The sequence below is a fragment of the Nocardioides aequoreus genome (genome assembly GCF_000720335.1).
Classification (GTDB): Bacteria; Actinomycetota; Actinomycetes; order Propionibacteriales; family Nocardioidaceae; genus Marmoricola; species Marmoricola aequoreus.
In genome coordinates this window covers 505533-560753 of the sequence record NZ_JOJN01000002.1, presented here as the reverse complement: position 1 = coordinate 560753, position 55221 = coordinate 505533, and the positions used below count along the sequence as shown (strand labels likewise).

60 protein-coding genes and 1 tRNA gene (2 of these 61 running past the window's edge) are annotated in these 55221 nt (G+C 73.7%); 36 read left to right on the top strand and 25 right to left on the bottom strand.

What is annotated here, in order from left to right; translation table 11 throughout:
* Positions 1–214 carry the end of a CoA transferase subunit B gene (locus tag IG63_RS0105275; protein ID WP_030483333.1) on the top strand. The gene continues 419 nt to the left of window position 1, outside the view, so the window shows 214 of its 633 coding nt (coding positions 420–633); its start codon lies off the left edge, out of view; its stop codon occupies positions 212–214.
* A gap of 110 nt (positions 215–324) precedes the next feature.
* Complete coding sequence (locus IG63_RS0105270) at positions 325–1413, top strand: alkene reductase (RefSeq protein ID WP_030483332.1); 1089 nt, start codon at positions 325–327, stop codon at positions 1411–1413.
* Positions 1414–1573: 160 nt separating this feature from the next.
* Here the strand turns inward: IG63_RS0105270 and IG63_RS0105265 are convergent, their stop codons facing one another.
* The 3 genes from IG63_RS0105265 to IG63_RS0105255 are packed head-to-tail and all read right to left on the bottom strand — an operon-like array spanning position 1574 to position 4086.
* Positions 1574–2842 carry an MFS transporter gene (locus IG63_RS0105265; RefSeq protein ID WP_036194417.1) on the bottom strand — a complete coding sequence of 423 codons (1269 nt, stop codon included), beginning with the start codon at positions 2840–2842 and terminating at the stop codon, positions 1574–1576.
* Positions 2839–3318: a MarR family winged helix-turn-helix transcriptional regulator gene (locus IG63_RS0105260; protein WP_030483330.1), complete on the bottom strand. Its 480-nt coding sequence runs from the start codon at positions 3316–3318 to the stop codon at positions 2839–2841. The genes IG63_RS0105265 and IG63_RS0105260 overlap by 4 nt, the downstream gene beginning before the upstream one ends.
* A gap of 21 nt (positions 3319–3339) precedes the next feature.
* Entirely contained in the window at positions 3340–4086 is a 747-nt protein-coding gene (locus IG63_RS0105255) for an alpha/beta hydrolase family protein (RefSeq protein WP_030483329.1), read from the bottom strand.
* A 30-nt stretch (positions 4087–4116) separates the two neighbouring features.
* Here IG63_RS0105255 and sp36 point away from each other — a divergent pair, with 30 nt between their 5' ends.
* From sp36 to IG63_RS0105225, 6 genes are all read left to right on the top strand, one after another.
* Positions 4117–4272, top strand: coding sequence for a Sp36 family protein (gene sp36, locus IG63_RS22560; RefSeq protein WP_211249222.1), 156 nt, complete (start codon positions 4117–4119; stop codon positions 4270–4272).
* Positions 4269–4727, top strand: coding sequence for a RidA family protein (locus IG63_RS0105245; RefSeq protein ID WP_030483328.1), 459 nt, complete (start codon positions 4269–4271; stop codon positions 4725–4727). Before sp36 ends, IG63_RS0105245 begins: the two co-directional genes overlap by 4 nt.
* Before the next feature lie 4 nt (positions 4728–4731).
* Positions 4732–5589, top strand: a complete 858-nt coding sequence (locus IG63_RS0105240; protein WP_245604337.1) for an NUDIX hydrolase — start codon at positions 4732–4734, stop codon at positions 5587–5589.
* Positions 5586–6377: an MBL fold metallo-hydrolase gene (locus IG63_RS0105235; protein ID WP_030483326.1), complete on the top strand. Its 792-nt coding sequence runs from the start codon at positions 5586–5588 to the stop codon at positions 6375–6377. The genes IG63_RS0105240 and IG63_RS0105235 overlap by 4 nt, the downstream gene beginning before the upstream one ends.
* Before the next feature lie 70 nt (positions 6378–6447).
* The gene (locus tag IG63_RS0105230; RefSeq protein WP_030483325.1) at positions 6448–7191 is read left to right on the top strand and encodes a SurA N-terminal domain-containing protein; all 744 of its coding nucleotides are present in this window, start codon (positions 6448–6450) and stop codon (positions 7189–7191) included.
* An 82-nt stretch (positions 7192–7273) separates the two neighbouring features.
* The gene (locus IG63_RS0105225) at positions 7274–8359 is read left to right on the top strand and encodes an endonuclease/exonuclease/phosphatase family protein (protein WP_157210035.1); all 1086 of its coding nucleotides are present in this window, start codon (positions 7274–7276) and stop codon (positions 8357–8359) included.
* 27 nt (positions 8360–8386) lie between these two features.
* Here IG63_RS0105225 and IG63_RS0105220 read toward each other — a convergent pair whose 3' ends face one another.
* A complete protein-coding gene (locus IG63_RS0105220) occupies positions 8387–9064 on the bottom strand; it encodes a Crp/Fnr family transcriptional regulator (protein ID WP_030483323.1) in 678 nt (225 codons plus the stop codon).
* 192 nt (positions 9065–9256) lie between these two features.
* Here IG63_RS0105220 and nth point away from each other — a divergent pair, with 192 nt between their 5' ends.
* From nth to IG63_RS0105200, 4 genes are read left to right on the top strand one after another with little or no spacing between them, the layout of a single operon-like run.
* Positions 9257–9985: an endonuclease III gene (gene nth, locus IG63_RS0105215; RefSeq protein ID WP_030483322.1), complete on the top strand. Its 729-nt coding sequence runs from the start codon at positions 9257–9259 to the stop codon at positions 9983–9985.
* On the top strand, positions 9982–10536 hold the full coding sequence (locus tag IG63_RS0105210) for a TlpA family protein disulfide reductase (RefSeq protein ID WP_157210034.1): 555 nt from the start codon (positions 9982–9984) through the stop codon (positions 10534–10536). The genes nth and IG63_RS0105210 overlap by 4 nt, the downstream gene beginning before the upstream one ends.
* Positions 10533–11204, top strand: coding sequence for an NUDIX hydrolase (locus IG63_RS0105205; RefSeq protein WP_030483320.1), 672 nt, complete (start codon positions 10533–10535; stop codon positions 11202–11204). The genes IG63_RS0105210 and IG63_RS0105205 overlap by 4 nt, the downstream gene beginning before the upstream one ends.
* Positions 11201–12373, top strand: coding sequence for a MarP family serine protease (locus tag IG63_RS0105200; RefSeq protein WP_030483319.1), 1173 nt, complete (start codon positions 11201–11203; stop codon positions 12371–12373). The genes IG63_RS0105205 and IG63_RS0105200 overlap by 4 nt, the downstream gene beginning before the upstream one ends.
* A gap of 210 nt (positions 12374–12583) precedes the next feature.
* Here IG63_RS0105200 and IG63_RS0105195 read toward each other — a convergent pair whose 3' ends face one another.
* Positions 12584–12994: a phage holin family protein gene (locus IG63_RS0105195; protein ID WP_030483318.1), complete on the bottom strand. Its 411-nt coding sequence runs from the start codon at positions 12992–12994 to the stop codon at positions 12584–12586.
* Between the two features lie 235 nt (positions 12995–13229).
* Between IG63_RS0105195 and IG63_RS0105190 the strand changes: the two genes are divergently transcribed.
* Together IG63_RS0105190 and IG63_RS0105185 are read left to right on the top strand one after the other, a co-directional pair.
* Positions 13230–14330, top strand: a complete 1101-nt coding sequence (locus IG63_RS0105190; RefSeq protein ID WP_342665942.1) for a TerC family protein — start codon at positions 13230–13232, stop codon at positions 14328–14330.
* 289 nt (positions 14331–14619) lie between these two features.
* Complete coding sequence (locus IG63_RS0105185) at positions 14620–15177, top strand: NADPH-dependent FMN reductase (RefSeq protein WP_030483316.1); 558 nt, start codon at positions 14620–14622, stop codon at positions 15175–15177.
* A 122-nt stretch (positions 15178–15299) separates the two neighbouring features.
* On the opposite strand, the gene acs is transcribed toward IG63_RS0105185, so the two are convergent.
* The 3 genes from acs to IG63_RS0105170 all read right to left on the bottom strand — a co-directional run bounded on the left by acs (position 15300) and on the right by IG63_RS0105170 (position 19406).
* Positions 15300–17282, bottom strand: a complete 1983-nt coding sequence (gene acs, locus IG63_RS0105180) for an acetate--CoA ligase (protein WP_030483315.1) — start codon at positions 17280–17282, stop codon at positions 15300–15302.
* 157 nt (positions 17283–17439) lie between these two features.
* Positions 17440–19131, bottom strand: a complete 1692-nt coding sequence (locus tag IG63_RS0105175) for a sodium:solute symporter family protein (protein ID WP_030483314.1) — start codon at positions 19129–19131, stop codon at positions 17440–17442.
* Complete coding sequence (locus tag IG63_RS0105170; protein ID WP_030483313.1) at positions 19128–19406, bottom strand: DUF4212 domain-containing protein; 279 nt, start codon at positions 19404–19406, stop codon at positions 19128–19130. The genes IG63_RS0105175 and IG63_RS0105170 overlap by 4 nt, the downstream gene beginning before the upstream one ends.
* Before the next feature lie 289 nt (positions 19407–19695).
* On the opposite strand from IG63_RS0105170, the gene IG63_RS0105165 reads away from it, so the two are divergent.
* Positions 19696–20145, top strand: coding sequence for a hypothetical protein (locus IG63_RS0105165; protein ID WP_211249193.1), 450 nt, complete (start codon positions 19696–19698; stop codon positions 20143–20145).
* Between the two features lie 9 nt (positions 20146–20154).
* On the opposite strand, the gene IG63_RS0105160 is transcribed toward IG63_RS0105165, so the two are convergent.
* The 5 genes from IG63_RS0105160 to IG63_RS0105140 are packed head-to-tail and all read right to left on the bottom strand — an operon-like array spanning position 20155 to position 24845.
* Positions 20155–21666: a sodium/solute symporter gene (locus IG63_RS0105160; RefSeq protein WP_030483311.1), complete on the bottom strand. Its 1512-nt coding sequence runs from the start codon at positions 21664–21666 to the stop codon at positions 20155–20157.
* A gap of 26 nt (positions 21667–21692) precedes the next feature.
* A complete protein-coding gene (locus IG63_RS0105155) occupies positions 21693–22067 on the bottom strand; it encodes a hypothetical protein (RefSeq protein ID WP_030483310.1) in 375 nt (124 codons plus the stop codon).
* Positions 22064–22807, bottom strand: a complete 744-nt coding sequence (locus IG63_RS0105150) for a LytR/AlgR family response regulator transcription factor (protein ID WP_030483309.1) — start codon at positions 22805–22807, stop codon at positions 22064–22066. Before IG63_RS0105150 ends, IG63_RS0105155 begins: the two co-directional genes overlap by 4 nt.
* Positions 22804–23937 carry a sensor histidine kinase gene (locus IG63_RS0105145; RefSeq protein ID WP_051706166.1) on the bottom strand — a complete coding sequence of 378 codons (1134 nt, stop codon included), beginning with the start codon at positions 23935–23937 and terminating at the stop codon, positions 22804–22806. Before IG63_RS0105145 ends, IG63_RS0105150 begins: the two co-directional genes overlap by 4 nt.
* 5 nt (positions 23938–23942) lie before the next feature.
* A complete protein-coding gene (locus IG63_RS0105140) occupies positions 23943–24845 on the bottom strand; it encodes a class I SAM-dependent methyltransferase (RefSeq protein WP_051706165.1) in 903 nt (300 codons plus the stop codon).
* 26 nt (positions 24846–24871) lie between these two features.
* Here IG63_RS0105140 and IG63_RS0105135 point away from each other — a divergent pair, with 26 nt between their 5' ends.
* Entirely contained in the window at positions 24872–25588 is a 717-nt protein-coding gene (locus IG63_RS0105135; protein WP_245604336.1) for a Fic family protein, read from the top strand.
* Between the two features lie 291 nt (positions 25589–25879).
* On the opposite strand, the gene IG63_RS0105130 is transcribed toward IG63_RS0105135, so the two are convergent.
* Positions 25880–26686, bottom strand: a complete 807-nt coding sequence (locus IG63_RS0105130) for an HAD family hydrolase (protein ID WP_036194413.1) — start codon at positions 26684–26686, stop codon at positions 25880–25882.
* 134 nt (positions 26687–26820) lie between these two features.
* On the opposite strand from IG63_RS0105130, the gene ssd reads away from it, so the two are divergent.
* From ssd to IG63_RS0105095, 7 genes are all read left to right on the top strand, one after another.
* Entirely contained in the window at positions 26821–27888 is a 1068-nt protein-coding gene (gene ssd / locus IG63_RS0105125) for a septum site-determining protein Ssd (RefSeq protein WP_030483304.1), read from the top strand.
* Between the two features lie 3 nt (positions 27889–27891).
* Positions 27892–29094 carry a TadA family conjugal transfer-associated ATPase gene (locus IG63_RS0105120; protein WP_051706164.1) on the top strand — a complete coding sequence of 401 codons (1203 nt, stop codon included), beginning with the start codon at positions 27892–27894 and terminating at the stop codon, positions 29092–29094.
* Complete coding sequence (locus IG63_RS22555; RefSeq protein ID WP_051706163.1) at positions 29091–29900, top strand: type II secretion system F family protein; 810 nt, start codon at positions 29091–29093, stop codon at positions 29898–29900. The genes IG63_RS0105120 and IG63_RS22555 overlap by 4 nt, the downstream gene beginning before the upstream one ends.
* Entirely contained in the window at positions 29900–30631 is a 732-nt protein-coding gene (locus IG63_RS0105110; protein WP_051706162.1) for a type II secretion system F family protein, read from the top strand. The genes IG63_RS22555 and IG63_RS0105110 overlap by 1 nt, the downstream gene beginning before the upstream one ends.
* Before the next feature lie 167 nt (positions 30632–30798).
* Complete coding sequence (locus IG63_RS0105105; protein ID WP_030483300.1) at positions 30799–31020, top strand: DUF4244 domain-containing protein; 222 nt, start codon at positions 30799–30801, stop codon at positions 31018–31020.
* Between the two features lie 165 nt (positions 31021–31185).
* Complete coding sequence (locus IG63_RS0105100) at positions 31186–31500, top strand: TadE family type IV pilus minor pilin (protein WP_084596621.1); 315 nt, start codon at positions 31186–31188, stop codon at positions 31498–31500.
* A complete protein-coding gene (locus tag IG63_RS0105095; RefSeq protein ID WP_030483298.1) occupies positions 31497–31865 on the top strand; it encodes an Rv3654c family TadE-like protein in 369 nt (122 codons plus the stop codon). The genes IG63_RS0105100 and IG63_RS0105095 overlap by 4 nt, the downstream gene beginning before the upstream one ends.
* Here the strand turns inward: IG63_RS0105095 and IG63_RS0105090 are convergent.
* Complete coding sequence (locus IG63_RS0105090) at positions 31843–34203, bottom strand: DEAD/DEAH box helicase (protein WP_245604335.1); 2361 nt, start codon at positions 34201–34203, stop codon at positions 31843–31845. The genes IG63_RS0105095 and IG63_RS0105090 overlap by 23 nt on opposite strands.
* A gap of 126 nt (positions 34204–34329) precedes the next feature.
* Here IG63_RS0105090 and IG63_RS0105085 point away from each other — a divergent pair, with 126 nt between their 5' ends.
* Positions 34330–34665 carry an STAS domain-containing protein gene (locus IG63_RS0105085; protein ID WP_030483554.1) on the top strand — a complete coding sequence of 112 codons (336 nt, stop codon included), beginning with the start codon at positions 34330–34332 and terminating at the stop codon, positions 34663–34665.
* A gap of 139 nt (positions 34666–34804) precedes the next feature.
* On the top strand, positions 34805–37111 hold the full coding sequence (locus IG63_RS0105080) for a sodium-translocating pyrophosphatase (RefSeq protein WP_036194412.1): 2307 nt from the start codon (positions 34805–34807) through the stop codon (positions 37109–37111).
* An 88-nt stretch (positions 37112–37199) separates the two neighbouring features.
* On the opposite strand, the gene IG63_RS20450 is transcribed toward IG63_RS0105080, so the two are convergent.
* Positions 37200–38273: a family 8 glycosyl hydrolase gene (locus IG63_RS20450; RefSeq protein ID WP_084596620.1), complete on the bottom strand. Its 1074-nt coding sequence runs from the start codon at positions 38271–38273 to the stop codon at positions 37200–37202.
* 22 nt (positions 38274–38295) lie between these two features.
* Here IG63_RS20450 and IG63_RS0105070 point away from each other — a divergent pair, with 22 nt between their 5' ends.
* The 4 genes from IG63_RS0105070 (at position 38296) to IG63_RS20445 (ending at position 43973) form a co-directional block, all read left to right on the top strand.
* Complete coding sequence (locus IG63_RS0105070; RefSeq protein ID WP_030483294.1) at positions 38296–39780, top strand: DUF7059 domain-containing protein; 1485 nt, start codon at positions 38296–38298, stop codon at positions 39778–39780.
* A gap of 36 nt (positions 39781–39816) precedes the next feature.
* Complete coding sequence (locus IG63_RS0105065; RefSeq protein WP_030483293.1) at positions 39817–40410, top strand: dihydrofolate reductase family protein; 594 nt, start codon at positions 39817–39819, stop codon at positions 40408–40410.
* Between the two features lie 211 nt (positions 40411–40621).
* The gene (topA, locus tag IG63_RS0105060; protein WP_030483292.1) at positions 40622–43342 is read left to right on the top strand and encodes a type I DNA topoisomerase; all 2721 of its coding nucleotides are present in this window, start codon (positions 40622–40624) and stop codon (positions 43340–43342) included.
* A gap of 37 nt (positions 43343–43379) precedes the next feature.
* Positions 43380–43973: a hypothetical protein gene (locus IG63_RS20445; protein ID WP_157210033.1), complete on the top strand. Its 594-nt coding sequence runs from the start codon at positions 43380–43382 to the stop codon at positions 43971–43973.
* Positions 43974–43983: 10 nt separating this feature from the next.
* Here IG63_RS20445 and IG63_RS0105050 read toward each other — a convergent pair whose 3' ends face one another.
* The 4 genes from IG63_RS0105050 to IG63_RS0105035 are packed head-to-tail and all read right to left on the bottom strand — an operon-like array spanning position 43984 to position 46751.
* Positions 43984–44367 (bottom strand): DUF3592 domain-containing protein, encoded by a 384-nt coding sequence (locus IG63_RS0105050; RefSeq protein ID WP_030483291.1) that lies wholly within the window; start codon positions 44365–44367, stop codon positions 43984–43986.
* Positions 44364–44831 carry a hypothetical protein gene (locus IG63_RS0105045; RefSeq protein ID WP_030483290.1) on the bottom strand — a complete coding sequence of 156 codons (468 nt, stop codon included), beginning with the start codon at positions 44829–44831 and terminating at the stop codon, positions 44364–44366. The genes IG63_RS0105050 and IG63_RS0105045 overlap by 4 nt, the downstream gene beginning before the upstream one ends.
* Positions 44832–44833: 2 nt before the next feature.
* A complete protein-coding gene (locus IG63_RS0105040; protein WP_030483289.1) occupies positions 44834–46423 on the bottom strand; it encodes a hypothetical protein in 1590 nt (529 codons plus the stop codon).
* Between the two features lie 10 nt (positions 46424–46433).
* Entirely contained in the window at positions 46434–46751 is a 318-nt protein-coding gene (locus tag IG63_RS0105035) for a hypothetical protein (RefSeq protein WP_157210032.1), read from the bottom strand.
* A 112-nt stretch (positions 46752–46863) separates the two neighbouring features.
* Here IG63_RS0105035 and IG63_RS0105030 point away from each other — a divergent pair, with 112 nt between their 5' ends.
* From IG63_RS0105030 to IG63_RS0105010, 5 genes are all read left to right on the top strand, one after another.
* A complete protein-coding gene (locus IG63_RS0105030) occupies positions 46864–47595 on the top strand; it encodes a hypothetical protein (RefSeq protein WP_030483287.1) in 732 nt (243 codons plus the stop codon).
* Positions 47592–48467, top strand: coding sequence for an ATP-grasp domain-containing protein (locus IG63_RS0105025; RefSeq protein ID WP_030483286.1), 876 nt, complete (start codon positions 47592–47594; stop codon positions 48465–48467). The genes IG63_RS0105030 and IG63_RS0105025 overlap by 4 nt, the downstream gene beginning before the upstream one ends.
* 119 nt (positions 48468–48586) lie before the next feature.
* Positions 48587–49234: a dTMP kinase gene (gene tmk / locus IG63_RS0105020; RefSeq protein WP_030483285.1), complete on the top strand. Its 648-nt coding sequence runs from the start codon at positions 48587–48589 to the stop codon at positions 49232–49234.
* Positions 49231–50367, top strand: coding sequence for a DNA polymerase III subunit delta' (locus tag IG63_RS0105015; RefSeq protein ID WP_030483284.1), 1137 nt, complete (start codon positions 49231–49233; stop codon positions 50365–50367). The genes tmk and IG63_RS0105015 overlap by 4 nt, the downstream gene beginning before the upstream one ends.
* A gap of 73 nt (positions 50368–50440) precedes the next feature.
* Positions 50441–52051: an alpha/beta hydrolase gene (locus tag IG63_RS0105010; protein ID WP_051706257.1), complete on the top strand. Its 1611-nt coding sequence runs from the start codon at positions 50441–50443 to the stop codon at positions 52049–52051.
* A 6-nt stretch (positions 52052–52057) separates the two neighbouring features.
* Here IG63_RS0105010 and IG63_RS0105005 read toward each other — a convergent pair whose 3' ends face one another.
* Complete coding sequence (locus tag IG63_RS0105005; protein ID WP_157210031.1) at positions 52058–52348, bottom strand: ankyrin repeat domain-containing protein; 291 nt, start codon at positions 52346–52348, stop codon at positions 52058–52060.
* Between the two features lie 110 nt (positions 52349–52458).
* Between IG63_RS0105005 and IG63_RS0105000 the strand changes: the two genes are divergently transcribed.
* Positions 52459–52531 (top strand) — tRNA-Thr (locus IG63_RS0105000).
* A gap of 101 nt (positions 52532–52632) precedes the next feature.
* On the opposite strand, the gene IG63_RS0104995 is transcribed toward IG63_RS0105000, so the two are convergent.
* Entirely contained in the window at positions 52633–52896 is a 264-nt protein-coding gene (locus tag IG63_RS0104995) for a DUF3263 domain-containing protein (protein ID WP_036194410.1), read from the bottom strand.
* Positions 52897–52946: 50 nt separating this feature from the next.
* Between IG63_RS0104995 and IG63_RS22015 the strand changes: the two genes are divergently transcribed.
* Entirely contained in the window at positions 52947–53324 is a 378-nt protein-coding gene (locus IG63_RS22015) for a DUF2510 domain-containing protein (RefSeq protein ID WP_211249192.1), read from the top strand.
* 267 nt (positions 53325–53591) lie between these two features.
* Here the strand turns inward: IG63_RS22015 and IG63_RS0104985 are convergent, their stop codons facing one another.
* The 3 genes from IG63_RS0104985 to IG63_RS0104975 form a co-directional block, all read right to left on the bottom strand.
* Positions 53592–54218, bottom strand: a complete 627-nt coding sequence (locus tag IG63_RS0104985; RefSeq protein WP_157210030.1) for a hypothetical protein — start codon at positions 54216–54218, stop codon at positions 53592–53594.
* 231 nt (positions 54219–54449) lie between these two features.
* On the bottom strand, positions 54450–55007 hold the full coding sequence (locus tag IG63_RS0104980) for a hypothetical protein (protein WP_157210029.1): 558 nt from the start codon (positions 55005–55007) through the stop codon (positions 54450–54452).
* A 32-nt stretch (positions 55008–55039) separates the two neighbouring features.
* On the bottom strand, positions 55040–55221 hold the 3' portion of the coding sequence (locus IG63_RS0104975; RefSeq protein WP_030483277.1) for a hypothetical protein. It continues 769 nt past the right edge of the window; the window shows 182 of its 951 coding nt (coding positions 770–951); its start codon lies off the right edge, out of view — the gene reads right to left on this strand; the stop codon is at positions 55040–55042.

Sequence of the window (55221 nt, the reverse complement as noted above, 5' to 3'; positions counted from 1 at the left end):
CGTGCTGATGGAGCACACCGCCAAGGACGGCTCCCACAAGATCGTCGAGGAGTGCTCGCTGCCGTACACGGGCCGGGCGGTGGTGCAGCGGATCATCACCGACCTCTGCGTCCTCGACGTCACCGAGGAGGGGCTCCGCCTGGTCGAGCTCGCCCCCGGCGTCACCGAGGCCGAGGTGCGTGAGAAGACCGAGCCGGAGGTGCTCACCGGCTGAGGCCCGGCGGGTCGTGTGAACCTCGTCTCGCCCGGATCGGGAAGGCGCGGGGGTGAGGTGACGGTTGGGGAGGGGTGTCAGACCAACCGTCCACGAGAGGTGTCACGCCCGTGTCCCGTGCTTTCCAGCCCGTCCGGATCGGCCAGTGGGAGCTGCCGCAGTCCTTCGTGATGGCGCCGCTCACGCGCAACCGCGCCGGCGCCGGCCACGCCCCCACCGCGCTCAACGCCGAGTACTACGCCCAGCGCGCCGACGCCGGCCTCATCATCAGCGAGGGCGTCGCGCCGACCCAGGTCGGCCAGGGCTACCTCGACGTGCCCGGGCTCTACACCGCCGACCAGGTGGCCGGCTGGCGCCAGGTCGCCGACGAGGTCCACCGCCGCCGCGGCACCATCGTGGCGCAGCTGATGCACGCCGGCCGGATCGCGCACGCCGACAACAAGGACGGCGCCGAGACGGTGGCGCCGAGCGCGCTGCAGGCGCCCGGCGAGATGTTCACCGCCACCGGCCCGAAGCCCCACGACGTGCCCCGCGCCGTCGAGACCGACGAGGTCGCCCAGCTCGTCCGCGACTTCGCCGACGCCGCCGCGCGTGCGGTCGACGCCGGGCTCGACGGGGTCGAGGTGCACGCGGCCAACGGCTACCTGCTGCACCAGTTCCTCGACCCGACGGTCAACCGGCGCGACGACGAGTACGGCGGCTCGCCCGAGGCCCGTGCCCGCTTCGTGGTGGAGGTCGTGACCGCGGTCGCCGAGCAGATCGGCGCCCACCGGGTGGGCCTGCGGCTCTCGCCGGGTCACCAGTTCAACGGCATCGGCGAGGAGCCCGGCGACGACCTGACCGCGACCTACCGCGCGGTCGTCGACGGCGTCTCGGGTCTGGGCCTCGCCTACCTGAGCCTGCTCTCCGTGGTCGAGGAGCCGCTCGCCACGCTCGTCGCCGACCTGCGGGAGCGCTTCGACGGTCGCCTGCTGCTCAACACCGGCTTCGGCGAGGTCACCACGCTGCAGTCGGTCGAGGAGCTGCTCGGCACCGGCCTGGCCGACGCGGTCGTCGTGGGCCGGCCCTTCCTGGCCAACCCCGACCTGCCCACGCGGTGGCGCGAGGGTGCGGCGCTCAACGAGCCCGACTCGGCCACCTTCTACGGCGGCGGCGCGGAGGGCTACACCGACTACCCCACGCTCGACCAGGCGTCCTGACGAGCGCCTCCCCGCACCTGGAGCCCAGGTGCGGGGAGGGTCGGCTCTCGGGTTCCGACCCTCCCCGCGAGGGGCGTCGGGCGCGATAACGGGAGTCGCGCCGACGAGGACGAAGGTAGGGCGCGCCGGATCGGACCCACGAGTCCGTAATCGGACCGGGCTAGCCCGGTCGTCCGGCGGGCTGGCGCTCGACCGAGAAGCGCCGCACCTCGGGGATGCGCCAGGCCACGGCGAGCACGCCCAGCAGGCCCAGCAGGCCGCCCGAGACGAGGCCGAGGGTCGACGACGTCGCCGCCGCCACCGCGCCCGCCCGGGCGTTGCCCAGGTCCGGACCGGCCATCCCGACGACGAGCTCGGCTGCCGCCACCCGGCCACGGAGCGCGTCGGGCGTGGCGAGCTGGGTGATCGTGCCGCGAGCGACGACCGAGACCGTGTCGGCCGCCCCGGCCACCGCGAGCGCCAGCAGCGTGAGCACGAGGCCGTCCACCACGGCGAAGACCGTCAGGGCGACGCACCAGGTCGAGGCGGCGGCGAGCATCACCATGCCCTGGCGGGAGAGGCGGGTCCAGGCACCCGACAGCAGCGAGGCCGCGACCCCGCCCAGCGCCACCGCGCTCATGAAGAGCCCCAGCGTCTGGGCCGAGCCGCCGAAGCGCTCCTCGTTGACCATCGGGAAGAGCGCCACCGGCATCGCGAGCAGCGTGGCCGAGAGGTCGGTGAGGAAGCTGCCGCGCAGCACCGGGCGGCGTACGACGAAGCCCAGGCCCGCGCCGACGCGGCGCAGCACCGCGGCGGTGCCGTCGCCGGTCCCGCCCGCCCGGTCCTGCTCGGGAGGCATGGAGGGCAGCCGGGCGACGCCGTGCACCGAGACGGCGAGCGCGACCACCTGGGCGGCGTAGCACCACCCCAGCCCGGCACCGGCGGTCAGCAGGCCGCCGACGGCGGGGCCGACCAGCATGGCGGCCTGGAAGCCGATGTGGGTCAGGGCGAGCCCGGCCGGCACGAGCGCCGGAGCCAGCAGCCGGGGCACGAAGGTGCGTCGAGCCGGTCCGGCCAGCGCGGCGAAGGCCGTCTGCAGCGCGACCAGCCCGAGCACCAGCAGCACCGAGCGGTTGCCGAGCAGGGCCTGGGCCGCCAGCAGCGTCGTCGCGACCAGCTGCCCGACCGTGCCCAGGAGCACCAGGCGCCGGCGGTCGTGGCTGTCGGCGAGCACGCCGCCCAGCAGCGACACCACGACGAGGGGCACGGCGTGGGCCAGCCCCACGGCCCCGGTCCAGAGCGGGTCACCGGTGAGGCGCCAGACCTGGAGCAGCACGGCGAAGAGGGTCAGCTGGGCCCCCAGCACCGACACCGCCTGCGTCCACCACAGGCGCCGGAAGTCGGCGCTCGCCCGCAACGGCCGCAGGTCGAGCAGGCTGGCCCGGATCACCGTGGTCCGAGGTGCGACCGCACCCGGTCGGCGAAGGCGCGACGGGTCAGCGCCTGCTCGAGGTCGTGCACCACGCGCGAGAGCGGGTATTCGGTCTCGGCCTCCAGCTCGGCCACCGCGGCCTCGGTGGCGCGCCACTCCTCGGCGCCGAGGGCGGCGACCTCACGGCCCCGCGAGGTGAGCGAGACGCGCTGGGCGCGGCCGTCGTCCGGGTCCGGCAGACGCTCGACCAGGTCGTGGCGCACCATCGCGGCCACGGTCTGGCTCATCGCGGAGTGGGTGACCTCGCACTCCGTGGCGAGCGCGCGGATGGTGAGCGGCCCCGTGTGCGCGAGTCGCACCAGTGGCAGCACGTGCCGGGCCGAGACCCCGGCGTGACCGGCGTCGACGTAGACCTGCTCGATGTCGGCGTCCATGCGCCGCAGCAGCCGGAAGAGCGGACGCCACCGGCTCTCGAGGGTCGGGTCGTCGGCCATGGCCGGACTGTAACAGCGCTGTCAGATGTCGTGGGCGGCCAGGGCCCGCACCACGACCGGCCACGCGGAGGACGTGGGGTCGATCAGCGCCATGTGGTCGGCGTCGACCTCGGTGCAGGAGATCCAGGGGTGGCGTGCGGCCAGGGCGCGCGACAGCGTCACCGGCACGGCGTCGTCACGGGTCCCGTGCACGACCGCGACGGTGCCCTGCGGACGCTCGTCGAGGAGCGTCATGGGGTCGGCGTCGGCGGGGTCGGCCCCCGCCAGCAGCGCCGCGGCCGCGCCGTCGCCGAGGTCCAGCCGCAGGGCCTCGCGCAGGTCGCACACCGGCGCCAGGGCGACCACGTGGTCGAGCGGGGCCCCGGTCGCGGCCAGCCAGAGCACCAGGTGCCCGCCCGCGGAGTGCCCGACGGCCGTCGTGCGCACAAGGGCCCAGGGCAGCGCCGCCGGCAGGGCGGCGAGCGCGCGGCGTACGTCGTCCCCGGTCGTGGGCCAGCCGCCGCCGGCGCCGTCGCGGTCGTCGCCGGGGCCGACCCTGCGGTACTCCGGCGTCACGACGACGTGGCCGAGGTCGGCCAGCGCCCGCGCCTGCGGCCGGGTGTGGGTGCGGTCCCAGGCCGAGCGCCAGAAGCCGCCGTGCACGAGCAGCACGACGGGGGCGGGTGCCTCGGGCATCGCGCCGCCGGGCAGGTGGAGGTCGAGCAGGCCGCACGCGTGGTCGGCGTACCGCAGCACGAGGTCGGGGGCACTCCCCGCATCACCGGACATCGCCCTAGGGTGACCGACATGACCCAAGCAGTGAGCAAGTGGGAGTACCTGACCGCGCCCGTGCTGGTGCACTCGACCAAGCAGATCCTCGACAACTTCGGCGCCGACGGCTGGGAGCTGGTGCAGGTGGTGCCCGGGATGAACCCGGAGAACCTCGTGGCCTACTTCAAGCGCCCGGTGGCATGAGCACCCCCGAGGAGCGGCTCGAGGCGCTCGGGCTGGCGGTGCCCGAGGTGGCCAAGCCCGTGGCGGCGTACGTGCCGGCCGTGCGCAGCGGCCAGCACGTCTTCACCTCCGGGCAGCTCCCGATGCGCTCGGGCGAGCTGATCGCGACCGGCAAGGTGGGCGGCGAGGTGACGCCCGAGGTGGCGGTCGAGTGCGCCCGGCAGTGCGCGCTCAACGCGCTGGCCGCGGTGCGCGCCGAGGTCGGCGAGCTCAGCGCCGTACGCCGTGTGGTCAAGGTGGTCGCCTTCATCGCCTCCACGCCCGACTTCACCGGGCAGCCGCAGGTCGCCAACGGCGTCTCCGAGCTGCTGGGCGAGGTCTTCGGCGAGGCGGGCGTGCACGCCCGCTCCGCCGTGGGGGTGCCGGTGCTGCCCCTCGACGCCCCGGTCGAGGTCGAGCTGGTCGTCGAGGTCTGAGGCGTTGCAGCACGTCATGCTGCCCGCGTCGTACGTCGAGTCGGCGCGCGCCTACCTCACCGGCGAGCGGCAGCCGGTCGAGCCGCGCGACGCGGCCACGGTGCTGCTGCTGCGCGACGGTGACCACGGTCCGGAGGTCTACCTGCTGCGCCGGCAGACCTCGATGGCCTTCGCCGGGGGGATGTGCGTCTTCCCCGGCGGTGGCGTCGACGCGCGCGACTCCGACCGCGAGATCCGCTGGGCGGGCCCCGCCCCCGAGCGCTGGGCCGAGCTGCTCGTCACCGACGTCGCGCACGCCCGGGCACTCGTCTGCGCGGCCGTGCGCGAGACCTTCGAGGAGTCCGGCGTGCTGCTCGCCGGCGACGCCGCCGACACGGTCGTGTCCGACACCACCGGCGAGGACTGGGAGCGCGAGCGGGCGGCGCTGGAGGCCCGCGAGCTCGCCTTCACCGACTTCATGGCCGACCGCGGGCTGGTGCTGCGCACCGACCTGCTGGCGCCCTTCCGGGCCTGGCTGACCCCGGAGTTCGAGCCGCGGCGCTACCGCACCTGGTTCTTCGCCGCGCTGCTGCCGCCGGGCCAGCGCACCCGCGACGTCTCCACGGAGTCCGACCAGGTGGCCTGGCTGCCCGCGCGGCACGTGGTCGAGGAGGTGGAGGCGGACCGGGTCGCGATGCTGCCGCCGACCTACCAGTCCTGCCTGGAGGTGGCCCAGCACGACGACGCGGCCGCCGTGCTGGCGGCCGGGGCCGACCGCGTCCTGGAGATGTTCACCCCCGAGCTGGTCGAGGACGACGGCGGCGCCACGATGACCTCGCCGCGGTGGATGCACCACCTGCTGGCCGCGCGGGAGCGCCGGTGAGCTGGGCCGGCGGCGACTTCGGCGAGCGCGCCCGCTGCGTGCTCGCGCCCAACGCCGACCACATGACCCTCGACGGCACCAACACCTGGGTGCTGCGCGAGCCCGGCGCCCGGCGCTCGGTCGTCATCGACCCGGGCCCGGCCCACGCCGGTCACCTCGACGCCGTCGCCGAGGCGGCGGGCGAGGTCGCCGCCGTGCTGCTCACCCACCACCACCTCGACCACTCCGAGGCCGCCCGGGAGTTCGCCGAGCGGATGGGTTGTGGCGTGCGCGCGCTCGACCCGGCGTACCGGCTGGGCGACGAGGGGCTGGGCGAGGGTGACGTGGTCGAGGTCGACGGGCTCGAGGTGCGCGTGGTCGCGACCCCGGGCCACACCGCCGACTCGCTCTCCTTCGTGCTCCCCGCCGAGCGCGCCGTGCTCACCGGCGACACCGTGCTCGGGCGCGGCACCACGGTGGTGGCCCATCCCGACGGCCAGTTGGGCGCCTACCTCGGCTCGCTGCGCCGGCTGCACGCCCTGGCCGAGGCCGAGGAGATCGCCACGGTGTGGCCCGGCCACGGTCCGGTGATCGACGAGGCGCTCCCCGCCCTCGACTTCTACCTCGCCCACCGGCGGCAGCGGCTCGAGCAGGTCGAGCAGGCCGTCGCCGACCTGGGCGAGCTGCCGGACGACGCCATGCCCCGCCGTGTGGTGGAGGTCGTCTACGCCGACGTCGACCCCGTGCTCTGGGGTGCCGCGGAGCTCTCGGTGCGCGCGCAGCTCGCCTTCCTCGCCGACCGCCGCTGACCGACCCTGCGACCGGAGCACGTGCCGGGGGGTGCCCGGCGCCTCAGGCACGCGCCGTACCGTCGGGTGGGTGAAGACGACGCGCACCCGAGTTGCCCTCGGCGCGGGCCTGACGGCCGCGCTGCTCGCCCTGACCGGCTGCGGGGGCGGTGGGGGGTCGGACGCCGAGGAGTCCTCGAGCTCGTCCGCCTCGCCCGAGGCCGACGTGGAGGGTGTTCCCGAGGTCGTGGCCGAGGTCAACGGGGAGGAGATCACCCGCGACGAGTTCACGCTCGTCTACCGGGCCCAGCTGCAGCAGGCCGAGGCCCAGGCGCAGACGACCGGCCAGGCGCCCGACGAGGACGCCCTGAAGCAGCAGACCGCGCAGGGCCTGGTCGACACCGAGCTGCTCCGGCAGGAGGCCGGCGAGCGGGGGATCGAGGCCTCGGACGACGCCGTCGAGCGCGAGCTCGCCTCGGTGGCGCAGGAGAACCAGCTCGGCTCGGTGCAGGCGCTCCTCGACGCGCTGGAGGAGCAGGGGACCTCGGAGGAGCAGGCCCGGGGCCAGGCCCAGACCCAGCTGCTGGTCGAGGGACTCGTGGCCGACGAGGCGGGTGGGGAGATCGAGCCCACCGAGCGGGAGCTGCGCACGCTCTACCGGCAGGTGAAGGAGCAGCAGGCGCAGGCGGGGGAGCAGGCCGGGCAGGAGATCCCGCCCTTCGCCGACGTGCGCGCCCAGCTCGAGGAGCAAGCGGTCTCGCAGGAGCAGGGGCGCATCGCGCAGTCCCTCGTCGAGGAGCTCACCGAGGACGCCGACATCAGCATCAACCTCTGACGACGGCCACGCCCCCTCCCGGCGGACCCTGAGTCCCTGACAACCGCGACGGGGGTCAGGCACACCGGGTTACCCTCCAGCCGTGCGGCAGAAGGTCGGGATGGCGGGCGTCGTGGTCCTCGTGCTCGCGATCTGGGTGACCGGCTTCCTGTGGGCGCGGGGCGACCTCGACCTCTCCACGGCGGGAGCCCCCGCGTCGGAGCCCACGTCGGAGGCGTCCTCCTCCGCCGCCCCGTCCGCCACCGCCTCGGCCACGCCGGACGAGCCCGCGTCGCCTCCGCCCCTCAGCGCGGCCCCGCGACGTCAGGGTGACCCCATCGTGGATCCCGAGCTGCTCGCCGAGCTGCGCGAGGGGGTGCAGGTCGAGGAGCCGCCCGTCGTCGACACGGTGGTCGCAAGCTTCAACCTGCTCGGCGCCGACCACTCGGAGCCGGGAGGCACCAAGCCCGGCTTCGCCGGCTGGAGCACCCGGCTCGACCTGTCGATGCGGGCGCTCGACCGCGCGCGGGTCTCGCTGGTCGGCTTCCAGGAGATGCAGCCGGTGCAGGCGCGCGCCTTCGCGGCGAGGGCGCGTGGCTGGCAGATGCACCCGCAGGCCTCCCGGGTCGACCCGGCCGGCCGCAACGTCGTCGCCTGGCGCAGCGCCGAGTGGGAGCTGGTGCAGGGCGGCTCGGTGCCGATCACCTACTTCAGCGGCGAGATCATGAACATGCCCGTGGCGCTGCTGCGCCACCGGGAGACCGGGATGCTCGTCTACGCCTCGTCCTTCCACAACCCCGCCAGCACGCCGAGGCGGGGCAACCAGCTGCGCTGGCGCGACGAGGCGACCCGGCGGCAGATCGCGCTGGTGCAGCGGCTGCGCCGGACCGGGATCCCGCACCTGATGACCGGTGACTTCAACGAGCCCACCAAGCACTTCTGCCGGCTGACCGGGGCCACCGGCTTCACCTCGCCCGCGGGGGGCTCCCACGACGGCACCTGCCGCCCGCCAGCCCGACCGCTGATCGACTGGATCTACGGCGACCCGGAGGTCGAGTGGACGGCGTACGCCGGCATCCGCGACGCCACGGTGCGGCGTGCCAGCGACCACGCCCTCGTCGTGGGCGGCGTACGGCTCGACGCCAGCCGCTTCCCCGACGCCTGGAGCGGCGAGGTCGTCACTCCCTGAGGCCCGCGCGGGCCCGGAGCGTCGGGGTCAGCGGGCGCGGCGACGCATCCGCTCGACGTCGTGGATGACCACGGAGCGCGGCTCGAGCCGCAGCCAGCCGCGCGAGGCGAAGTCGGCCAGCGCCTTGTTGACCGTCTCGCGGGAGGCGCCGACCAGCTGGGCGAGCTCCTCCTGGGTGAGGTCGTGGTGCACGTGGACGCCGTCGTCGGCGGTGCGGCCGAAGCGGTCGGCGAGGTCGAGCAGCGCCTTGGCGACCCGGCCCGGCACGTCGGAGAAGACCAGGTCGGCCACGACCTCGTTGGTCTTGCGCAGGCGGCCGGCCAGCTGGGCGAGCAGCCCGAGGGCGACGCTGGGCCGCCCCTCGAGCCAGCGCAGCAGGTCGTCGTGGGAGAGCGAGAGGAAGCTGGTCTCGGTGACGGCCGTGACCGTGGCCGAGCGCGGACCGGGGTCGAAGAGCGAGAGCTCGCCGAACATCTGGCCGGGGCCGAGGATCGCGAGGAGGTTCTCGCGCCCGTCGGAGGAGGTGCGGCCGAGCTTCACCTTGCCGTCGGCGACGATGTAGAGCTTGTCGCCGGGGTCGCCCTCGTGGAAGAGCACGTCCCCGCGACGCAGCCGGCTCTCGCCCATCGAGGCGCGCAGCGCCGAGGCCGCCTCGTCGTCGAGCGCGCTGAAGAGCGGCGCCTGGCGGAGTACGTCGTTGGTCACCGGGGATCCTTCCCTGCCAGCCCGCGCGTCTGCGGGCGTGTGTCGGCTCACAGTGTGTCCCATCGAGGGCCCGATCGCCACGCGAGCGCGCCCGCCGCGGGTGTCGCGGGCCGCCCCGGGAGGGAGCGCCGGCGGCCTCGGCGACCACCTGCCACGCCCGTCGCGGTGGGTACGCCGCCGTACCCTGTGGCCGTGCCTGCCGCCCGTCCGACCACCCCGACCCCGCCGCGCCCCGACACCTCGCTGGTGCGACGGGCACGCAAGGTCGACCGCGTGCTGGGGGAGACCTACCCCGACGCCCGCTGCGAGCTCGACTTCGACAACCCCTTCGAGCTGCTCGTCGTGACGGTCCTCTCGGCGCAGACCACCGACCGGCGCGTCAACGCCGTGCGGCCCACGCTCTTCGCCGCCTACCCCGACGCGCGGGCCATGGCCGCCGCGCCCCGGGAGGACCTCGAGCGGATCATCGGCCCGCTGGGCTTCTTCCGCGCCAAGACCGAGTCGCTGCTCAAGCTCTCCGCCGCCCTGGTCGCCGACCACGGGGGCGAGGTGCCGCCGCGGCTCGACGACCTGGTCAAGCTGCCCGGCGTCGGTCGCAAGACCGCCAACGTCGTGCTCGGCAACGCCTTCGGCGTGCCCGGCATCACCGTCGACACCCACTTCGGCCGGCTCGCCCGCCGGCTCGGGTGGACCGAGGAGACCGACCCGGTCAAGGCCGAGCACGCCGTCGGCGCGCTCTTCCCCAAGCGCGACTGGACGATGCTGAGCCACCACCTGATCTGGCACGGGCGACGCGTGTGCCACGCCAAGAAGCCCGCCTGCGGTGCCTGCACGGTCGCGCGCTGGTGCCCGTCGTACGGCGCCGGGCCGACCGACGCGGAGGCCGCCCAGGCACTGGTGCGCACCCAGGGGCCGGCGTGAGGGTGCGACGCCCGAGGCCCTCGCGGCCCGGTGCGGCGCTCGCGGTGCTGCTGCTCGTGCTGCTCGCCGGCTGCGCGGGCGCGGGCGGCGACGACGACATGCCCGGTGCGCCCGACGACGACCTGACCGCCCCGAGGTCGGGCGGCACCCTGCCCGATGTCCGGCTCGACGCCCTCACCGGCGACGGTGCCCTCGACCTCGCCGACCTGGAGGGCCCCGCCGTCGTCAACCTCTGGGCCAGCTGGTGCGGGCCCTGCGAGCGCGAGCTGCCCTACTACCAGGAGTTCTCCGAGCGGTACGCCGGCGTGGTCGACGTCGTCGGCATCGACTTCCAGGAGACCCGGGTCGACCGGGCCCGCGCCATGCTGCGCGACGCTGGCGTGACCTACCCGGTCTACGCCGACCCCGACGGCGAGCTGCGCGCCGTGGCCCTGCCCAAGGTGGTGCTGGTCGACGCCGACGGCGAGATCGCCTTCGAGCAGTACCTCGAGATCGACGGCCCCGACCAGCTGGCGGCCCTGGTCCGCGACCACCTGGGCGTCGAGCAGTGAGCGAGCTGCCGGCCTGGCTCGCGCCGATCCGCGACGGCGCGCGCACCATCACCGCCCGCGACCTCAGCCGCTTCGTCCCGCCCGACGACGCCGAGGCCCGGCCCGGGGCGGTGCTGATGCTCTTCGGCGAGGGCCCCGCCGGCCCCGACCTGCTGCTCACCGAGCGCTCGCACCAGATGCGCTCCCACCCCGGCCAGGTGTCCTTCCCGGGCGGGGGCGTGGAGCCGCAGGACGACGGCCCCGTGGCCGCCGCGCTGCGCGAGGCGGAGGAGGAGACCGGCCTCGACCCCCGCGGCGTCGAGGTGCTGGGCACGCTGCCCGAGCTCTGGCTGCCCCCGAGCAACTTCGCGGTCACCACGGTGCTGGGGTGGTGGCGCGAGCCGTCGCCGGTGCGGGTGGTCGACCCCGGCGAGGTCGCGACGGTGCTGCGGGTCCCGCTCGCCGAGCTGCTCGACCCCACCCACCGCTTCACCGTGGTCCACCCGATGGGCTACCGCGGCCCCGGCTTCGCGATCGGCCCCGACAAGGACCTGCTGCTCTGGGGCTTCACCGCGGGCCTGGTCAGCAGGCTGCTCGACCACGTCGGCCTCACCGAGCCCTGGGACGAGAGTGTCGAGCGCACCCTGCCCGACCGGATGGTCCGCGTGCGCCAGGATGGGGCGCGATGAACGTCCTCGACTGGTGCCTGCTCGGCCTCGTGCTGGCGTACGCCGTCTCCGGCTACTGGCAGGGCTTCGTCACCGGCGCCTTCAGCACCGTGGGCCTGGTCCTCGGCGGCCTCGGCGGGATCTGGCTGGCGCCGGTGCTGCTGGGCGACGCCGCGCCCTCGCTGTGGGTCTCGCTGGGGGCCCTCGTCGTGGTGCTCGTCTCCGCGTCCCTCGGCCAGGCGCTGCTCCAGTTCGTGGGGGCCCGCCTGCGCGACACCATCACCTGGCAGCCGGTGCGGGCGGTCGACGCCCTCGGGGGCGCTGCCCTCAGCGTCGTGGCGGTGCTCGTCGTCTCGTGGATGCTCGGCGTGGCCATCAGCGGCTCCCGGATCCCGGGCATCGGCCCGCAGGTGCGCGAGAGCCAGGTGCTCAGCCGGGTCGACGAGGTGATGCCGGCCCAGGCCCAGACCATGCTGCGCTCCTTCGACGAGGTGGTCGGCTCGAGCTTCTTCCCGCGCTACCTCGAGCCCTTCGCCCAGGAGCGGATCACCGAGGTGCCGCGGGCCCAGCGCCGCGTGCTGCGCGACCCGGAGGTGGTCGCCGCCGCCGAGAGCGTCTACAAGGTGCGCAGCAGCAACCGCTGCGGCAGCGGCGTCGAGGGCACCGGCTTCCTCTACGCCCCGGGCAAGCTGATGACCAACGCCCACGTGGTGGCCGGAGTCGACTCCCCGCAGGTGATCGTCGACGGCCAGCCCCAGGAGTCGACCCTGGTCTACTACGACCCGCAGGTCGACGTCGCTGTGCTCGACGTGCCCGGCCTCGACGGCCCGACGCTGCGCTTCGGCCTCGGCGGCGAGCCCCGGCAGCAGGGCGCCGTGCTGGGCTTCCCGCAGGACGGTCCCTTCGACGCCCAGGCCGTGCGCATCCGCGACGACCAGCGGCTGCGCAGCCCCGACATCTACGGCGGCGGCACCGTCACGCGCGAGGTCTTCTCGCTGCGCGGCCTGGTGCGCCCCGGCAACTCCGGCGGCCCGCTGGTGGGCACCAACGGCCGGGTCCTGGGCGTGGTCTTCGCCGCGTCCGTCAGCGACACCGACACCGGCTACGCCCTGACCGCCCGGCAGGTCTCCGAGGCGGCCGCCACGGGTCTGGACGCCTCTGCCGAGGTCTCCAGCGGCGACTGCGCCTGACGCTCGGGCGCCGTTCTCGTCACGGCGTACGGGTTGCCTCTCGGCTCACCGGGTCTCGTGACGCGGGCTCAGCCCGGCGTATGGGTTGCCTTTCGGCTCACCGGGTCTCGAGGCTCGCTGTCTGGCCCCTCCTCCGTCGGGTCCGGACAGGTCGCACCTCGACCTCCCCGCTCCAGCGAGCCTTCGCAGGCTCAGGCTCGGGAGCGGTGATCAGTCGCGGGCGCCTCGACCCTTCAGGGCGGAGGGGATCTGCTTGCCCTGCTCGATGGCGCGCTCCGGCGCCTTGACCTGCTTGAGCTTGCGCACGCCGACGAAGCCGAGCAGGCCGGCGAGGACGACGTAGAGCCCGAAGACGATCAGGAAGCCCCAGGCGAGGTCGAGACCGGTGAAGGAGATGAAGTGGGCGATCGCGACCGAGAGCATGATGACCGCGAGCACCACCAGGAAGCCCGCCGCGGCGAAGAGCCCGATGGAGATGCCCCCGGCGCGGACCGAGACCTTCAGCTCCGACTTCGCCAGCTCGATCTCGGAGCGGATCAGCCCCGACACGTCTCGGCTGGCGTCGACGACCAGCTTGCCGATGGTGGGTTCGTCGGACGTCACGGGCTCGCGGTGTGCCATGCGGGGCACCCTACCGGCGCACCGCCGGCTCCGGGTCTTTGGCGCACCTGGGCACTAGGTGGGAGACTCGACGCTCGGGAGGGGAGTATTCCCCGCACGGCGCGCTCGTCAGCACGGTCAGGTGGTCCTGACCCGGGTACGTCGGCCACCGCCTCGGGACCGAGGGGGTGGCGGAAGAGACCTCCGGACCGACGCGCGTGCCCGCACCCGTGTCATCACCGAAAGGCACAGCCCCTTGGACGTCTCCCTGATGGTGCCCCTGGCCGCCGCGTCGCCCGCGGGCGAGGCCGGCATGAACGTCACGCCGCTGATCTGGTGGAGCACGATCGGCATCACCGTCGCCGTCATCCTCTTCGACGTCATCGTGATCGGACGCCGTCCGCACGAGCCGTCGCAGAAGGAGGTCAGCATCGCGCTGACCATCTACGTGTCGATGGCGATCCTCTTCGGCGTCTTCATCTGGGTGCACTACGGGCACCAGTTCGGCACCGAGTTCTACGCCGGCTGGTTGACCGAGTACTCGCTCTCGATCGACAACCTCTTCATCTTCATCATCATCATGAGCAAGTTCGCGGTGCCGCGGCAGTACCAGCAGACCGCGCTGATGATCGGCATCGTCATGGCGCTGATCATGCGCGCCATCTTCATCGCCGTCGGCGCCGCCGCGATCAACAACTTCGCCTGGGTCTTCTACCTCTTCGGGGCCTTCCTGATCTGGACGGCCTGGGGCCTGCTCAAGGACGCCCTCGACGAGGACGACCACGAGGAGCTGCCCAAGTTCGTGCTGTGGGTGCAGAGCAAGCTGCCCGCGACCGACGAGTGGCACGGCACCAAGCTCTTCGCCAAGGTCGACGGCAAGCGCCTGATCACCCCGATGTTCCTGGTCATCCTGGCGCTCGGCATGACCGACCTGCTCTTCGCGCTCGACTCCATCCCCGCGATCTACGGCCTGACCCAGGAGCCCTTCCTGGTGCTGACCGCCAACATCTTCGCGCTGATGGGCCTGCGCCAGCTCTACTTCCTCATCGGTGGGCTGCTCAAGCGCCTGATCTACCTCTCCTACGGGCTCTCGGTGCTGCTCGCCTACATCGGCGTGAAGCTGATCTTCCACGCCCTGCACGAGAACGAGCTGCCCTTCATCAACGGCGGGGAGCCGCTGCCCTACGGCTGGCTGGAGATCCCCACGCTGGTCTCCCTCGGCGTGATCATCGGCATCCTCGCCATCACCGCGGTCGCCTCGCTGGCCAAGACCGGCTTCCGCGCCGCCAAGGAGGAGTCCGACGACGCTCCCGAGCAGGTCGAGGAGTCCGAGGCCAAGGGCCCCGGCAAGGCCTGACCGACCCCCTCGCCCGACCCCACCGCCCGCCGACGCCTCGCGTCGGCGGGCGGTGCCGTTCTCGGGTGCCTCGGGTGGTCGAGGAAGGCGCGCAGCTGCCCCCGGGTGGTCGAGGAAGGCCCGCAGCGGCCCCCGGGTGGTCGAGGAAGGCCCGCAGCTGCCCCCGGGTGGTCGAGGAAGGCGCGCAGCTGCCCCCGGGTGGTCGAGGAAGGCGCGCAGCGCCTGTCTCGAGACCCGGTGGGCCGAGCCTCGAGGGAATGCGCGGCCCGGCCAGATAGTTGAAGGTTGCATGACTTCGGTGAACATCCTGACCCTCGTCGGCAGCCTGCGCTCCGGCTCGCTGACGGCCGCGCTGGCGGCGACGGTGCCGTCCATGCTGCCCAGCGGCGCGACAGCCACGACGTACGACGCCCTGGCGGAGCTGCCGCACTACGACGCCGACCTCGACACCGACGCGCCCCCTGCATCAGTGGCGAGGCTCCGTGAGGCGCTGACGCGGGCCGACGCCCTGGTGGTGGCCACGCCGGAGTACAACGGCTCGATCCCCGGCGTGCTCAAGAACGCGCTCGACTGGGCCTCCCGTCCCCGCGGGGCCAGCCCCCTCGACGGCAAGCCGGTCGCGGTGGTCTCGGTCAGCCCCTCGCCCCGAGGTGCGCAGTGGGCCCGCGAGGACCTGGTCAAGGTGCTGCGCGTGGCCGGTGCCCGGCCGCTCGACGACTCCGTCGGCGTCGGCAGCGTGGGCGAGGCCCTCGCCGGCGGGCGCCTCGTCGACGACGAGGTCGAGGCGGCGCTGCGCTCCCTCGTCGACGCCCTCGTGGCGACGACCGGCCGATTCGCCGCGGCCTGATCGCCCCCGGACGCATGTAACGCTCCGTTGCACCGCCCGTACACCCCCAGCAGGGGGCACTCAGGGCGGGTAACGGAGCGCTACATGGGGGCGCGCGGCCCTCGTCGTCGCTCAGGCCAGGGTCAGCCTTCGTCCTTGCCGGACGACATGCCCTTGCCGATCAGGTCCATCACGGTGGAGTCGGCCAGGGTGGTGACGTCGCCGACCTCGCGGTTCTCCGCCACGTCGCGCAGCAGCCGGCGCATGATCTTGCCGGAGCGGGTCTTGGGCAGCTCCGGCACCACCATGATCTGGCGGGGCTTGGCGATGGCGCCGATCTCCTTCTGCACGTGCTGGCGCAGCTCCTGGATCAGCGAGTCGGGCGCCTCCTCGCCCTGCTCCAGCGCGGACTCGCGCAGGATCACGAAGGCGCAGACGGCCTGGCCCGTGGTCTCGTCGGTGGCGCCCACGACCGCGGCCTCGGCGACCTTGGGGTGGGAGACCAGCGCCGACTCGATCTCGGTGGTCGAGAGCCGGTGGCCCGAGACGTTCATGACGTCGTCGACCCGGCCGAGCACCCAGACGTCGCCGTCGTCGTCCTTCTTCGCGCCGTCGCCGGCGAAGTAGTAGCCCTGCCTCTCGAAACGGGACCAGTAGGTCTCCTTGAAGCGCTCGTCGTCGCCCCACAGGGTGCGCAGCATCGACGGCCAGGGCTCCTTGATGACCAGCAGGCCGCCGGAGCCGTCGGGCACCGACTCGCCGTCGTCGTCGACGACGTCCATCACGATGCCCGGGATCGCCTTCATCGCCGAGCCCGGCTTGGAGTGGGTCACGCCCGGCAGCGGGCTGATCATGATCGAGCCGGTCTCGGTCTGCCACCAGGTGTCGACCACGGGGGTCTCGCCGCCGCCGATGGTCTCGCGGTACCAGACGTAGGCCTCGGGGTTGATCGGCTCGCCCACCGAGCCCAGCAGCCGCAGCGCGGAGAGGTCGTACTCCGCGGGGATCTCGTCGCCCCACTTCATGAAGGTGCGGATCGCGGTCGGGGCGGTGTAGAAGATCGTGACGCCGTACTTCTGGCAGATCTCCCACCAGCGGCCCTTGTGGGGGCTGTCGGGGGTGCCCTCGTACATCACCGAGGTCGCGCCGTTGGCCAGCGGGCCGTAGACCATGTAGCTGTGGCCGGTCACCCAGCCGATGTCGGCGGTGCACCAGTAGACGTCGGTCTCCGGCTTGAGGTCGAAGATCCCCCAGTGGGTGTACGACGACCCCACGAGGTAGCCACCCGTGGTGTGCAGGATGCCCTTGGGCTTGCCCGTGGTACCCGAGGTGTACATGACGTAGAGCGGGTGCTCGGCGTCGAAGAACTCGCACTCGTGCTCGGTCGACTGCGCGTCGACCAGGTCGTGCCACCACACGTCGCGGTCGTCCTCCCAGGCGACGTCCTCCCCGGTGCGGCGTACGACGAGCACCTTGCGCACGTTGCCGGCCTTCTCGCAGGCCTCGTCGACCGCGGGCTTGAGCGCCGAGGGCTTGCCGCGCCGGTAGCCGCCGTCGGCGGTCACCACGACCTGCGCGTCGCAGTCCTGCAGCCGGTTGGCCAGCGCGTCGGAGGAGAAGCCGCCGAAGACCACGGTGTGGGGGGCGCCCAGTCGGGCGCAGGCGAGCATCGCGATGACGGTCTCGGGGATCATCGGCATGTAGATGGCGACCCGGTCGCCGGTCTGGACCCCGAGCTCGACCAGCGCGTTGGCGGCCTTGCAGACCTCGTCCTTGAGCTCGGCGTAGGTCAGGTCGCGGGCGTCGTCCTCGGGCTCGCCGACCCAGTGGAAGGCGACCTTGTCACCGGCGCCGGCCGCGACGTGCCGGTCGACGCAGTTGTACGCCGCGTTGAGCTTGCCGCCGACGAACCACTTGGCGAAGGGCGGGTCGTCCCAGTCGAGCACCCGCTCCCACTTGGTGTCCCAGTCGAGCCGGTCGGCCTGCTTCTCCCAGAAGGCGAGCCGGTCGGACTCCGCCTCGGCGTAGGCCTCCTCGGTGAGGTTGGCCTGGGCGGCGAACTCCTCCGACGGCGGGAACCGCCGGTCCTCGTGGGCCAGGCTGGACAGGGTGTCGTTGTCGGGCATGCGCTCGCTCTCCTCGTCGTGCTCCGGGTGTGGCACCGCTCACGGTGCCACCGAACCTACTAGGCGCCGAGCCCGCCGACGACTGGCCGTCCGGCGGGCTCGGAGAACGGGAACACCCCGGCCCAGCGGCTTCGCCGTGGACCGGGGTGCGCCGCGCTCAGTGGATGTCCAGGTCGCCCTCCGCGTGCTTGACGACCAGCTCGCTGCGGCCGGGGAAGCGGATCTCCTCGACCAGGTCCTGCATCGTCTGCGACGGCTTGGTGGTGAACTTCGAGACGGTGATGGTCACCACGAAGTTGATCAGCATGCCGACCGTGCCGAAGCCGGTCTCCTGGATGCCGAAGATGCCGTCGCTGTTGCCGTAGATGTCGATCGTCCACAGCATGTACGCCGCCGTGACGATCAGGCCGGTGGCCATGCCCGCGGTGGCGCCCTTGGCGGTGCAGTTCTTCCAGAAGATGCCGAGCACCAGGATCGGGAAGAAGCTGGCCGCGGCGAGGCCGAAGGCCAGGGCCACCACCTGCGCCACGAAGCCCGGTGGGTTGATGCCGAGGTAGCCGGCCACCAGGATCGCGCCGCCCATCGCGAGGCGACCCACCATCAGCTGGCGGGCCTCGGTGGCGGCGGGGTTGATGCGCTTGTAGTAGACGTCGTTGGCGACCGACGAGGAGATCACCAGCAGCAGCCCGGAGGCGGTCGACAGCGCGGCCGCCAGGGCGCCGGCGGCCACGAGGCCGACGATCGGTGCGGGCAGGCCGCCGATCTCGGGCGACGCGAGCACGATGATGTCGTTGTTGATCAGCACGTCGCCGAAGGAGAGCACCGTGTCGGGCGGCAGCTCGGAGAGCGGCGTCCCGTCGGCCTGCGTGATCAGGCCGAGGTCGGTCCAGGTGTTGAACCACCCCGGCATCGAGGAGAGCGTGCCGCCCTCCACGTCCTCCAGGATCTGCAGCTTGCTGAAGGCCGCCACCGAGGGGGCGGTGGTGTAGAGCAGCGCGATGAAGAACAGCGCCCACAGAGCCGAGAAGCGCGCGGCGCGCACGCTCCTGGCGGTGTAGAAGCGCACGATGACGTGCGGCAGGCCGGCGGTGCCGAACATCAGCGCGCCGGTGATCAGCACCATGTTGAGCATGTTGGTCGACCCGAAGGCGGCGGTGTACTCGCCGATGCCCAGGTCGGCCTGCAGGCCGTCGAGCTCCTCGAGGATGCTGCCGAAGCCGATCTGGGGCACGGCGATGCCGGTGACCTTCGACGACACGGCGAAGGCCGGGATCAGGTAGGCCACGATCAGCACCGAGTACTGCGCCACCTGGGTCCAGGTGATGCCCTTCATGCCGCCCAGGACGGCGTAGAAGAAGACGATGACCATGCCGATGATGACGCCGACGGTCGGGGTGACCCCGAGGAAGCGGCTGAAGACCACGCCGGTGCCCGCCATCTGCCCGGCGACGTAGACGAAGGAGACGGTGATGGCGCAGACGACCGCGATCAACCGTGCCGACTCGGAGTACCGGTCGCCCACGAAGTCGGGGATCGTGTACTTGCCGAACTTGCGCAGGTACGGCGCGAGCAGCAGCGCCAGCAGCACGTAGCCGCCGGTCCAGCCCATCAGGTAGACCGAGCCGCCGTAGCCGTTGGTCGAGAGCGCGATGAGGCCGGCCATCGAGATGAACGACGCGGCGCTCATCCAGTCGGCCGCGATGGCGGCGCCGTTGGCCGGCGCCGGGATGCCGCCGCCGGCGACGTAGAAGCCCGAGGTGCTGTTCACCCGGCTCGCGTAGGCGATGTAGATGTAGACGCCGAACGAGAGCGCCGTGAAGACGAGGGTCCAGAGCTGGATGTCGCTCATGAGTGGTGCACCTCCGCGTCCTCCTCCTCGATGCCGAACTCCTTGTCCAGCCGATCCATCCGCCACACGTAGACGGCGATCAGCGCCAGGAAGGTCAGGATCGAGCCCTGCTGGGCGAACCAGAAGCCCAGCGGGAAGCCGATGAAGGTCAGGCTGTTGAGGGGCTCGACGAAGATGATGCCGGCGCCGAAGGACACGAGCGCCCAGATCGTCAGCAGCACCCCCATCAGGCGTAGGTTCCTGCGCCAGTACTCCTGGCGAGCTTTCTGGTCCATGGGTCCTCCTGGGCTCCCTGGGGCAACGGGCTGGACGAAGGACAGCAACGGCCCGGTGGCACGGTCAAGGCTCTCGAGTGACCTGCGTCACCTGTTGCGACGAGCGGTGGCTACGGGTCGGCCAGCGGTCGACACCCGCGGGGTCTGACCCGGTTGGAGGGTCTGTGTCGGATTCGGGCGACCGCTCGTCGTGCTGCGTCGACCGCTCGCCGCGCGCGAGCGCGGGCGGAGCGGCGCGCCGCGGTCCGGTCGCCTTCCGCTCGGCCACGGCGGTGCCTACCATCCGGGGATGAGCAGTCCCTCCTCGTCCGGTCCCGCGGCGACCGGCGCGACCAGGACGACCCGTGTGTCGATCCCGGGTCGCCGCCAGCTCGTCGGAGCCGTGGCGATGGTCGCGCTGGGCTCCTTCATGGTCTGGGTCGACACGCCTGTCGGGTCGGTCCTCGGTCACCAGGGCCCGGGGCTGTGGACCTTCTACGCGGCGATGTTCGGACTCGCCGGCGCGATCGTGCCGATCCGGCGGCTCGCGCTCGTCCAGGGAGCGGTGCTGGCGGTCGTGGCCGTCGGGCTCCCGCTGTGGCAGGTGACCCGGATCGTCGGGCTGGTCGGCTTCGGCGGCTGGATGCCGGGCCCCGGGCTGGTCCTCGTGATCGGTGGTGGGGTGCTCGCCGCGGTCGCCACCGCGCGCATGGCCCGGTCACCCTGGCCGGTCGGGCAACGCCGTCCCGGCTCCCGCTAGCAGCGGGGGTCAGTCGCGGTCGAGGGAGACCGTCTCGGGGGTGTGGAGCCGCACCAGGAAGCGCGTGGTGTGCACCGGCACCCGCGAGGGCGTCGCGCGGGAGACCACCACCATCGTGAGGAAGGCGAGCGGCACCGCCCACGCCGCCGGTTGGGCGACCAGGGCGGCGAACCAGCCGCCGGACCGGTCGACCAGCAGGTTGTCGATCACGGCCGCACCCGTCAGCACGCCGCCGACGAGCAGACCGGCCAGCGCGCCGAGGTCGGTCAGGCCGCGCCACCAGATGCCCAGGACCAGCAGGGGACAGAAGGTGGCCGCCGCCATGGCGAAGGCCAGCCCTACCACCGTGGCCACGGCCGTGTCGCGGGTGAGCAGGGAGAGCAGCAGCGGCACGACCACCGCGACCACCGCGGAGATGCGGAAGGCCGTGATCCCCTCGAAGCGGCGCGAGGTGATGTCCTGGGTGATCACGCCCGCGACCGCGACGGTGAGCCCCGACGAGGTCGCGAGGAAGGCGGCGAAGGCCCCGGCCGTGAGCAGCGCCAGGAGCAGGTCGCTCCCGATGCCACCGATCATCCGCACCGGCAGCATGAGGACGACGCTGTCGCTGCTGCCGGAGGCGATGAGGTCGGGGGCGTAGATCCTCCCCAGGGCGCCGTACACCGGGGGCAGCACGTAGAAGCACCCGAGCAGCGCGAGGACCGCGAGCGTGGTCTGCCGCGCCGCTCGGCCGTCGGGGTTGGTGTAGAAGCGCACGACCACGTGCGGCAGGCCCATCGTGCCGAGGAAGGTCGCCACCATGAGCGAGTAGGTCGAGTAGAGGGGGTGGTCGCCGATCGAGTCGATCGGGTCGGCCCACACCTTGCCGGTGATCCCGCCCGCGTCGATCGTGGCCGGCGACGTCGCACCGTCACCCAGCCACACCAGCACGAGGAAGACCAGCGGCACCAGCAGGGCAGTGAGCTTGAGCCAGAACTGGAAGGCCTGGACGAAGGTCACCGAGCGCATCCCGCCGGCGAGGACGTTGAGCACGACGACCACCGCCACGATCAGCCCCCCGCTCCAGGTGGGCATCCCCGTGGCCGCGGCCAGTGCCACGCCCGCGCCGGAGAACTGCGGCAGCAGGTAGAGCCACCCCACGGCGACGACCAGCGCCGCCGACGCACGGCGTACCGCCCGCGAGCCGAGCCTGGCCTCGGCGAAGTCCGGCAGCGTGTAGGCCCCCGAGCGCCGCAGGGGCGCGGCGACCAGGCACAGCAGGACCAGGTAGCCCGCCGTCCAGCCCACCGGGTACCAGAGCATCTCGGCGCCGAAGACCAGCACCAGCCCGGCGACGCCGAGGAAGGAGGCTCCGGAGATGTACTCCCCGCTGATGGCGTAGGCGTTGAGCCCCGGCCGCACCGATCGCGACGCGACGAAGAAGTCGGAGGTGGTGCGGGAGAGCCGGAGCCCCCACGTCCCGATCGCCAGGGTCGCCACGGTCACGAGCACCAGCGCGACCAGCCCGGGAACGGGGCTCACGCCCACCTCGTCCACGACCCGCCCCCTCAGGACCGCTCGACCACGCGGGCGAAGGCGCGCTCGTTGCGCTCGGCGACGCGCACGTAGCGCCAGGCCAGCAGCACCAGCACCGGGTAGCAGCCGAAGCCCAGCACGCCCCAGGACACCGGCATGCCGAAGAGCTGCCACTGCGTCAGCTGGGGGGTCAGCCAGAAGATCAGCGGCAGCATGCCGATCGTGAGCACGAGCATGCCGAGCACGGCCAGAGCGGCGCGCAGCTGGGCGCGCAGCAGCGTGCGCAGGTAGATCTCGCCGACCTCGCTCTGGGCGTCGATCTCCGAGGTCGCCGTACGACGCGGGAGCGCGCGAGGTCGCTCGGTCCAGGGGCTGGTGACGCGCACGCGGGCGCGCTCGTCGGTCACGGCTCGGCCTCGCCCGTGCTCCCGCGCGCGCGTCCGAGCAGGCGCTCGCGCAGGTCGCGCGCGTGGCGCCGGCTCACCGCGAGGCGGTGCCCGTCGACCACCACCCAGGTGCGGCCGCTGTCGGTGTAGAGCTCCTCGACGTAGCCCGTCGAGATCAGCAGCGACCGGTGGGCGCGGACGAAGCCGGCGGCAGCCCACTCGTGCTCGAGCTGCGTCAGCGGGGCCCGCAGCAGGAAGCTGTCGTCGGCCGTGTGGAGCCTGGCGTAGTCGCCCTCGGCCTCGACGTAGCGGATCTGGCCGCGCGGGAGGAAGCGCGTCACTCCCGCACGCTCCACGGCGACCTGGTCGGAGCCGCCGACGTCGCCGCCGCGCTGGTGGAGCACCCGGCGCACCGCCTCGGCGAGACGGTCCTCGCGGATCGGCTTGAGCACGTAGTCGACGGCGTCGAGGTCGAAGGCTGCCACGGCGTGCTCGTCGTGCGCCGTCACGAAGACCAGGGCCGGCGGCGTGCGGAAGCGGGTGAGCACCTCGGCGAGCTCGATGCCGGAGAGCCCGGGCATCTGCACGTCGAGGAAGACGGCGTCGACGTCGCGCTGCTGGAGCAGCCGCAGCGCCTCGGTGGGGGAGTCGGTGCCGTGCACCTCGCCCACGCGGTCGTCGCGCCGCAGCAGGAACATCAGCTCGTCGAGCGCCGGCGGCTCGTCGTCGATGACGAGCACGCGGAGGGCGGGCGCGCTCACGTGGTCACCCCGGGGGCGAACTTGGGCACGCGGACGACGACCCTGGTGCCGGCTCCCGGTGCGGTCTCCACGACCAGACCGTAGGCGTCGCCGAAGGTCGAGCGCAGCCGCTCGTCGACGTTGGCCAGGCCGACCGAGTCGCCCACGTGCTCGCCCGCGAGCACGCGGCGGATGCGCTCGGGCTCCTGGCCCGCGCCGTCGTCCTCGATCGCGATCACGCACTCGCGGTCGAGGTCGCGCGCCTCGATCGTGATCAGGCCGCCCCGGGCGCTGGCCTCGAGACCGTGGCGCACGGCGTTCTCGACCAGGGGCTGCAGGCACAGGAAGGGGATGCTGACGCCGAGCACCTCGGGAGCGACCTGCAGCCGCACCCGGAGCCGGTCACCGAAGCGCGCCTGCTCCAGCAGCAGGTAGCGCTCGATCGAGCGGAGCTCCTCGGCGAGGGTGGTGAAGTCGCCGTGCTCGCGGAAGGAGTAGCGGGTGAAGTCGGCGAACTCCAGCAGCAGCTCGCGGGCACGGTCGGGATCGGTGCGCACGAAGGACGCGATCGCCCCCAGGGAGTTGTAGATGAAGTGCGGGCTGATCTGGGCCCGCAGGGCGCGCACCTCGGCCTGCACCAGCCGGTGCCGCTGCTGCTCGTACGCCGCCAGCGCGAGCTGGCCGGCCACCCAGTCGGCGACCTCGTCGGTGGCGCGCAGCAGCGTCGCGCTGGGCTCGTCGGTGAGGGCGACCAGCGCCCCGGTCACCCGGTCGTCGACCACGAGCGGGCTGGCGATGGCGTGGCGCACCAGGCACCCCTCGGTGGTGCAGGCGAGCCGGTCGCGGCCGGCCACCTCGGTGCTGCCCGAGGCCATCGCCTGCCGGGCCAGGTCGAGGGCCTGGTCGGCGTGGTGCTCGGAGAGCAGGCCGTCGTAGCCCAGCAGCCGCTCGGTGTCGGCGACGGCGAGGGCCGGCGTGCCCAGCAGGCTGCGCAGGTGCTTGAGCGAGCGCTCGACCGACTCCTCGGTCAGCCCGCTGCGGAGGGCGGGGGAGGCCAGCGACGCCGTGTGCAGCGTGCGGAAGGTCGCCTGGTCGGCGTCGCTGCCGAGCTGGCGTGGTCGCCACCGCGGGCGCACGGACTCCCAGGCCACCGGCGCTACCGGAAGTCGATGAGCTGGAAGCCGGGGTCCTCCGGGGGACGCCGGCCGGCGACGGGTGCGGTGTCCTCCCCCTCGGCTGCAGCGTCCTCGCCGTCGGGGGGGCCGGTCTGGGGTGTGGCCTGGGTGCGTGGGGGTCCCGGCGGCACCTCGGGCGGCAGCTCCTCGGGACGCACCACGGCCCGGAAGCACTCGCTGAGGTAGGGCACCTTCATGCCGTCAGGCCCGCGGCCGTAGTCGTCATAGAGCGCCCGGACCCTGCCGAGCGTCTCGTCGCGCGCGTCGTCGGCCAGCGTCGCGACGTGGGAGGTCGAGCGCGCCAGGTCGTCGAGGGTGGCGGCGGTGTGGTGCTGCCAGACCCGGAAGGTCTGCCGCTCGACGAAGCCGAAGTAGGGCGAGTGCATCAGCGCGTCGGCGGCGTCGCCGGAGGTGCCGGAGGTCGGGTTGAGCAGCCGGTGGAGGCGCCGTACCCACGGGATCGAGTCGTCGAAGGCGTTCCACACCAGCGCCAGGCGGCCGCCGGGTCGCAGCACGCGCCCGATCTCGGCCAGCGCCTGGTCGTGGCCGAACCAGTGGAAGGACTGGCCGCAGACCACCACGTCGGCCGAGCGCGAGGGCAGCGGGACCTCCTCGGCCCGCGCCACGGCGTAGGGCACCGGCACGCGGCGGGCCAGCCGGGCCAGCATCTGCGGCGAGGGGTCGGTCGCGACGACGTCGTGGCCGGCGGCGTGCAGGACCTCGGTGAGCTTGCCGGTGCCGGCGCCGAGCTCCAACACGGTGGCGGGGGACCGGCCGACCAGCCAGTCGACGGCGTCGCGCGGGTAGGTGGGGCGGGCGCGGTCGTAGACGTCGGCCACCCGGCCGAAGGACTCTGCCCGCTGCTGGGCGCTGACCTCGCTCATGCTGGCTGCGAAGATACCCTCCGCTGGTGCCCGGACCCCGCCCCCGTACCGACCCGTTGACGTGGCTGACGCAGCTCGAGGGGGTGCCGTCGGCGATGGCCGGGTCGCGCGACGGACTCGACGCCGTGCTCCGCGACCGCGGGCTCCGGCGCACCCGCCCTGAGCAGACGACGGAGTCGCTGCTGCGCGGCGCCCACGCGAGCGCCGTGCTCGAGGGATCGACCTCGTCGCTCGACCAGGTGCGCGCGGGCGACGGCGACGCCGTCGCCCAGGCGGCGCTGCGGGTCAGCACCGAGCTGCTCGCCCAGGTGCCCGTGCTCGCCCGCAGCCCGGTGCAGGCGCTGGCGCGGCTGCACGCGCTGACCGGCGCGCCCGACCCCGGGGCGCCCGTGTCGGCGGAGGCCGCCGCCCGGCTGCAGCAGCTCGGCCGCACGGTGCTCGCCACCGAGCAGCCCGCCCTCGTGGTGGCGGCGCTGGTGCACGCCGAGGTGGTCGCCGCGGCCCCCTTCTCGGCCCACCACGGGCTGGTTGCCCGCGCGGCCGAGCGGCTGGTGCTGGTGCAGCGCGGCCTCGACCCCGCCTCCGTGCTGGTCCCCGAGGCCGGTCACCTCGCGCTGCGCCCGGCGTACGAGGCCCGGTTGCGCGACTACGCCACCGGGGGCCGCGAGGGCGTGCACGCGTGGCTGCTGTACGCCGCGGAGGCCTACGCCGCGGCGGCCGGGGCCAGCCCGATCAACGAGTAGCGGCACGCGGCCGGTCGCCGGGCCGAGGACAGGGTGAGCGGCACCGGGAGGGCACAGCGGAGTGCGTGCCTTCTCGATGCCGCTCGACACACGGGCCCGGCTACCAAGCGTGCACATTCTCAGTTGTGGCCCCCGGAGTATCCGGAATGCCAGCGCCCTGTCAGAAGGGTGGATCGCCGCGTGGGTACCAGCGCCGTGTGGTCCTTGGAGTTGTGCTCCCTGTCTACGCCCGCCCGCGGCGGATCACAAGGGTTGACTTCCCCACCGCCGCGTGGGTCGGGCGTGGCGCGCTCACGCCGCGTGACGGCGGCGGCGCACCCGCAGCCACATGGCGGCGGCGAGGGCGGAGAGCCCCCCGACGGTGAGCACCGCGGCGGTCTGGCGTGGCGGCGGCAGCCGCACCCGGCTGCGCAGCCCGACCGGCACCTCGAAGACGAGGATCGGCCAGCCCCGCTCGGTCGCGAGCCGCCGGAGCTCGCGGTCGGGGTTGACGGCGTACGGGTGGCCGACGAGCGCGAGCATGGGGGCGTCGGTGACGGAGTCGGAGTAGGCGTAGCAGCGCTGCAGGTCGTAGCCGTGCTCCTCGGCCAGGCGCCGCATCGCGATGGCCTTGTTGTCGCCGTAGGCGTAGAAGGTGATCTCGCCGGTGTAGCGCCCGTCGACGACCTCGAGGCTGGTGGCGACCACGTGGTCGGCCCCGAGCAGCTCTCCGATGGGCTCGACCACCTCGGTGCCGCTCGCCGAGACGATGACGACGTCGCGCCCGGCGGCGTGGTGGTCCTCGATCAGGCTGACCGCCTCGTCGTAGACGAGCGGGTCGACGACGTGGTGCAGCGTGTCGGCGACGATCTCCTTGACCGTCTCCACCGGCCAGCCGGCGCACAGCTGCGACATGAACTGCCGCAGCTTCTCCATCTGGTCGTGGTCGGCGCCGCCGGTGAGGAAGACGAACTGGGCGTAGGCCGAGCGCAGCACGGCGGTGCGCGAGATCAGGCCGCCCGCCTGGAACTCGCGGCTGAAGGCCAGGGTGCTCGACTTCGCGATGATGGTCTTGTCGAGGTCGAAGAAGGCCGCGGTGGGACCGGTGGCCGGGGGCATGTCCTCACCCTAGGCGGCGCGCGCCGCTCCGCCCGGCAACCGGCTCCCGTCCACAGGCATGCGCGGGACACCCGTCGTCCACAGGTCGCCGGCCGCCGGGTGCGTCATACTCGGGGCGCGGCCACGCTCGGCCCATGGACCGCGCAGCCCCCCTCGTCGTGACCGGAGACGGCCTGCTCGTCGCCGACCTCCACCGCCTGGCGGCCGCCGCCGGCGTCGTCCCCGAGGTGGTGCGCGACTCCGCGGGAGCGTTGCGTGGCTGGTCGCAGGCCCCCGTCGTGCTCGTCGGGGCCGACTGCGCCGCCGGCCTCGCCGACTGCCGCCCGCCCCGGCGCGGCCGGGTGCACGTGGTCGGGCGGGACCCGCTGCCCGACGCGCTCTTCCGCGAGGCGGTGAGCCTGGGCGCCGAGTCGGTGGCCGAGCTCCCCGCGTCCGAGGGCTGGCTGGTCGAGCTGCTGACCGACGCCGGCGACGGCGGCGGCGCACCCGGGGTGCTCGTCGGCGTGCTGGGCGGCTCGGGAGGAGCCGGCGCGAGCGTCTTCGCCGCGGCGCTCGCGCAGGTGGTCTCCCCCCGTCACGACACCCTGCTCGTCGACGCCGACCCGCTCGGCCCGGGCGCCGACCGGGTGCTGGGGCTCGAGGCGGCCTCCGGCGTCCGGTGGGACTCGTTGGCCAGCACCACCGGACGGCTCTCGTCCCGAGCGCTGCGCGAGGCGCTCCCGAGCAGCGGCCGGCTCTCGGTGCTGAGCTGGCCCGGTGACGACGTCGCGGCGCTGCAGCCCTTCGCCGTGCGCGAGGTGCTCTCGGCGGGCGCGCGCGGCTACGACGCGGTCCTGGTCGACCTGCCGCGGCACCCCGACGCCGTCGCCGAGGAGGTGCTGGCGCGCTGCGACCACGTCGTCCTCGTCGTGCACCTGACCGTGCCCGGGGTGACGGCGGCGAGCCGGCTGGTCCGGCGGCTCGGGGCCGGCGGGCCGACGCTGCACCTCGTCGCCCGCAGCGGGCGGGGCGGCGTCGACGGCGAGGGGGCCAGCCGGGTGCTGGGGCTGCCGCTGCTCGCCGAGATGGGCGACCAGCGCGGCCTCGAGGAGGCCATCGACCTGGGCGTCGGTCCCGCCCGCTCCCACCGCGGTCCTCTCGCCCGGGCGGCCCGGGCGGCGGGCGCGGTGCTGCTCCCGGCCGCCGCCGCAGCCGCGGCCTGAGCCGTGACCGACCTCTCGGGAGCGGTGGCGCCGGTCCGGCCGGCTGCCGAGCTGGGCGAGCTCGTCGACCTGGTCCGCGACCGGCTGGCACGCGATGCCGCCACGCTGACGCCGCGGCTGGTCGCGGAGGCGCTGCGGGAGCGCGGTCGTCCCGTCGGCGACGCCACGGTGCTCGCCGTGCACGACGAGCTGCGGCGCGACGTCGTCGGTGCGGGTCCGCTGGAGCCGCTGCTGCGCCTGCCCGGTGTCACCGACGTCCTCGTCAACGGCCCCGACCAGGTGCACGTCGACCGCGGTGCCGGCCTCGAGCTGACCGGGGTGCGCTTCCCCGACGACCGCGCCGTCCGACGCCTCGCCCAGCGGCTCGCGGCGTCCGCGGGTCGTCGCCTCGACGACGCCTCGCCGTACGTCGACCTGCGGCTGCCCGACGGGAGCCGCTTCCACGCGGTGCTGGCGCCCCTGGCGCGCCCCGGCACCACGATCTCGCTCCGGGTGCCGCGGCAGCGGGTCTTCACCCTGGAGGAGCTGGTGGCGGCCGGCGTCGTGCCGGCCCCCGGGGCCGAGCTGCTCGCGCGGGTGGTGCGGGCACGGCTCGCCTTCCTCGTCAGCGGCGGCACCGGCACCGGCAAGACCACGCTGCTCAACGCCCTGCTCTCGCTGGTCCCGCCCGGGGAGCGGCTGGTGCTCGTCGAGGACGCCTCCGAGCTGCGGCCCGACCACCCGCACGTGGTCGGCCTCGAGGCGCGGCCCGCCAACATCGAGGGCGCCGGTGCCGTGACGCTGCAGACGCTGGTGCGCCAGGCGCTGCGGATGCGGCCCGACCGGCTGGTGGTCGGCGAGGTCCGGGGGGCCGAGGTCGTCGACATGCTCGCCGCGATGAACACCGGCCACGAGGGCGGCTGCGGCACGATCCACGCCAACGGCGCGGCCGAGGTGCCCAGCCGCGTCGAGGGCCTCGGTCTCGCCGCGGGCATGGCACGCGACGCCGTGCACAGCCAGCTGCACGCTGCGCTCGACGTCGTCGTGCACGTCGGGCGCGACCGCGACGGGCGCCGCCGGGTGCGGCAGCTCGGCGTCGTCGGCTGGGAGCGCGGCGAGGGGCTGGTGGTCGACGAGGCCGTCGGCTTCGGTGCCGACGGCTCGCTGCGACGCGGGCCGGCCCACGACCGGCTGCGGTCGCTGCTCGACCGCGGTGAGCACGGGTGACCCCCGCGGCGGCCGCCGCCCTCCTCCTTGCCACGGTGGCGGGGCTGCTGGCGCTGCCGCGACCGCTCGCCCCTCGGCACGCAGGGCCGGTCCCCCCGGTCCTCGCGCGGCCGAGGGGCCTCGTCCTGCGCGGGGCCGGCGCGCTCGGTGTGCTGCTCGGCGCCGTGGCAGGAGCCACGGTGCTCGGCGACGGCCGGCGCGCCGCCCTGGCGCTCATGGCCGGGGCGGTGGCGCTCGCCGGGGCGGCCGCCGTGCGCCGCCGGCGTCGCGCGGCCGCGGCCGACGTACGCCGCGAGCGGGTGCTCGCCGCCTGCGAGGCGCTGACGGCCGACCTGCGCGCCGGACAGCCGCCGGTCACGGCGCTCGAGCGCGCCTGCCGCGACTGGGGTGAGCTGCGCGCCGTGCTGGTCGCCGCCCGCGTCGACGCCGACGTGCCTGCCGCGCTGCGTGGCCTGGCCGGGCGTCCCGGTGCGGGCGACCTGGTCGCGGTGGCGGCCGCCTGGCAGGTGGCGCACGAGACCGGGTCCGGGCTGGCGGGCGCGCTCGAGCAGGTGGTCGGGGGGCTGCGCGAGCGGCGGCGTACGGCGCGGCTGGTGGCGGGCGAGCTGGCCGCGGCCCGGGCGACGGCGCGGCTGCTGGCCCTGCTGCCGGTCGGGGTGCTGGCGCTCGGCAGCAGCCTCGGCGGCGATCCCGTGGGGTTCCTCCTCGCGACCACGCCCGGGCTGGTCTGCCTGGGGGTGGGCCTGTGCCTGTGCTGGCTCGGGTGGCTCTGGCTCGACCGGTTGGCAGCCGGGGTGCTCGACTGATGGGGTCGCCCGCGGCCTGGGTCGCCGCCCTCCTGGTCGGTCTCGCCGTGGCAGCCGCCCTCACCCCTCCGGCGACGCTGCGTGGGCTCGGGCCACCCGGCTCGGTCGAGGTGGGGCGGGCACCCGACCGACGACACGGACTCGACGTGCTCGTCGCGCTCGGGTGCGGCCTGGGGGTGTGGGCCTTCCTCGGCGGCACCATCGGCCTGGGGGCCGGGGTCGTCGGCGCGGTCCTCGCGCTGCGTGCGCTGCGGCGCGTGGAGGCGCCGTCGGTGGGCCGACGTCGTGCCCGGCTCGCCCGCGACCTGCCGACCGCGGTCGACCTCCTGGCGGCGTGCCTCGACGCCGGCGAGGCGCCACCGACGGCGCTGCGCACGGTCGGTCGGGCGCTATTGGGGCCGGCCGAGCAGGAGCTCGTCGCCTTGGCGCACCGGCTCGACCTCGGCGTCGACCCGGGAGTCGTGTGGGGCGAGCTCGCCGCCCACGCCGAGCTCGGACCGCTGGGCCGTGCCCTCGGCCGTGCGCACGAGTCCGGTGCCTCGGTCAGCGACGTCGTGCACGAGCTGGCGGTCGACCTCAGGGAGCGCGCCCGGGCCGGGGTCGAGGAGCGCGCCCGGGCGCTCGAGGTGAAGGTCGCGGCACCGCTCGGGCTGTGCCTGCTGCCGGCCTTCGTCGTGCTCGGGATCGTGCCGATGGTGGTCGGGCTTGTCGCCACCCTGGCGCCGTCGTGAGCGGGGCGCCCCGACCGGCTCTCCTCCACAGGCACGTGCGGCCCGGGAGTTGTCCACGGGTTCCGGCAAGGGGCTCGTGGGAGGTCCCCGGCCCGGCGAGCGTCGTCCCCGTCAACCGATCCGGCTCGGCGCCGACCTCCGGCGCCACGTCCATGAGGAGAAGCACCATGCACCACTCGACCCTGCTCCGTCGCCACCCCGACCTGCTGCGCGGCGGCGGCGCCGTCCGTCTCCGCGACGAGGCGGGCGCCACCACGGCGGAGTACGCCACCGTCACCGGCGCCGCCGTCGGCTTCGGCGCGCTGCTGTGGAAGCTCATCACCAGCGAGCTCGGCATGAAGATCCTGCAGATGGTCTTCGACTGGGTCCTCAGCCTGCTGCCGGGGTGAGCGGTCGCCGGCGGAGCGGCCCCTCCCTGCGCTCCGCCGGCAGCCGACACCCACCACGTCCGCTGCGTCGTCCATCCCTCAGCCCCAGGAGTTCCCATGCGTCATCCGACCGCAGGCCGTCACCCTCGCCGTGGTGAGTCCGGAGCCGTCTCGGCCGAGGCGGCGATGGCACTGCCCACCCTCGTCGTCCTCACCGTCGCGCTGGCCTGGATCGTCTCCTACGGCGTCACCCAGGTCCGCGTGGTCGACGCCGCGCGCGAGACCGCCCGCGCGGCCGCCCGGGCCGACACCGCCGTCGACGCCGCCTCGCTGGGTCGTCGGGTGGCGCCCCGCGGGGCCCGGGTGAGCGTCTCGGCCGGGCCGGAGACGGTGGTGGCGCGCGTGAGCGCGACGGTGCGGGGTCCGGGCGGGGTCTTCGCGCGGCTCGGTCCGGTCACCGTGAGCTCGGAGGCCGTGGCCGCGGCGGAGCCGACGTGGTGAGCCGCCGGCCCCGCGACGACGAGTCCGGTGCCGCGAGCGTGCTGACCCTCGCCCTGCTCGGAGTCCTCGTGCTCGTCGGCCTGGCCTCGGCCGGTGTCGTGGCGGTGGTCACCGGCCACCGCACGGCCCAGGCCGGGGCCGATCTCGCGGCCCTCGCCGGGGCCGGCGCGCTGCAAGACGGCGGCGACGCGTGCGGCACCGCGGCCGAGGTCGCCCGGCGCAACCGCACCACCCTGGAGGGGTGCCGCGTCGTCGACTGGGAGGTGGTCGTCGAGGTCGTCGGCGAGGTGCGGCTGCTCCGTGGGCAGGCCGCGCTCCGAGCGCGGGCGCGCGCCGGTCCGGTCAGCCTGCTGACGCCGCCGTGAGGGTGCTGTCGCCGGCGGCCCGGAGCAGCAGGTCGAGCAGCCGCACGGCGCCGGCCTTGTCGAGCGGGTTGTTCTGGTTGCCGCACTTGGGCGACTGCACGCACGACGGACAGCCGTCGGCGCAGCCGCACGACGCGATCGTCTCGCGCGTGGCCCGCAGCCACGGGGCGGCCGCCCGGTAGCCGCGCTCGGCGAAGCCGGCGCCGCCGGGGTGGCCGTCGTGCACGAAGACCGTGAGCATGCCGGTGTCGGGGTGCAGGGCGGTGGAGACGCCGCCGAGGTCCCACCGGTCGCAGGTCGCGAAGAGCGGCAGCAGCCCGATCGACGCGTGCTCGGCCGCGTGCGCCGCGCCGGGCAGGTCGCGCTCGGCGACGCCGCAGTCGTGGAGCAGCTCCGGCGGCAGGGTCCACCAGACCGCGGTGGTGCGCAGCGAGCGGGGCGGCAGGTCGAGGGGCTCCTCGGCGAGCACCTCGCCGGACGGCACCCGACGCTTGAGGTAGGAGACGACCTGGTGGGTCACCTCGACCTCCCCGAGGCTCAGGGTCGCCGCTCCCCAGGCCACGTGCTCCCGCTCGGCGAGCACCCGGATGTCGGTCGTCTCGCGGGCGGAGGTGCTGTAGCCGGGGTCGTCGCGCACCACCGACGCGACGTGGGTCTCGAGGTCGAGGTCGTGCACCAGCCAGGTCTCGCCCTGGTGCACGTAGACCGCGCCGGCGTGCGCGGCCCCGTGGGCTGCCCCCGCGTCGACGGTGCCGAGCACGCGACCGGTGAGCTCCTCCACGAGCCGCACCGGCTCGCCTCCGGTGGAGCGGATGTCGGCCAGGTCGCACGCGCGTCGGCGCTCGGTCCAGAACCAGCCGTGCGGGCGACGGCGCAGCAGGCCCCCGGACGTCAGGGCGTCGACGGCCTCCCGGGCGCCCGGACCGAAGAGTTCGAGGTCGGCGACCCGCAGCGGGTGCTCGGCCGCGGCGGCGCACAGGTGGGGGCCGAGCACGTAGGGGTTGGCGGGGTCGAAGACGTTGGCCTCGACCGGCGCACCGAGGAGCGCGTCGGGGTGGCCCACGAGGTAGGTGTCGAGGGGGTCGTCACGGGCGACCAGCACGGCCAGGGCGTCGCCGCCGTCGCGACCGGCGCGGCCCAGCTGCTGCCAGAGGGCCGCCCGGGTGCCGGGGTAGCCCGCCAGGAGCACGGCGTCGAGGCCGCTGACGTCGATGCCGAGCTCGAGGGCGTTGGTGGCGGCGAGCCCGGTCAGGTGGCCGGCGCGCAGCGCTGCCTCGAGCGCGCGCCGCTCCTCGGGCAGGTAGCCGCCGCGGTAGGCCGCGACTCGGTCGACCAGCACGGGGTCGACCTCGGCGAGCAGGCGGCGCGAGGTCTGGGCGACGGTCTCGACGCCCTTGCGCGAGCGGACGAAGGCCAGCGTGCGCACGCCGTCGACGACGAGGTCGGTCAGCAGGTCGGCCACGACCGCCGGCGCGGAGCGCCGCGGCCGCTCGCCGCTCTCCTGGTCGCCCTGGTCGTGACCGTGCTGGTCGGCTCCGGCCGCCACGCCGGGCTCGTGGAGCGCGAGGGCCGTGCGCCCGCGCGGCGACCCGTCGTCGGTCACGGCGACCACCTCGAGCCCGGTGAGCCGACCGGCCAGGTCGGCGGGCTCGGCGACGGTGGCCGAGGCGAGCACGAAGGTGGGGCTGGCACCGTGCAGCGCCGCCACCCGTCGCAGCCGCCGGAGCACGTGGGAGACGTGGGCGCCGAAGACGCCACGGTAGTGGTGGCACTCGTCGACCACGACGTGGCTCAGCGAGCCCCAGAAGTGCGACCAGCGCTCGTGGCCGGGCAGCAGGGAGCGGTGCAGCATGTCGGGGTTGGTCAGCACGTACTCCGCGTGGTCGCGCGTCCACGCCCGCTCGTCGGGCGTGGAGTCGCCGTCGTGCGTGGCGCACCGCACCGGCAGGCCCAGGCGGCGCAGCGTCGCGAGCTGGTCGTGGGCGAGCGCCTTGGTGGGCGCGAGGTAGAGGACGGTGGCGCCGCGCTGGCCCTTGGCACCGCGCCGGGTCTCGACGGCGTGCAGCGCGGGCAGCTGGTAGGCCATCGACTTGCCGGAGGCCGTGCCCGTGGCGACCACGACGTGGCTGCCGGCGTGCGCGAGGTCGGCGGCGATCCGCTGGTGGCTCCAGGGCTGCGCCACGCCCAGGCCGGCGAAGGCGTCGCGCACCGGCGGAGCCAGCCAGGCCGGCCAGGGCGCGGACCGGGCCTCGCGCGCCGGGACCACGTGCAGGCTGGTGCTGCCGTCGTGCGTCGACAGCAGCCCCTCGACCTGAGCCTCCACGTCGATGACCTGCACCCCCGCAGTCTGACAGCGTGGGCCGACAGGTTGGCCCGCCCCGCCGCTCGGCCGTGGTTGAATGCACCCGCAAGCGCGAGCGCAAGGGCGAGGTGCGGGTACATCTCGCTCGGAGGTGGGAGACCTGTGGATCTGACGCTGCGGACCCGTGAGACCGCTGACCGCACGATCGTCGCGGTCGGTGGCGAGATCGACGTCTACACCGCTCCCAAGCTGCGCGACAAGATCTCCGAGCTCGTCGGCGAGGGGCACCACCAGCTCCTCATCGACATGGAGGGCGTCGACTTCCTCGACTCCACCGGCCTCGGCGTCCTGGTGGGCGGCCTGAAGAAGGTCCGCGCCCACGACGGCTCCATGGAGCTGATCTGCTCCCAGGACCGCCTGCTGAAGATCTTCCGGATCACCGGCCTGGCGAAGGTCTTCACGATCCACGACAGCGAGGCCGACGCGCTCAGCGTGTGAGCCCCTGCTCCACCCACCCGGCTGCCACGCCGGGCGTTCCCGCGCGACACCACACGCTCGTGTGAGCCAGGTCACGGCGTGGGGCGAAACGACCCGTAGACTCCGCGGCTGTCACTACCGACAACCCCCGAGGAGAGACATGAGCGGGCTCGTTCCCCTTGCCGCTGCTTCACCTGTCGAGCTCGCCGGCGGCAACCTCGTGCTGGTCATCGTCGTCCTCCTGATCGCGCTGGGTGCGCTCGGGATGGCCGTGATGTTCCGCAAGGAGGTCCTCGACGCCGCCGAGGGCACCGACAACATGAAGAACATCGCGCACGCCGTCCAGGAGGGCGCGGACGCCTACCTGCGGCGGCAGTTCCGCACGCTCGGCATCTTCGCGGCGATCGCCTTCGTCGCGCTCCTCGCACTGCCGGCCGAGTCGGTCGGCGTCCGGATCGGGCGCTCGCTCTTCTTCGTGCTCGGCGCCGGCTTCTCCTCGGCCATCGGCTACCTGGGCATGGCGCTGGCCGTGCGCGCCAACCTGCGGGTGGCGGCCGCGGCCAACACCGAGGGCCGCGACCCCGCGATGAAGATCGGCTTCCGCACCGGCGCCTTCGTCGGCATGGCGACCGTGGGCCTCGGTCTGCTCGGCGCCAGCCTCGTGGTGCTGATCTTCCAGGACTCCGCCCCCACCGTGCTGGAGGGCTTCGGCTTCGGTGCCGCGCTGCTCGCGATGTTCATGCGGGTCGGCGGCGGCATCTTCACCAAGGCCGCCGACGTCGGCGCCGACCTCGTCGGCAAGGTGGAGAACAACATCCCCGAGGACGACCCGCGCAACGCCGCCACCATCGCCGACAACGTGGGCGACAACGTCGGCGACTGCGCCGGCATGGCGGCCGACCTCTTCGAGTCCTACGCCGTGACGCTGGTCGCCGCCCTGATCCTCGGCTCCGCCGTCTTCGGCAACGACGGTCTGGTCTTCCCGCTGGTGGTGCCCGCGATCGGCGCGCTGACCGCCGTGCTCGGCGTCTACATCACCAAGCCGCGCCCGGGGGAGAACGGCCTGACCACCATCAACCGCGCCTTCTACATCTCCGCCGCGGTGGGCGCCGTCGCCTCCGTGGTCGCGGCGTTCGTCTACCTGCCCGGCAGCTTCGCCGAGTTCGACAACCTCTCGCCCGCCATGGCGGCGGCCGAGGGCGACCCGCGGGTCATCGCCTCGCTGGCCGTGGTGATCGGCATCGTCATGGCGGCCGGCATCCTCGCGCTGACCGGCTACTACACCGGCACGGAGTTCCGTCCGGTCAAGGACGTCGCCGGCACCTCGGTGACCGGTCCGGCCACGGTGATCCTCTCCGGCCTCTCGGTCGGCTTCGAGTCGGCCGTCTACACCACGCTCGTGATCGGCGCGGCCGTCTTCGGCGCCTACCTGCTGGGTGGCGCCACGCTGACAGTCTCGCTCTTCGCCGTCGCCCTCGCCGGCTGCGGCCTGCTGACCACCGTCGGCGTGATCGTCGCGATGGACACCTTCGGTCCGGTCTCCGACAACGCCCAGGGCATCGCGGAGATGTCGGGCGACGTGAGCGAGGAGGGGGCCCAGATCCTCACCGAGCTCGACGCCGTGGGCAACACCACCAAGGCGATCACCAAGGGCATCGCGATCGCGACGGCCGTGCTCGCCGCGACCGCGCTCTTCGGCTCCTACGCCACCTCGGTCATCGAGGCGGTGGCCGACTCCGGTGCCCCCGACGACTTCGACTTCACGCGCTTCTTCGTCTACGACCCGAGCGTGCTCGTCGGCGTCCTCCTCGGTGCCGCCGTCGTCTTCCTCTTCTCCGGCCTGGCCATCAACGCCGTCGGCAGGGCGGCGGGCGCCGTGGTCATGGAGGTGCGCCGCCAGTTCCGCGACATCCCCGGGATCATGGAGGGCACCGGGCGTCCGGAGTACGGCAAGGTCGTCGACATCGTCACCCGCGACTCGCTGCGCGAGCTGGTGACCCCCGGCGTGCTGGCCGTGCTGGCGCCGATCGCGGTCGGCTTCGGCCTCGGCGTCACCGCGCTGGCGGGCTTCCTCGCCGGGGCGATCGGCACCGGCGTGCTGATGGCGGTCTTCCTCGCCAACGCGGGCGGTGCGTGGGACAACGCCAAGAAGCTGGTCGAGGACGGCCACCACGGCGGGAAGGGATCGCCGTCGCACGAGGCGACCGTCATCGGCGACACCGTCGGCGACCCCTTCAAGGACACCGCCGGCCCGGCCATCAACCCGCTGATCAAGGTGATGAACCTCGTCGCCCTGCTGATCGCCGGTGCCGTGGTCTCGATGAGCCTCGGCGACGACGCCAACACGCCGCTGCGGCTGGTGATCGCCTTCGCGGCACTCGCCGGCATCGTGGTCGCGGTGGTCATCTCCAAGCGTCGCTCCTCGGTCATCACCGACGAGGCCCCGGCGACCGCCACCACCGCCTGACCCACGCCGTACGCCGCACGACGGGCGCCGACTCCCACCACCGGGGGTCGGCGCCCGTCGTACGTCTGCGCCCTGGAGGGCAACGGGCTCACCCGAGCGGGGGGCAGCCGCCGAGGTCGGGGTCGGTCAGCAGGGCGGGGGCGAGCACGGTCCAGGCGTCGCCGTAGTACGTCGGGGAGGCGCGCTGCTGGTCGCGGGCGGCGGCGACGGCTGACCGGGCGGCCTCCGTGTCGCCACCGGCCGCGAGACCGGCCGCCTGCGCCATCGTCACCAGCGGGCTGGCGTCGTCGCTCTGCGGGGCGCCCTGCAGGTCGTAGCGGGCGACCGGGTCGCCGTCGTGACGGGCGACCAGCGCCGCGACCGACGCCGCGAGCCGGGTGTCGTCCTCCACGCAGGACTCCGCGAGGCGCAGCGGGAGGCGTGCCGCGTCGTAGGAGTACGCCGGGGGCGCCGACCCGTCGGGGCTGCCGGTGGCGCGAGCGACGCCGTCGGTGCCGACCTCGGCCCAGTCCGGGGGCAGCTGGTCGCCGGGCAGGGAGGCGAGCGCCGCGCGCGAGCCCGCTTCCAGCTCGGCCCACCGGGGGTCGCCCGACGCCTCGGCGAGCATCGCGGTCGCGACGGGGGAGACGTAGCTGGGGTTGAAGGTGTACGGCGCCTCGGTCGCCCACTGCCCGGCGACGAGGAGCCGTCCGGCGGGCACCTCGACGGTCAGGTGGTCGAGCACGGCCCCGCCCAACGCCACGGCCTGGTCGCGGTAGTCGCCGCCCCAGGCGTCGCCGGCCAGCAGCAGCGCCCGCGCCATGTCGACCTCGGCGTCGGAGGCCGACGGCTCGTCGACCACGGCGCCGTCGGCCCAGTGCCAGCTGAAGAGGCCGTCGTCGCGCGTCAGGTGGTCTCGCGTCCAGCCCCAGACCCGGTCGAAGGTCTCCTGGTCGTCGGCGGTGAGCGCGATCAGCATCGCGTAGGCCTGGCCCTCGCTGACGGTGTCGCCGCCCTGGTCACGGCGCACCACGCGCCCGTCGTCGTCGACGTAGGTGGCGAGGAACCCCGCCGCCGTCACCGGCGCGCCGTCGCCCGTGGGGGCCGCGTCGTCGGTGCCGCACCCGGCCACCAGCAGGAGGCAGAGCAGGCCCACCGGGACCCGAGCCCGCGCACCACCCATGCGGCAACGCTAGCGTTCGCGGGTGAGCTGGACCGGACCCCTCCGCGACGCGCTCGTCGCCGCCGACTTCACCTACGACCGCGTCGTCGAGCTGCTCGGCGAGGAGGCCCACCGCGCGCTCGGGCGCAACGAGACCCTGCCGGGCCTCCGCGCCACGACGGGCGGCACCCCGCTCGAAACCCTGACCCGGCTCTTCCTGCTGCAGGCGCCGGTCGCGACGGCGGCCGCGGAGGCTGCCCTGCCGGGGCTGGTCGACCGGCTCGGGGTCGCCGGCGTGCTGGCCCAGTCGGTGGCCGAGGTGCGCGCCCGGCTCGACTGCCGTCCGTACGCCGCCGACGACCACGACCTGTGGCTGCTCAGCGACCTCACGCCCGGTCTCGACGGCCAGCCGACGCGGGTCGGCGCCGACCACGTGCTCGGGATCTCGTCGGCGGCCACGTCGCTGGCCCAGCTGACCAGCCGCGAGCCCGTGCGCCGCGCGCTCGACCTGGGCACCGGGTGCGGCGTCCAGGCGCTGCACCTGGCGACGCACGCCGAGAGCGTCGTCGCCACCGACGTCAACGAGCGGGCGCTCTGGCTGACCCGGCTCAACGCCGAGCTCAACGAGGTCGGGGGCATCGAGCCCCGTCGCGGCAGCTTCTACGAGCCCGTGGCCCAGGAGCGCTTCGACCTGGTGACGACCAACCCGCCCTTCGTGATCTCCCCGGCCACGGGGGAGCGGCTGGTCTACCGCGACTCCGGCCTGCCGGGCGACCAGGTCGTCGAGCACGTGGTGCGCGGCCTCTCCGACGTGCTCGCCGACGGGGGCACCGGGCAGGTGCTGGCCAACTGGATGGTGCTGCGCCGCCGACCGTGGGACGAGCGCCTCGCGGAGTGGCTCGACCCCGGCCACGACGCCTGGGTGGTGCAGCGCGAGCTGGTCGACCTCCCGACCTACGTCGAGCTGTGGCTCAAGGACGCCGGCCACCATCCGGCGACGGGGCTCACCTCCGTGGCGGAGTACCACCAGCGCTACGACACCTGGCTGTCCTGGCTGGAGGAGCAGGGAGCCGAGGCGGTCGGCTTCGGCTGGATCACGGTGCGGGCCGGCGGTGCCGGTGCCCACCGGCTCGAGGACTGGCCCTACGACGTGGAGCAGCCGATCGCGCCCGACCTCACCGGCCTGCTGGACCGCACGGCCGGGCTGCGGCACCTGGACGACGCGGCGCTGCTCGCCGCGCGGCCCGTCACGCGCGTCGACGTGCGGCAGGAGACCTACGGCGCCGCCGGCGCCGAGGACCCCGAGGAGATCGTGCTGCGCCAGCAGCGGCTGCTCCGACGGGCACGTCGTGCCGACACCGTCGAGGCCGCCCTGGTCGGCGCCTTTGACGGCGACCTCACGGTCGGGCAGGTGCTCGACGCGCTGGGGCAGCTGCTCGACCGCGACGCCGGCGAGCTGCGCGCGGCGTACCTCCCGGTGGTGCGCGAGCTGGTGATCGAGGGCTTCCTCACGCTGGCCACCGGCTGACCGACCGCCGCTCCCGGCTGGCTAGGGTGCTGCGCCGTGCGCACCCTGACCTACCTCGTCGCCACCACCCTCGACGGCTTCGTCGCCGGCCCCGACGGCGACGACCCCACCGGGCCGGACGGCTTCTGGCCCGTGACCGAGCCCTACGTGCGCCACCTGGCCGAGACCTGGCCGGAGACGCTCCCCGCGGTGGCGCGGGAGGCCCTCGGTCTCGAGGCGCCTCCCCGGCACTTCGACACCGTGCTCGAGGGTCGCGGCTCCTACGAGGTCGGGCTGGCCGCGGGGGTCGAGGACGCCTACCCGCACCTGCGCCACGTCGTCTACTCCCGCACCCTCTCCGCGAGGCCGGGGTCGCGGGTCGAGGTCGTGGCCGACGACCCTGTGGCCCACGTGCGGGCGCTGAAGCAGGAGCCCGGCGCCGGCCTCTGGCTCGTCGGCGGCGGCGCGATCGCGGGCACCCTCGCCGAGGAGATCGACCGGCTGGTGCTGAAGGTCGCCCCGGTGACCACCGGGAGCGGGATCGCGCTGCTGGGCGACGCGCCGTTCGCCCCCCGCTCCTGGGAGCTGGTCGACCACGCCGTCCTCGACGGCGGCACCGTCGTGCTCGACCACCGCCGCATCCGTGACTGAGCCCGCGACGGGGCAACTGAACCACCACTAGACCAGCGGCGCGTCGCCGTCGGCGGCGCAGGCCCCCGTAGGGGGCGCCCGGCGCGGAGCCGGTACGACGAGGGCGTGCGCCCCTCGCCCGAGGCCTGCGCGTCACCGGGTAGTTGACGGGAGGCGTTACGGTGACGCCGATCCGCAACTCCCCCTTCGAAGGACCAGGCAGAAGCAACTCGTGGCACACAAGCTCGTCATCGTCGAGTCCCCGGCCAAGGCCCGCACCATCGAGGGCTACCTGGGCAAGGGCTACGTCGTGGAGTCCTCCATCGGACACATCCGCGACCTGCCGCAGAGCGCGGCCGACATCCCCGCCAAGCTGAAGGGGGAGCCCTGGGCGCGCCTCGGCGTCGACGTCGACCACGGCTTCGAGCCGGTCTACGTGGTCAGCCGCGACAAGAAGTCGCACATGACCAAGCTCAAGGGGCTGCTCAAGGACGCCGACGAGCTCTTCCTCGCCACCGACGAGGACCGCGAGGGCGAGGCGATCGCCTGGCACCTGCTCGACGAGCTCAAGCCCAAGGTGCCGGTGCGCCGGATGGTCTTCCACGAGATCACGCCCCAGGCCATCAACGCCGCGGTGCAGAACCCGCGCGAGATCGACATGGACCTGGTCGAGGCGCAGGAGGCGCGGCGCATCCTCGACCGGCTCTACGGCTACGAGGTCTCGCCGGTGCTGTGGCGCAAGGTGATGTCGGGCCTGTCCGCGGGCCGGGTGCAGTCGGTGGCGACCCGGCTGGTGGTCGACCGCGAGCGCGAGCGCATCGCCTTCCGGATGGCGTCCTACTGGGACCTCGAGGGCACCTTCGACGCCGGCGAGCGGCACGAGCAGCGGATGTTCCCCGCACGGCTGCACTCCCTCGACGACGTGCGCGTCGCCCGAGGCACCGACTTCGACGACCGCGGCCAGCTGAAGGGCGCCCAGAAGGGCACCCAGCGCGTGCACCTCGACCGCAACGCCGCCGAGACCCTGGTCGAGGCGCTGCACGACACGTCCTTCGAGGTGCGCTCGGTGGAGGCCAAGCCCTACACGCGCAAGCCCTACGCGCCGTTCCGCACCACCACGCTGCAGCAGGAGGCGAGCCGCAAGCTCGGCTTCGGGGCCTCGCGCACCATGTCGGTCGCGCAGCGGCTCTACGAGAACGGCCACATCACCTACATGCGCACCGACTCCACGACGCTCTCGGAGACGGCCGTCAACGCGGCGCGCACCCAGGCCCGTGAGCTGTACGGCGCGGAGTACCTCCCCGACGCCCCGCGCACCTACACCTCGAAGGTCAAGAACGCCCAGGAGGCGCACGAGGCGGTGCGCCCGGCCGGCGACGCCTTCCGCACCCCGGCCCAGACGGGCCTGCGGGGCGACGAGTTCCGGCTCTACGAGCTGATCTGGATGCGCACCATCGCCTCGCAGATGCGCGACGCGCAGGGCCAGTCGGTGAGCGTGCGTCTCGGCGGCGCGGCGTCCGACGGTCGCGACGTGGTCTTCGCGGCGTCCGGTCGCACGATCACCTTCCACGGCTTCCTCAAGGCCTACGTCGAGGGCAGCGACGACGGCGGCCGCGCCGACGACGCCGAGACGCGGCTCCCCAACCTGGAGCAGGGCGAGGCGGTCAGCGCCGCCAGGCTGAGCGCGGAGGGCCACCAGACCAAGCCGCCGTCGCGCTACACCGAGGCGACGCTGGTGGCAGAGCTGGAGAAGCGCGAGATCGGCCGGCCCTCGACGTACGCCTCGATCATCGGGACCATCCTCAACCGCGGCTACGTCTACAAGAAGGGCACCGCGCTCGTCCCGTCGTGGCTGGCCTTCTCGGTCGTCCGGCTGCTGGAGGACCACTTCAGCAGGCTGGTGAGCTACGAGTTCACCGCGGCGCTCGAGGACGTGCTCGACGAGATCGCCGGCGGTCGCAAGGACCGCAACACCGAGCTCGCGCAGTTCTACTTCGGCGCCGGCGAGGTCGAGGGGCTGCAGAAGCTGGTCAACGAGCTCGGCGACATCGACGCCAAGGAGCTCGCGACCTTCCCCGTGGGCGACGCCGACAGCGGCATCCACCTGCGCGTCGGCCGCTACGGCCCGTACGTCGAGGGTCCCGACGACGACGGCACCGCCTTCGCCAAGCGGGCGAACGTGCCCGACGACCTGCCCCCCGACGAGCTGACCGTGGCCAAGGCCGAGGAGCTGCTTGCCAACCCGGCGGGCGAGGAGATCCGGCTCGGGGAGCACCCCGAGACCGGGCTGCAGGTGGTGGCCAAGAACGGTCGCTACGGCCCCTACGTCACCGAGCTGCTGCCCGAGGACGCGCCGAAGAAGGCCAAGCCGCGCACCTCCTCGCTCTTCAAGGACATGTCGCTCGACACGATCTCCCTGGAGACCGCCGTGCAGCTGCTCTCGCTGCCGCGCGTGGTGGGCGTGGCGCCCGACGGCGAGGAGATCACCGCGCAGAACGGCCGCTACGGTCCCTACCTGAAGAAGGGCACCGACTCGCGGTCGCTGGAGCGCGAGGAGCAGCTCTTCGACCTCACCCTCGACCAGGCGCTGGCCATCTACGCCCAGCCCAAGCAGCGCGGCCGGGCCGCGGCGGCCCCGCCGCTCAAGGAGCTGGGCAACGACCCCGTCTCCGGGCAGCCGGTCGTGGTCAAGGCCGGGCGCTTCGGCGAGTACGTCACCGACGGCGAGTACAACGCCACGCTCCGCAAGGACGACTCCGTCGAGGCGATCACGATCGAGCGTGCCGCCGAGCTGCTGGCCGAGCGCCGCGCGAAGGGACCGGCCAAGAAGGCCGCCAAGCGGGCACCGGCGAAGAAGGGCGCAGCGAAGAAGTCGACGGCCAAGAAGTCGACCGCCAAGAAGAGCACCGCCAAGAAGACGTCGGCCAAGAAGGCCGCGACCAAGAAGTCCTGACGCCGGGTCGTGCCCCCGGCCGACTAGCATCGGCAGCGTGCGACTGATCTCAGGCAGGACCGCTCGGGCCGTGGCGACGGGGACCCTGCTGGCGACGCTGGCCGCGTGCGGCAACAGCTCCTCCGAGCCCGAGGCCGACCCGTCGGCTTCGGCCAGCGAGAGCGCCAGCGAGGGCGCCAGCGAGGGCGCCAGCGAGGGCGCCGGGGAGGCGGCGGCCTGCGACGGGGACACCCAGGAGGTCGAGGGGGCCCAGGGCGTCGTGCTCACCGTGCCGGCCGACTGGACCGTGGAGGTCCTCGGTGGTGGGGAGGACGTGCGCCTGGCCGGGCCCGACGGCGACACCGTCGAGGGCCAGCTGGTGGTGCAGGAGACCGGGCAGACCATCGACGAGGGCGTCTCCGACGCCGAGCGGCTCAACTCCCAGAGCGAGAAGACCGCCGAGGAGGAGATCGAGCTCCCCGGCTTCGACGCCGCCCGGCAGCTGGCCTTCGAGGGGGCCGCGACCGGCTCCTCCAACACCACGGTCGTCGCGGTCTCCGGCGGTCTGCGGGTGGTCGCCTACGCGATCGTCGAGGACTCGCCCGACGACCTGGCCCTGGCGACCGGCTGCATGCTGACGCTCCGGCGCTGAGCCACGCGGGCTACGGGGCGGAGCGGGGCGTCGCCTCGGCGATGGACCCGGACCGGATCTGCTCCTGGCCGCACTCGGCCCCGGTCGTGAGCACGTGCTGGGCGGGGTCGGCAGGGTCGACGCAGACGAAGACCGGGTTGCCCGGTGACCAGGCGTCGTCGCTGAGGTCGCCCTCGGCGCCGTACCACTGCCCGGCGCTCCGGTAGGCGTAGTCGAAACGCCACGACGAGGTCGGGGCCTGCCCGACGTCGCGGGGCTCCCCGACGACCGTGGCCTCCACCTGCTCGGTGAGGGCGCTCTGGTCGTCGCCGTTGCCCAGGGTCCAGAAGAGCAGGGCGGCGAAGCCGCCGACGGCGACGATCGCGACGACCACGACGCAGCCGACTGCCTTCACGCGGGCTCCTGGGCCGCGCGCACCTTTAGGCTCGAGCTCACCCGGTCGGCGAGCTCGCCGCCGACGGGGTTGTCGGGGACGACCACCCGGACGACGTGCATCACCTCGCCGTCGGTGCTCACGACGACGCGGTGTCGCACGGCGTGGCCGCGGACCTCGCCGCTGACGTCGGCCGCCGCGGCAGCCGTGGCGCCCGGCACCAGCACCGCCACGTCGCGCACCTCGGGCGCGTCCGCGCCGTCGGGGCCCTGCGGCTGCAGCTGGCGCAGCTCCCAGGCCAGGTGGTCGCGGGTGCCGTGGGCGTTGCCGAGGCGGGTCTCGCGGACGGCCACGGCGAGCGTGAAGAGCTCGCTGCCGTCGCCGATCCACTGCCACATGCGGCCGTGCGTGCCCCGCAGGGCGTGGGGTGGCTCGTCGGGCGCGAGCAGCTCCATCGGCCCGAGGTCGGTCGTCTCCAGCGCCATGCTCACCCTCCCTGGTTGACCGGCAGCTGCGCGGCGTCGATCTGGTAGACCTCGTTGCGTCCGGGCTCGCGGTACCAGACCTGGGTCGCGGTCTCGGCGTCGGCGCCGTACTCCACCTCGACGCCACCGATCGGGCCCGCGTCGACGTCGACCTCGCCCGAGGAGATCCTCTCACTGACGGTCTGGCGCACCACGAGCTCGCCGTTGTCGAGCGCGAGGTCCTTGGCCCGGTCGAAGTCGCCCTCGCCGATGGCGGCCTTGATGTCCTCCAGCGCCGGGTTGTCGGCGTCGACCTTGATCTGCACGTCGACCCCCATCGCCGAGGAGCTGCCGGGCGGTGCGGTGATGCCGAGGTTGGCGTTGGCCGCACTCGCGCTCATCTCGCCCCGGAGGGTCAGCGAGTCGAAGTCGCCGTCCCTGGTGATCTGCAGCTCGCCGGAGAGCCCCGCCGCCGCGCCGTAGCCCGTCTCCTGCTGACCGGGTGCGGTGCGGCCGAGGTCGGCCTCGGCCGTGGCCTCCAGCTTGACGCCGTACTTCTCCTCCGCCCAGTCGTAGTAGGCCTCGGCGCGACCCTCGATGGCGCCGCGCGCCCACGGGGCGTCGAACTCGACCTCGCCGGAGGCGTAGACCCCGGTGCGGAAGCTCGAGATGTCCTGGTCCATGACGTACTCGGCGACGTTGGTGGCCACCGCCGCCGGCGCGTTGGTGGCGTCGCGCCAGCCGAGGTCGAACGCCGCGTCGTCGAGCCCGTCGAGGAAGGCCTGCGCCTCCTCGACGGAGTCGAACTTCAGCTCCAGCTCGGTGGTGGCGCCGGCGCCGACGTCGGCCTCCGCGCCCCCGACGCTGATCTCGCGGCCGAGGCCCGCCTCCAGGGCGAGCTTCATCTTCACGGTGCCGTCGGCCATGACGGCGTAGTCGGCCTGGGCCTTGCCCTCGAGCTCCCAGGTCGCGAGCTCGAGCTCGGCCTCGAGGTAGGCGGAGATGGTGTGGATGGCGACGTCGTCGCCCAGCAGCTCGGCCAGCTGCTCGGGGGTGAGGTCGTCCATGCTCTCGGGCGTCTGCGTGACCGCGTCGGCGAGGCTGCCGTCACCGCCCTCGGTCTTGGAGTCGATGGCCGACTGCAGCGCGGCCGCGAGGTCGAGGTCGGCCTGCTGGGCCTCGTCGAGCGCGGCGTCGATGTCGGCGACGACCTCGGCGATGCTGTTCTCGGCGGCGCGCACCTCGAGCGGGTCGTCGTAGCTCGCCGGGTCGTCGACCTGGCCGGAGGCGTGGTTGACGGTCAGGCCCCTGCTGGCAGCGAGGTCGAGCGCCGTCCGGAGCCTGGACTTCGCCGAGACGATCCGCACCTGCACGTCGTCGAGGTTGACGGCCACGTCGGAGACCTCGGCGGCGATGTCGTTGAGCCGGCTGCGCAGCTCGTCGTGCGCCCGGTGGGCGCCGCCGGCGGAGCCGGCGACCCAGGTCGCGGGCGGCTTGCCCCCGTCGATCTCGTCCTGCAGGTCCACCAGCTGCCGGCGCCTGCTGACCAGGGCGTCGGCGATCTCGCCCAGCTTCTCGGGCTTCCACTCCAGGAGGTTCGCGATGGTGACCATGCCCGCCTCCTCAGTACGCCGTCTCGCCGGTGCGGTGCATCAGGATCCGCAACCGCTGGTCGGCCAGGTAGTCGGAGTTGTCGTACTCGGTGGCGGCGTCGCGCAGCCGGGTGGCCTGGCCCTCGGCGTCCTCGGCCCAGGTGTCGAAGCGCGTGCGCCAGGTCGAGGAGAGGCTGGTGGCGGCACCCGCGCTCTGGCTCCCCGGCATCGCCGCACTGATCTCGCCGACGCGACCGCTGGGGTCGGCGCCCTTCACCCCCGTGCCCGCTGCCTCGATCTGCTGGCCGGCGGCCCGCAAGTCTGCCTGGACGACCTCGTAACCCGACACTGCTGCATCAACCCCCCGATGAGTCCAGAGCGAGGCTAGGCGAGATCGGCTCCCCTGTCATCGAGACGGACGGATCCGGCCACCCGACGGCTGGGTCCGCTAACGTCGCCGCGTGCCGCTTCCCGGGATCGTCTTCGGTTCGCTGTGTCTGCTGCTCGTGCTGGCGGCCGTGGTCGTCGTCGTCCGCTCGGTGCGACGCCAGCGAGCGGGCGCCTCGCGCATCGAGGAGCGGGGCTGGCGGCGGCTGCCGGACGGGGCCGACGTCATGGGCGGGTGGGGCGGCTGGCCCTTCGTGGTCGCGTCGCAGCCGGGCAAGGTCAACGACATCGTCGTCGGCGAGGTCGACGGCGTGGAGTTCATGAGCCTGCGGTGGAGCCAGACCGAGTCGGGTCGTGGCGAGCCGGGAGGAGACATCGAGCGCTACAACATGGTCGCGCTGCGCTGCGCGACGGCGCTGCCGCACCTCTCGGTCGTCCGCGGCGACCACAAGGTGGGCCGCGGGGCGTCGGCCGACGGGCTCGCCGACGTCGAGGTGGGCGACCGTCGCTTCGACGCGCGCTGGCAGCTGCTGGGCGACGCCGACCTCGCGCGCAGCCTGCTCACGCCGGAGGTGCGCGCGGAGCTGGACCGCATCGACGTCGGTGCCTGGGTCCTCCAGCCGGGGTGGCTGGTGCGCGTGACGAAGTGGCGCTTCTGGGCCGGCGACGACGGCATGCTGGAGGAGCTCGAGCGGGCGGCCGCACCGTGGCGCGCCGTCCCCGCCGAGGTCTGGCGCAGGTACGGCGCCGTGCCGCGGCTGCCCGACCAGCCCGGCCGCGGCCACGGGCGGGGGTGGGACCGGTGAGCGCCCCCACGCCTCGCGTCGCGCTGGCGACGGCGGGCGAGGTGCCCGACCTCGACGACGAGGGACGGCTGCTGCTCGCAGCGCTGCGGGAGCGCGGCGTCGACGCGCACCCGGCCGTCTGGGACGACGAGGCGGAGGACTGGGCGGCGTACGACCTGGTGGTGGTGCGCTCGACCTGGGACTACGCCGAGCGGGTGGCGGAGTTCCTCGACTGGGCGGCGCGCGTCGCCTCGCTGACGCGGCTGCAGAACTCCCTGGCCCACCTGCGCTGGACCACCGACAAGCACTACCTCGACGAGCTCGCGGCCGCGGGAGTCCCCGTGGTGCCGTCGCTCTTCCTCGCGCCCGACGACGCGCCCGACCACCGCTGGCTCGAGGTCGAGCACGTCGTGAAGCCGGCCGTCTCGGCCGGGTCCCGCTCGACGATCCGGCTGGGCGACGACGACGCCCAGCGCTCGCTCGCCCACGTGCGCTCGCTGCAGGCGCAGGGCCGCAGCGTGCTGGTGCAGCCCTACCTGCCGGAGGTCGACACCGCGGGCGAGACCGCGGTGGTGCTGCTAGGCGGCGAGGTGTCGCACGCCATCCGCAAGGGGCCGCTGCTGCAGCGGGGCGCCGGACCGGTCGACGGGCTCTTCGCCGAGGAGGAGATCAGCGCTCGCGAGCCCTCCGCCGAGGAGCTGCGGGTGGCCGCCCGGGCGATGGAGGTCGTCGCCGGCCTCGGCCCCACGGCGTACGCCCGCGTCGACCTGCTGCCCACCCCCGACGGCCCGCTCGTGCTCGAGGTCGAGCTCGCCGAGCCCTCGCTCTTCCTCGACACCGCTCCCGGATCCGCCGATCGGCTCGCCGACGTGGTGGTGGCGCGGCTGGCCTGACGGCTCTTCGCACGAGGAGCCGGCCGGGTGGGGCGCCTCTCGCGCGAAAAGCGCGACCCACCGACCAGGCAGCGCGCACCCCGCAGCCGGCTGTCGTCCGCGCGGCCTAGGGTGACGTCGTGCCGTTCCAGGGTGTGTACGCCGAGTGCGGGCTCTTCGTCTGCCTGGAGGGCGGCGAGGGGGCCGGCAAGTCGACCCAGGCGAGGCTGCTCGCCCGCCGCCTGGAGGCCGAGGGGCACGAGGTGCTGCTGACCCGCGAGCCCGGCGACACGCTGGTCGGGGCGCGCGTGCGCGAGCTGCTGCTCGACCCCGCGACCGGCGCGATGGCCGACCGCACCGAGGCGTTGCTCTACGCCGCCGACAAGGCCGAGCACGTCGAGCGCGTGGTGCTCCCGGCCCTCGAGCGTGGCGCCGTGGTGGTGACCGACCGCTACGTCGACTCGACCCTGGCCTACCAGGGTGCCGGGCGCACGCTCGATCGCGACGAGCTCGCCTGGGTCGCCCGGTGGGCGACGGGCGACCTGCGCCCGCACCTGACCGTCCTGCTCGACCTCGACCCGGTGCGCGGCATGGGCCGCTTCGAGGGGCGTGACCGCATCGAGAGCGAGGGCGCCGACTTCCACCTGCGGGTCCGCCAGGAGTTCCTGCGCCTCGCCGCGGCCGACCCGCAGCGCTACCTCGTCGTCGACGCCACCGCCGCCCCCGACGCGGTCGGCGAGCAGGTCTGGTCCCGGGTCGCGGCGCTGCTCCCCGAGCGTGCGCGATGACCGCGGCGGTTTGGGACGGGCTGGTGGGGCAGGCCCCGGTCGTCGAGCGGCTGCAGCGCGCGGTGGCGGGCGACATGACCCATGCCTGGCTCTTCACCGGGCCGCCGGGCTCGGGCCGCTCCAACGCCGCGCTCGCCTTCGCCGCGGCGCTGCAGTGCCCCGACGGCGGCTGCGGTCACTGCGACTCCTGCCACCAGGTCGAGGTGGGCTCGCACCCCGACGTGGGCGTCACCCGCACCGAGAAGCTCTCCATCGGCGTCGACGAGGTCCGCGAGCTGGTCCGCACCTCCGCGCTGGCGCCGGCCGGACGCCGCTGGCAGGTGATGGTCGTCGAGGACGCCGACCGGCTCACCGACCAGGCGGCCAACGCGCTGCTCAAGGCGATCGAGGAGCCCACCGAGCGCACCGTGTGGCTGCTGTGCGCCCCGACGGCCGAGGACGTGCTGCCCACGATCCGCTCGCGCACCCGGCCCGTCGTGCTGGCCACCCCGTCGACCGAGGCGGTCGCCGCCTTCCTGACCAGTCGCGACGGCGTCGCGCCCGAGGCCGCGTCGTACGCCGCCCGCGCCAGCCAGGGCCACATCGGCCGCGCGCGGGCGCTCGCCCGCGACGAGGACACCCGCCGGCGCCGGGTCGAGGTGGTCGGCATCCCGGCGCGGCTGACCAGCCTCGGCGCCTGCATGACGGCCGCGGCCGACCTGCACGCCCTGGCCCAGGAGGAGGCGACGGCGCAGACCTCTGAGCACGACGCCCGGGAGAAGTCCGAGCTCGACCGGGCCTACGGGGTCGTGGAGCGCGGTCGTCGACCGCGGGAGTACGCCCCGGCCCTGCGCGAGATGGAGAAGTCGCAGAAGACCCGGGCCAAGCGTCGGATCCTCGACGTCGTCGACCGGGGACTGATGGACCTCGTCTCGGTCTACCGCGACGTGCTGATGGTGCAGCTCGGCACCAGCGCCGAGCTGGTCAACGCCGAGCTGCGCGGCGACGTCGACCGGATCGCGGGCGCGACCACCGCGGAGCAGACGCTGCGGCGCATCGAGGCGGTCTTCGAGGCGCGCGAGCAGATGCTGGAGTTCAACGTCCCGCCGCTGCTGGCGCTGGAGTCGCTGATGGTCGCGCTGTGCCAGTGGTGAGGCGCGGTCGCTGACGACCTCGCGCCTGTGGAGGCCGCGGGCCGGCCTCCCGGCCGCTCTCTAGGGTGTGGGCATGGCGACGCCCGGACCCCCCTCCCCGCTGCCGCCGCAGCGCCGCAACAGCCGCGTCGTGGTCGCGGTCGTGCTCACCGTCGTCGTGGGGCTGGTCCTCGTCGCCGCCGGTGGCCTGGTCACCTGGCGGCTCGTCGCCGACGACGAGAGCGGTGGGTCCGGCCCCTCGGCGCGGGAGCTGCCCCCGCCGCCGGCGCCCACCGGTGAGCTGCCGGCCACGCCGGCCGAGCTGGCGCGCTACTACGACCAGGAGCTCGACTGGCGCGACTGCGGCCGCAACGAGTGCGCCGAGCTCGCCGTGCCGCTCGACTACGCCGAGCCCGACGGCGAGACCATCGAGGTCGCGGTGCTGCGGGTCCCGGCCCGCGACCGCGCCAACCGGGTGGGCCAGCTGGTGGTCAACCCCGGTGGCCCCGGCGGCTCGGGCATCCAGCTCGCCCAGGCCGGCTCGCTGGCGGTCGGCACCGCGGTCGCGCGCCGCTACGACATCGTCGGCTTCGACCCACGGGGGGTGGCGGCCAGCACCCCGCTGGAGTGCGGCACCACCGAGGAGACCGACGCGTTCCTCGCCACCGATCCCGACCCCGACACCCCCGCGGAGGTGCGCGAGCTCGACGAGATCGCGCGGGCCTACGGCGAGTCCTGCATCGAGCGGAGCGGCGACCTCGCCTCCCACGTCTCGACCGTCGAGGTCGCCAAGGACATGGACGTGCTGCGCGCCGCGCTGGGCGAGCCCGAGCTCGACTACCTGGGCTACTCCTACGGCACGACGCTGGGGGCGACGTACGCCGACCTCTTCCCCGACCACGTCGGCCGGATGGTGCTCGACGGCGCCGTGGCGCAGAACATCTCCGACGAGCAGCGCACGCTCGACCAGGCCCGGGGCTTCCAGACCGCGCTCGACGCCTACATCGAGGACTGCCTCGCGCAGGGCGACTGCGTGCTCGGCGACAGCCTCGCCGAGGCCCAGCAGACCATCGCCGACCTGCTCGACCGGCTCGACGCCGAGCCGCTGCCGACCGGCTCCGACCGCGAGCTGACGGAGGGCCTCGGGGTCTACGGCATCTTCATGCCGCTCTACGTCAAGGAGTACTGGCCGCTGCTCACCGACGCCCTCACCAAGGCGCTCGACGGTGACGGCAGCGCGCTGCTCGACCTCTCCGAGCAGTACGCCCAGCGCGGCGACGACGGCTACCGCACCAACCAGACCGAGGCGCTCTACGCCGTCAACTGCCTCGACGCGACCTCCTCGCTCCCGCTCGAGGACGTGCCCTCGCGCTTCGCCGAGTTCGAGGACGCCTCGCCGGTCTTCGGTCGCCTCTTCGCCTACGGTCTCGCAGGCTGCGGCTCCTGGCCGCTCTTCGAGCCGCGGGAGAAGGACGACGTGCGCGCCGAGCGCGCCGCCCCGATCGTCGTGGTCGGCACCACCCGCGACCCGGCGACGCCGTACGTCTGGGCCCAGCAGCTGGCCCAGGAGCTGGAGTCCGGCGTGCTCGTCTCGCGTGACGGCGACGGCCACACCGGCTTCAACCAGGGCAACGAGTGCGTCGACCAGGCCGTGGTCGGCTACCTCGTCGACGGCACCGTCCCCCGTGACGGCCTGGAGTGCTGAGCGGGCTCAGGCCCGGCTGAGCAGGTCGCCGGCGAGCGCGTCCAGGCCGCGCTCCCTCGCCGCCTCGGCAGGAGTCTGCGCCTCGAGCGGCGAGACCAGACCCGGGTCGGCGCCGTGGTCGAGCAGCAGCAGGGCGACGTCCTGGTGGCCGGCCAGGATGCTCGCGACCAGCGCCGTCGACTGCACCTCCGGGTGCACGTGGTCGGGGTCGACCCCCTGCTCGAGGTGGTGCCGCACCAGCTCGAGGTCGCCGCGGCAGGCCGCGCCGAACATGTCCTTCCAGTCACCCGCCGACATCGTCGCCTCGCACGGCGGCAGTCTGGCAGGGACGCCTCGCACCGGTTGGTGCCACCGGCCGCCGCCCACCTATACTCGTCCGGCGTGCCCGGCTCCCGGCCGGGCATTGCGCCGCCTTAGCTCAGTCGGTAGAGCGTCTCACTCGTAATGAGAAGGTCGTCGGTTCGATTCCGACAGGCGGCTCACGCCGAGAAGCGCCCCTCACCAGCACTAATGCCGGTGAGGGGCGCTTTCGTTGTGTCGGGCTGATGTGGTCGGTGTAGCCATGTGTGTAGCCAAGTCGCTCAGGACTCGTCGCGAGAGGGCGCACGCTGCGCCTTCCGGCGGGCGCGCAGCCGCCGAAGCCGGCTCACGGTCTGAGGGGCGTACGCCGCGGCGGCCGGGTGGTCGAGCAGTGCGTTGAGGATCTGGTGGTAGCGCGGGGCGCTGAGCCCGAGCTCCTCGCGGATGGTCGCCTCTTTGGCGCCGACGTGCTTCCACATCGGCCGCTGAGCCTCGAAGTCGAGGATGGTGCGCTGCTGCTCGGTCAGGTCCTGGTGATCGGGCACGGCTGGACAACGCGCTGACGAGTGTCGAGGTCACGGCGTACCCTCGCCGCATGCCGCGCCGCATGCCGCGCCGCATCGGAGATGACTTCAGCAAGCGTCCCTGGGACCGAAGCGAGGCCGCGCCGGCGACGCCTCCGGTGAGCGGTCCGCCCCCGCCGCAGTGGTACCCGGACCCGGAGCAGCCCGGCACGTTGCGCTACTGGGATGGCCAACGCTGGACGGATCAGCGGGCGCCGATGCCCCACCAGGCTCCTCCGGCCGACTACAACAACCTCGAGTCCATCGGTTACGTCACCGCGATCCTGCTGCCGATCATCGGCTTCATCATCGGGTGCGTGCTCGTGGGCAAGTCGAACGCCGCCGGGACCATCATCGGCCTGTCCATCGTCGCAGCTGCTGGCTGGTTCTTCCTCTTCAACTGGGTTTAGGCCCGGCGGCCGTAGGACCGGTCGACGGTGTCCTCGCGGACGAGGGCCGGGGCTGAACCAGTCGGTGTGGGTGCCGGTCGCGGGACCGCGGCGCCACCGGCAGCGGTACCACCAGCCGTCCTCGCGCTGCTCGCGCATGGTGGCCTCGCCCTGCACCCAGGTGTCGTCGTCGAGCAGCACCTCGACGTCGGGCTCCTGGCCACGGGGGTACGCCTGCGCAGTCACCGCTCCAGTGTGGGGGCACCCCGAAGCCTTCGGCGCTCAGGGCTATCTGGCAGACCTGCTCCATCGACGCACGGAGCGGACGAGGTCCATGCCTGGCGATACGTCGAGCGTGCAGCGAATGCGCAGGAGGACGCGCTGGGTGTCGGCGTCGTGGATAGTGACATCGAACTCGGCGGGGGCATCGATGTGGTCGATGTAGTCCACGGGGATCCCTTGCCTAGGGTTGCCTTCGCTGTCGATGATCATGGCGCCGCGTGGCACGCCGCGGTAGAGCACCAGGCGCGCGATCTCCCCAGCCTCTAGGCGTCTCAGGGCGTCCTTGCCGGGCTGCTGGCTGGGGTGCTGGTCGCCGAAGAGCAGTCCGGTCTTGGAGAACGACTTCGAGACACCCGGGATGTGCATCTTGGAGTAGAGGGTCACGTAGTGGCGCTCGGCCGCGACCCCGTAGAACCGCTCGTACATGAGGATTCGGCCGCGCCACTCGATAGTCGGGATACGGATGCCGACCCGACCGGGGGTGTTGGTGACTTCGACTTCGACGAGGTCTCCAGCGCGGGCGTAGGCCCCCTCGCCGCCGCAGAGGCGCAGCGACGGCCTGGCCGCGAAGGACTGGCCCGCGACGCCTAGAACGACGCCAACCAGCAAGAAGATGAGCTCGGACCACCACACCCTGGTGATCCAACCACGGCGGTTCGCTGACCCCGAGGCGTACAAGAACGCCCCCGCCACCAGCCCTGTGGGGCGGTGACGGGGGCGAGTCGACGGCCTAGACTCGGAGAGTGACCGAGGCCGGGAGCGACGCCGCGACGGCTGTGGTCTTCGCCCTCTTGGCGGTGTCGTTCGCGATCTCAGGAGCGTGGTTCGGGCAGCTGGCCTTCGGGCTGATGGCGGTCTACTACGTCAGTAAGCCGGTGGCACGCTCCCGTGCTCGGCTACGTAGCGCAGGACGTGCTCAACAGCGTCTCTGACGTGTTCTGCGTTGTCCGCGACGGCGCTGAAGTCAGTCGCCATCATGCTGGCCAAGAACGCGATGGTGGCCCATGCGAGTTTGCGCCGATTCTTGGCCTTGTCCTTCGTCGCGGATCGATTGAGGCCCTCTTCTACGGCCGTTGTGATACCCGTGGCGAGTCCAGGGCTGACGGCAGCCACCGCTGCGACGGGGTCGCGTGTGCGGTCCTGCGCGGCGCGCCGTAGGCCCTCGCGGATCTGCTCAACCAGTTCCCAGGTCCACTTTGGGCCGGCGATCAGTGTGAAGTCGTCGGGGGCTTCGCCGCCGAAATCGTAGGTGCCGTCGGCGACTTGGTGTTCCGGGGCCCCGCAACGGGGGCATCCGCTTCCGCCCACCCCCATGACGTTCGTGAAGGTGATGTTCTGGCTCTCACGAGCGCTGATCACACCTTGCGTAGGCACGTAACCGTGTCCGCAGCGACTACAGACGACGGGTGGGTTGGCGCTCATCCGCGCACGCTAGGCGCGCACGGCGGTCAGCGCTAGGCCCAGCCGGTGCCGTCTCGGGTGAGGATCTCGATGGTGTCGGGTGCGGCCTCGGCGGCCGGGACGGTGATCTGCTCGGTGTCGGTGAGCCCGTTGGACGGGTGGGTCACGGTCACGGTGTAGACCCGGTTTCCCGTCGTGGCGCGGGGGATGGCCCACAGTCCGGCCTCGATGGGCA

What these genes read in the sequence shown, in the direction of transcription:
- IG63_RS0105260 (WP_030483330.1), bottom strand. Translation starts at nt 3,318, where the DNA reads ATGGCCGACGACCCGACCCTCGAGAGCCGGTGGCGTCCGCTCTTCCGG.
- IG63_RS0105255 (WP_030483329.1), bottom strand. Translation starts at nt 4,086, where the DNA reads ATGTCCGGTGATGCGGGGAGTGCCCCCGACCTCGTGCTGCGGTACGCC.
- IG63_RS0105245 (WP_030483328.1), top strand. Translation starts at nt 4,269, where the DNA reads ATGAGCACCCCCGAGGAGCGGCTCGAGGCGCTCGGGCTGGCGGTGCCC.
- IG63_RS0105200 (WP_030483319.1), top strand. Translation starts at nt 11,201, where the DNA reads ATGAACGTCCTCGACTGGTGCCTGCTCGGCCTCGTGCTGGCGTACGCC.
- IG63_RS0105195 (WP_030483318.1), bottom strand. Translation starts at nt 12,994, where the DNA reads ATGGCACACCGCGAGCCCGTGACGTCCGACGAACCCACCATCGGCAAG.
- IG63_RS0105185 (WP_030483316.1), top strand. Translation starts at nt 14,620, where the DNA reads ATGACTTCGGTGAACATCCTGACCCTCGTCGGCAGCCTGCGCTCCGGC.
- acs (WP_030483315.1), bottom strand. Translation starts at nt 17,282, where the DNA reads ATGCCCGACAACGACACCCTGTCCAGCCTGGCCCACGAGGACCGGCGG.
- IG63_RS0105175 (WP_030483314.1), bottom strand. Translation starts at nt 19,131, where the DNA reads ATGAGCGACATCCAGCTCTGGACCCTCGTCTTCACGGCGCTCTCGTTC.
- IG63_RS0105170 (WP_030483313.1), bottom strand. Translation starts at nt 19,406, where the DNA reads ATGGACCAGAAAGCTCGCCAGGAGTACTGGCGCAGGAACCTACGCCTG.
- IG63_RS0105165 (WP_211249193.1), top strand. Translation starts at nt 19,696, where the DNA reads ATGAGCAGTCCCTCCTCGTCCGGTCCCGCGGCGACCGGCGCGACCAGG.
- IG63_RS0105140 (WP_051706165.1), bottom strand. Translation starts at nt 24,845, where the DNA reads ATGAGCGAGGTCAGCGCCCAGCAGCGGGCAGAGTCCTTCGGCCGGGTG.
- IG63_RS0105130 (WP_036194413.1), bottom strand. Translation starts at nt 26,686, where the DNA reads ATGCCCCCGGCCACCGGTCCCACCGCGGCCTTCTTCGACCTCGACAAG.
- ssd (WP_030483304.1), top strand. Translation starts at nt 26,821, where the DNA reads ATGGACCGCGCAGCCCCCCTCGTCGTGACCGGAGACGGCCTGCTCGTC.
- IG63_RS0105110 (WP_051706162.1), top strand. Translation starts at nt 29,900, where the DNA reads ATGGGGTCGCCCGCGGCCTGGGTCGCCGCCCTCCTGGTCGGTCTCGCC.
- IG63_RS0105105 (WP_030483300.1), top strand. Translation starts at nt 30,799, where the DNA reads ATGCACCACTCGACCCTGCTCCGTCGCCACCCCGACCTGCTGCGCGGC.
- IG63_RS0105100 (WP_084596621.1), top strand. Translation starts at nt 31,186, where the DNA reads ATGGCACTGCCCACCCTCGTCGTCCTCACCGTCGCGCTGGCCTGGATC.
- IG63_RS0105080 (WP_036194412.1), top strand. Translation starts at nt 34,805, where the DNA reads ATGAGCGGGCTCGTTCCCCTTGCCGCTGCTTCACCTGTCGAGCTCGCC.
- IG63_RS20450 (WP_084596620.1), bottom strand. Translation starts at nt 38,273, where the DNA reads ATGGGTGGTGCGCGGGCTCGGGTCCCGGTGGGCCTGCTCTGCCTCCTG.
- IG63_RS0105045 (WP_030483290.1), bottom strand. Translation starts at nt 44,831, where the DNA reads ATGGCGCTGGAGACGACCGACCTCGGGCCGATGGAGCTGCTCGCGCCC.
- IG63_RS0105040 (WP_030483289.1), bottom strand. Translation starts at nt 46,423, where the DNA reads ATGGTCACCATCGCGAACCTCCTGGAGTGGAAGCCCGAGAAGCTGGGC.
- IG63_RS0105015 (WP_030483284.1), top strand. Translation starts at nt 49,231, where the DNA reads ATGACCGCGGCGGTTTGGGACGGGCTGGTGGGGCAGGCCCCGGTCGTC.
- IG63_RS0105010 (WP_051706257.1), top strand. Translation starts at nt 50,441, where the DNA reads ATGGCGACGCCCGGACCCCCCTCCCCGCTGCCGCCGCAGCGCCGCAAC.
- IG63_RS0105005 (WP_157210031.1), bottom strand. Translation starts at nt 52,348, where the DNA reads ATGTCGGCGGGTGACTGGAAGGACATGTTCGGCGCGGCCTGCCGCGGC.
- IG63_RS22015 (WP_211249192.1), top strand. Translation starts at nt 52,947, where the DNA reads ATGCCGCGCCGCATGCCGCGCCGCATCGGAGATGACTTCAGCAAGCGT.
- IG63_RS0104980 (WP_157210029.1), bottom strand. Translation starts at nt 55,007, where the DNA reads ATGAGCGCCAACCCACCCGTCGTCTGTAGTCGCTGCGGACACGGTTAC.